The sequence below is a fragment of the Rhodovulum visakhapatnamense genome (genome assembly GCF_004365965.1).
In the GTDB taxonomy this organism is placed as follows: domain Bacteria; phylum Pseudomonadota; class Alphaproteobacteria; order Rhodobacterales; family Rhodobacteraceae; genus Rhodovulum; species Rhodovulum visakhapatnamense.
In genome coordinates, this window is the sequence record NZ_SOEB01000003.1 from 1 (window position 1) to 55809 (window position 55809).

At 68.9% G+C, this 55809-nt stretch carries 53 protein-coding genes and 1 pseudogene (1 of these 54 only partly in view); 33 read left to right on the forward strand and 21 right to left on the reverse strand.

Translation table 11 applies throughout. The features are described from left to right. Positions 1-181: 181 nt before the first annotated feature. Positions 182-1390, reverse strand: a complete 1209-nt coding sequence (gene uxuA, locus EV657_RS03340; RefSeq protein ID WP_134077134.1) for a mannonate dehydratase — start codon at positions 1388-1390, stop codon at positions 182-184. 103 nt (positions 1391-1493) lie between these two features. Here uxuA and EV657_RS03345 point away from each other — a divergent pair, with 103 nt between their 5' ends. From EV657_RS03345 to EV657_RS03375, 7 genes are all read left to right on the forward strand, one after another. After that, positions 1494-2252, forward strand: coding sequence for a GntR family transcriptional regulator (locus EV657_RS03345; protein ID WP_075785971.1), 759 nt, complete (start codon positions 1494-1496; stop codon positions 2250-2252). Continuing rightward, positions 2249-3226, forward strand: a complete 978-nt coding sequence (locus EV657_RS03350) for a TRAP transporter substrate-binding protein (RefSeq protein ID WP_113669819.1) — start codon at positions 2249-2251, stop codon at positions 3224-3226. The genes EV657_RS03345 and EV657_RS03350 overlap by 4 nt, the downstream gene beginning before the upstream one ends. 132 nt (positions 3227-3358) lie before the next feature. Further along, a complete protein-coding gene (locus EV657_RS03355) occupies positions 3359-3865 on the forward strand; it encodes a TRAP transporter small permease (RefSeq protein WP_075785973.1) in 507 nt (168 codons plus the stop codon). Beyond that, entirely contained in the window at positions 3865-5142 is a 1278-nt protein-coding gene (locus EV657_RS03360; protein ID WP_075785974.1) for a TRAP transporter large permease, read from the forward strand. Before EV657_RS03355 ends, EV657_RS03360 begins: the two co-directional genes overlap by 1 nt. A gap of 9 nt (positions 5143-5151) precedes the next feature. Continuing rightward, positions 5152-6198 carry an L-idonate 5-dehydrogenase gene (locus tag EV657_RS03365; protein WP_134077135.1) on the forward strand — a complete coding sequence of 349 codons (1047 nt, stop codon included), beginning with the start codon at positions 5152-5154 and terminating at the stop codon, positions 6196-6198. A gap of 246 nt (positions 6199-6444) precedes the next feature. Further along, the gene (locus tag EV657_RS03370; RefSeq protein WP_134077136.1) at positions 6445-7497 is read left to right on the forward strand and encodes an aldose epimerase family protein; all 1053 of its coding nucleotides are present in this window, start codon (positions 6445-6447) and stop codon (positions 7495-7497) included. A gap of 112 nt (positions 7498-7609) precedes the next feature. Next, positions 7610-8530, forward strand: coding sequence for a 2-dehydro-3-deoxygalactonokinase (locus EV657_RS03375; protein ID WP_113669822.1), 921 nt, complete (start codon positions 7610-7612; stop codon positions 8528-8530). 389 nt (positions 8531-8919) lie between these two features. Here EV657_RS03375 and EV657_RS03380 read toward each other — a convergent pair whose 3' ends face one another. Further along, positions 8920-9765: a fumarylacetoacetate hydrolase family protein gene (locus EV657_RS03380; protein WP_134077137.1), complete on the reverse strand. Its 846-nt coding sequence runs from the start codon at positions 9763-9765 to the stop codon at positions 8920-8922. A 41-nt stretch (positions 9766-9806) separates the two neighbouring features. Further along, positions 9807-10490 (reverse strand): GntR family transcriptional regulator, encoded by a 684-nt coding sequence (locus EV657_RS03385; RefSeq protein ID WP_134077138.1) that lies wholly within the window; start codon positions 10488-10490, stop codon positions 9807-9809. Positions 10491-10793: 303 nt separating this feature from the next. On the opposite strand from EV657_RS03385, the gene EV657_RS03390 reads away from it, so the two are divergent. The 7 genes from EV657_RS03390 to EV657_RS03420 all read left to right on the forward strand — a co-directional run bounded on the left by EV657_RS03390 (position 10794) and on the right by EV657_RS03420 (position 18436). After that, a complete protein-coding gene (locus tag EV657_RS03390) occupies positions 10794-11810 on the forward strand; it encodes a TRAP transporter substrate-binding protein (RefSeq protein ID WP_113669825.1) in 1017 nt (338 codons plus the stop codon). A gap of 103 nt (positions 11811-11913) precedes the next feature. Further along, positions 11914-12723 carry a TRAP transporter small permease subunit gene (locus EV657_RS03395; RefSeq protein WP_113669826.1) on the forward strand — a complete coding sequence of 270 codons (810 nt, stop codon included), beginning with the start codon at positions 11914-11916 and terminating at the stop codon, positions 12721-12723. A 1-nt stretch (position 12724) separates the two neighbouring features. Then, on the forward strand, positions 12725-14353 hold the full coding sequence (locus EV657_RS03400; protein ID WP_207802457.1) for a TRAP transporter large permease: 1629 nt from the start codon (positions 12725-12727) through the stop codon (positions 14351-14353). A gap of 43 nt (positions 14354-14396) precedes the next feature. Continuing rightward, positions 14397-15887 carry a UxaA family hydrolase gene (locus tag EV657_RS03405; RefSeq protein ID WP_134077139.1) on the forward strand — a complete coding sequence of 497 codons (1491 nt, stop codon included), beginning with the start codon at positions 14397-14399 and terminating at the stop codon, positions 15885-15887. Between the two features lie 24 nt (positions 15888-15911). Next, on the forward strand, positions 15912-16805 hold the full coding sequence (locus EV657_RS03410) for an NAD(P)-dependent oxidoreductase (RefSeq protein ID WP_134077140.1): 894 nt from the start codon (positions 15912-15914) through the stop codon (positions 16803-16805). After that, a complete protein-coding gene (locus EV657_RS03415; protein WP_075785984.1) occupies positions 16802-17524 on the forward strand; it encodes an SDR family oxidoreductase in 723 nt (240 codons plus the stop codon). Before EV657_RS03410 ends, EV657_RS03415 begins: the two co-directional genes overlap by 4 nt. A gap of 6 nt (positions 17525-17530) precedes the next feature. Next, positions 17531-18436, forward strand: a complete 906-nt coding sequence (locus EV657_RS03420) for a DMT family transporter (RefSeq protein ID WP_134077141.1) — start codon at positions 17531-17533, stop codon at positions 18434-18436. 378 nt (positions 18437-18814) lie between these two features. Here the strand turns inward: EV657_RS03420 and EV657_RS03425 are convergent, their stop codons facing one another. Then, complete coding sequence (locus tag EV657_RS03425; RefSeq protein ID WP_134077142.1) at positions 18815-19552, reverse strand: SDR family oxidoreductase; 738 nt, start codon at positions 19550-19552, stop codon at positions 18815-18817. A 7-nt stretch (positions 19553-19559) separates the two neighbouring features. Next, positions 19560-21341, reverse strand: a complete 1782-nt coding sequence (locus EV657_RS03430) for an IlvD/Edd family dehydratase (RefSeq protein ID WP_134077143.1) — start codon at positions 21339-21341, stop codon at positions 19560-19562. A gap of 281 nt (positions 21342-21622) precedes the next feature. On the opposite strand from EV657_RS03430, the gene EV657_RS03435 reads away from it, so the two are divergent. From EV657_RS03435 to EV657_RS03450, 4 genes are all read left to right on the forward strand, one after another. Next, positions 21623-22327, forward strand: coding sequence for an AzlC family ABC transporter permease (locus EV657_RS03435; protein ID WP_113669833.1), 705 nt, complete (start codon positions 21623-21625; stop codon positions 22325-22327). Further along, complete coding sequence (locus EV657_RS03440; protein WP_075785989.1) at positions 22324-22653, forward strand: AzlD domain-containing protein; 330 nt, start codon at positions 22324-22326, stop codon at positions 22651-22653. The genes EV657_RS03435 and EV657_RS03440 overlap by 4 nt, the downstream gene beginning before the upstream one ends. 128 nt (positions 22654-22781) lie before the next feature. Beyond that, entirely contained in the window at positions 22782-23951 is a 1170-nt protein-coding gene (locus EV657_RS03445; protein ID WP_134077144.1) for a pyridoxal phosphate-dependent aminotransferase, read from the forward strand. Between the two features lie 14 nt (positions 23952-23965). Then, positions 23966-24913, forward strand: a complete 948-nt coding sequence (locus EV657_RS03450; RefSeq protein ID WP_134077145.1) for a 2-hydroxyacid dehydrogenase — start codon at positions 23966-23968, stop codon at positions 24911-24913. Here the strand turns inward: EV657_RS03450 and denD are convergent. After that, complete coding sequence (gene denD / locus EV657_RS03455; protein ID WP_134077146.1) at positions 24906-25883, reverse strand: D-erythronate dehydrogenase; 978 nt, start codon at positions 25881-25883, stop codon at positions 24906-24908. The two genes, EV657_RS03450 and denD, sit on opposite strands and share 8 nt — an antisense overlap. Next, entirely contained in the window at positions 25880-26818 is a 939-nt protein-coding gene (locus EV657_RS03460; RefSeq protein WP_075785993.1) for a sugar kinase, read from the reverse strand. The genes denD and EV657_RS03460 overlap by 4 nt, the downstream gene beginning before the upstream one ends. A 278-nt stretch (positions 26819-27096) precedes the next feature. On the opposite strand from EV657_RS03460, the gene EV657_RS03465 reads away from it, so the two are divergent. Next, positions 27097-27855, forward strand: coding sequence for an SDR family oxidoreductase (locus EV657_RS03465; protein WP_113669839.1), 759 nt, complete (start codon positions 27097-27099; stop codon positions 27853-27855). Here the strand turns inward: EV657_RS03465 and EV657_RS03470 are convergent. Next, positions 27806-28624 carry a hydroxypyruvate isomerase family protein gene (locus EV657_RS03470; RefSeq protein WP_208323213.1) on the reverse strand — a complete coding sequence of 273 codons (819 nt, stop codon included), beginning with the start codon at positions 28622-28624 and terminating at the stop codon, positions 27806-27808. The two genes, EV657_RS03465 and EV657_RS03470, sit on opposite strands and share 50 nt — an antisense overlap. A 134-nt stretch (positions 28625-28758) precedes the next feature. Between EV657_RS03470 and EV657_RS03475 the strand changes: the two genes are divergently transcribed. Next, positions 28759-29874: a THUMP domain-containing class I SAM-dependent RNA methyltransferase gene (locus EV657_RS03475; RefSeq protein ID WP_134077147.1), complete on the forward strand. Its 1116-nt coding sequence runs from the start codon at positions 28759-28761 to the stop codon at positions 29872-29874. 152 nt (positions 29875-30026) lie between these two features. Here EV657_RS03475 and cobC read toward each other — a convergent pair whose 3' ends face one another. The 4 genes and pseudogenes from cobC to EV657_RS22070 form a co-directional block, all read right to left on the reverse strand. Further along, positions 30027-30539 (reverse strand): alpha-ribazole phosphatase, encoded by a 513-nt coding sequence (gene cobC / locus EV657_RS03480; RefSeq protein WP_075785997.1) that lies wholly within the window; start codon positions 30537-30539, stop codon positions 30027-30029. Next, entirely contained in the window at positions 30530-31318 is a 789-nt protein-coding gene (gene cobS, locus EV657_RS03485; protein ID WP_113669842.1) for an adenosylcobinamide-GDP ribazoletransferase, read from the reverse strand. The genes cobC and cobS overlap by 10 nt, the downstream gene beginning before the upstream one ends. Beyond that, on the reverse strand, positions 31315-32322 hold the full coding sequence (gene cobT, locus EV657_RS03490; protein WP_075785999.1) for a nicotinate-nucleotide--dimethylbenzimidazole phosphoribosyltransferase: 1008 nt from the start codon (positions 32320-32322) through the stop codon (positions 31315-31317). The genes cobS and cobT overlap by 4 nt, the downstream gene beginning before the upstream one ends. A 208-nt stretch (positions 32323-32530) precedes the next feature. Continuing rightward, positions 32531-32926 (reverse strand): annotated as a pseudogene (locus EV657_RS22070) (hypothetical protein); the annotation flags it as partial. 1000 nt (positions 32927-33926) lie between these two features. On the opposite strand from EV657_RS22070, the gene EV657_RS03500 reads away from it, so the two are divergent. Together EV657_RS03500 and xth are read left to right on the forward strand one after the other, a co-directional pair. Then, a complete protein-coding gene (locus EV657_RS03500) occupies positions 33927-34511 on the forward strand; it encodes a lipid-binding SYLF domain-containing protein (RefSeq protein ID WP_237400484.1) in 585 nt (194 codons plus the stop codon). Positions 34512-34614: 103 nt separating this feature from the next. Further along, positions 34615-35394, forward strand: a complete 780-nt coding sequence (xth, locus tag EV657_RS03505) for an exodeoxyribonuclease III (RefSeq protein WP_075786001.1) — start codon at positions 34615-34617, stop codon at positions 35392-35394. A 151-nt stretch (positions 35395-35545) separates the two neighbouring features. Here xth and EV657_RS03510 read toward each other — a convergent pair whose 3' ends face one another. Then, positions 35546-36739 (reverse strand): FAD-dependent monooxygenase, encoded by a 1194-nt coding sequence (locus EV657_RS03510; protein WP_113669843.1) that lies wholly within the window; start codon positions 36737-36739, stop codon positions 35546-35548. 49 nt (positions 36740-36788) lie between these two features. Further along, positions 36789-37211, reverse strand: coding sequence for an RNA polymerase-binding protein DksA (gene dksA / locus EV657_RS03515; protein ID WP_075786003.1), 423 nt, complete (start codon positions 37209-37211; stop codon positions 36789-36791). Between the two features lie 189 nt (positions 37212-37400). On the opposite strand from dksA, the gene EV657_RS03520 reads away from it, so the two are divergent. Next, positions 37401-38240, forward strand: a complete 840-nt coding sequence (locus tag EV657_RS03520) for an AAA family ATPase (RefSeq protein ID WP_134077148.1) — start codon at positions 37401-37403, stop codon at positions 38238-38240. Here EV657_RS03520 and aroB read toward each other — a convergent pair whose 3' ends face one another. Both aroB and EV657_RS03530 read right to left on the reverse strand, forming a co-directional pair. Continuing rightward, on the reverse strand, positions 38241-39356 hold the full coding sequence (gene aroB, locus EV657_RS03525) for a 3-dehydroquinate synthase (protein WP_075786005.1): 1116 nt from the start codon (positions 39354-39356) through the stop codon (positions 38241-38243). It abuts the gene before it with no gap. Then, positions 39353-39898 (reverse strand): shikimate kinase, encoded by a 546-nt coding sequence (locus EV657_RS03530; protein WP_113669845.1) that lies wholly within the window; start codon positions 39896-39898, stop codon positions 39353-39355. The genes aroB and EV657_RS03530 overlap by 4 nt, the downstream gene beginning before the upstream one ends. A 123-nt stretch (positions 39899-40021) precedes the next feature. Here EV657_RS03530 and EV657_RS22470 point away from each other — a divergent pair, with 123 nt between their 5' ends. From EV657_RS22470 to EV657_RS03545, 4 genes are read left to right on the forward strand one after another with little or no spacing between them, the layout of a single operon-like run. Next, positions 40022-40156, forward strand: coding sequence for a hypothetical protein (locus EV657_RS22470; RefSeq protein ID WP_256359773.1), 135 nt, complete (start codon positions 40022-40024; stop codon positions 40154-40156). Then, positions 40146-41675 carry a hypothetical protein gene (locus EV657_RS03535; protein ID WP_134077149.1) on the forward strand — a complete coding sequence of 510 codons (1530 nt, stop codon included), beginning with the start codon at positions 40146-40148 and terminating at the stop codon, positions 41673-41675. The genes EV657_RS22470 and EV657_RS03535 overlap by 11 nt, the downstream gene beginning before the upstream one ends. Next, positions 41672-42607: a tyrosine recombinase gene (locus EV657_RS03540; protein ID WP_134077150.1), complete on the forward strand. Its 936-nt coding sequence runs from the start codon at positions 41672-41674 to the stop codon at positions 42605-42607. Before EV657_RS03535 ends, EV657_RS03540 begins: the two co-directional genes overlap by 4 nt. 54 nt (positions 42608-42661) lie before the next feature. Continuing rightward, positions 42662-43969 carry an HlyC/CorC family transporter gene (locus EV657_RS03545; protein ID WP_134077151.1) on the forward strand — a complete coding sequence of 436 codons (1308 nt, stop codon included), beginning with the start codon at positions 42662-42664 and terminating at the stop codon, positions 43967-43969. Between the two features lie 144 nt (positions 43970-44113). Here the strand turns inward: EV657_RS03545 and EV657_RS03550 are convergent, their stop codons facing one another. Beyond that, a complete protein-coding gene (locus tag EV657_RS03550; RefSeq protein WP_134077152.1) occupies positions 44114-45613 on the reverse strand; it encodes a helicase HerA-like domain-containing protein in 1500 nt (499 codons plus the stop codon). A gap of 398 nt (positions 45614-46011) precedes the next feature. Here EV657_RS03550 and EV657_RS03555 point away from each other — a divergent pair, with 398 nt between their 5' ends. Next, positions 46012-46638, forward strand: a complete 627-nt coding sequence (locus EV657_RS03555; protein WP_075786011.1) for an invasion associated locus B family protein — start codon at positions 46012-46014, stop codon at positions 46636-46638. 88 nt (positions 46639-46726) lie between these two features. Here the strand turns inward: EV657_RS03555 and EV657_RS03560 are convergent, their stop codons facing one another. From EV657_RS03560 to EV657_RS03575, 4 genes are all read right to left on the reverse strand, one after another. Then, complete coding sequence (locus EV657_RS03560; RefSeq protein ID WP_075786012.1) at positions 46727-47935, reverse strand: beta-ketoacyl-[acyl-carrier-protein] synthase family protein; 1209 nt, start codon at positions 47933-47935, stop codon at positions 46727-46729. Then, positions 47932-48198, reverse strand: coding sequence for an acyl carrier protein (locus EV657_RS03565; RefSeq protein ID WP_075786013.1), 267 nt, complete (start codon positions 48196-48198; stop codon positions 47932-47934). The genes EV657_RS03560 and EV657_RS03565 overlap by 4 nt, the downstream gene beginning before the upstream one ends. A gap of 33 nt (positions 48199-48231) precedes the next feature. Then, a complete protein-coding gene (lpxD, locus tag EV657_RS03570) occupies positions 48232-49323 on the reverse strand; it encodes a UDP-3-O-(3-hydroxymyristoyl)glucosamine N-acyltransferase (protein ID WP_134077153.1) in 1092 nt (363 codons plus the stop codon). A gap of 66 nt (positions 49324-49389) precedes the next feature. Beyond that, a complete protein-coding gene (locus EV657_RS03575) occupies positions 49390-50991 on the reverse strand; it encodes a L,D-transpeptidase family protein (protein ID WP_134077154.1) in 1602 nt (533 codons plus the stop codon). Between the two features lie 328 nt (positions 50992-51319). Here EV657_RS03575 and mepK point away from each other — a divergent pair, with 328 nt between their 5' ends. The 5 genes from mepK to EV657_RS03600 form a co-directional block, all read left to right on the forward strand. Continuing rightward, positions 51320-51886 carry a peptidoglycan L,D-endopeptidase MepK gene (gene mepK, locus EV657_RS03580; protein ID WP_075786016.1) on the forward strand — a complete coding sequence of 189 codons (567 nt, stop codon included), beginning with the start codon at positions 51320-51322 and terminating at the stop codon, positions 51884-51886. Between the two features lie 513 nt (positions 51887-52399). Beyond that, a complete protein-coding gene (locus EV657_RS03585) occupies positions 52400-53617 on the forward strand; it encodes an NAD-dependent epimerase/dehydratase family protein (protein ID WP_134077155.1) in 1218 nt (405 codons plus the stop codon). Beyond that, a complete protein-coding gene (locus EV657_RS03590) occupies positions 53614-54453 on the forward strand; it encodes a glycosyltransferase (RefSeq protein WP_134077156.1) in 840 nt (279 codons plus the stop codon). The genes EV657_RS03585 and EV657_RS03590 overlap by 4 nt, the downstream gene beginning before the upstream one ends. After that, complete coding sequence (locus EV657_RS03595) at positions 54450-55325, forward strand: NAD-dependent epimerase/dehydratase family protein (protein WP_134077157.1); 876 nt, start codon at positions 54450-54452, stop codon at positions 55323-55325. Before EV657_RS03590 ends, EV657_RS03595 begins: the two co-directional genes overlap by 4 nt. Positions 55326-55470: 145 nt before the next feature. After that, a protein-coding gene (locus EV657_RS03600; protein ID WP_075786019.1) for a SpoIIAA family protein crosses the window boundary here: on the forward strand, positions 55471-55809 show its 5' portion. It continues 387 nt past the right edge of the window; the window shows 339 of its 726 coding nt (coding positions 1-339); its start codon is at positions 55471-55473; the stop codon falls past the right edge of the window.

Below are 55809 nucleotides of genomic sequence, written 5' to 3' on the forward strand. Positions count from 1 at the left end.
GCACCGCCGAAAGCGTCCGCGTGGCCTGAACCTGAAGGGGAAAGGGGAAAGGGAAAGCCACGCCTCGGGCCGCCTTTCGGCAACAATGCCCAGCCCAGGCCACGGGCGCGCCGATGCGCGCCCTGACGTCAAAATTGCCCGAGCCCGGCCGGTTCGGCAACCTCGGCCACGCCCGGCCCGGTCAGACCGCGATCCGGGGTTCGAGTGCGGCGATGATCCCGCGCAGTTCTGCCAGCCCCTTCAGCCGCCCGATGGAGGGATAGCCCGGCTGGGCGCGGCGACCGAGATCGTCGAGGATGTCCTGCCCGTGATCGGGGCGGAACGGGATCGACCAGTCGGCACGGCCCGACGCGCGGCGGCGGGCCTCTTCGCGCAGCGCGGCCTCGACCAGCGCCACCATGTCGGTGTCGCCGCCCAGATGCTCGGCCTCGTGGAACGACCCGAACACCGCGCCGGTTTCGCGCGTGACGTTGCGCAGGTGCAGGAAATGCACCCGGTCTCCCAGCCGGTCCATCATGCCGGGCAGATCGTTGTCGGACCGCGCCCCAAGCGAGCCCGAACAGAGCGTGATGCCGTTCGCCGGGCTGTCGACCGCCCGCATCACCGCCGCATAGTGCGCCTCGGTCGACATGATCCGGGGCAGCCCCAGAAGCGGCACCGGCGGGTCGTCCGGGTGACAGCAAAGCCTCAGCCCCAGCTCTTCGGCAAGCGGCACGATTTCCGAGAGGAAGTCGATCATGTGGCCGCGCAGCCGGTCCTCTGAAATGCCCTGATATTCCGCCAGATGCGCGCGCACATCCTCCAGCGTGAAGCGTTCGGCGGCACCCGGCAGTCCGAAGACCACGTTGCCCGCCAGTTGATCGCGGTCGGCCTCGGACATGGCGCGGAACCGCGCCTCGGCCGCCGCCTGCAGGGCCTCGTCATAATCCTCGCTCGCCCCCGGACGGGCCAGGATGAACAGGTCGAAGGCCGCGAAATCGGTGAGGTCGAAGCGCATGCAGGTCGCGCCCGAAGGCCGCTTCCAGGCCAGATCGGTGCGGGTCCAGTCGAGCACCGGCATGAAGTTGTAGCAGATCACCTCGATGCCCGCGGCGGCGAGGTGGCGCAGGCTGTCGCGATAGGCGTCGAGATGGGCGCGCCAGTCGCCCTTTTGCTTCTTGATGTCCTCGGAGACGGGCAGGCTTTCTACGACGTCCCAGGTCAGGGTCGAGGGCGTGCCGTCCTTCATGGTGCCGATCTCGGCCTGGCGCCGGGCGATCTCGTCGGGGGTCCAGACCGCGCCGGTCGGCACATGGTGCAAGGCCGAGACGACACCCACGGCCCCCGCCTGCCGCACGTCATCGATCGAGACCAGGTCCCTGGGGCCGAACCACCGCCATGTCTGCCGCATCGCATCGCCTTTCCGAGTCGCGTTTCGCGTCCCGTTTAGCAGTCGGGACGATTGCTGACTAGTATGGCAGTATGGTAGCCCAGAGCCGGAGGGGAGGCGAATCATGGACGAGCACATCGAGAGGGCGGTGGGATGCGTGCTTGACCCGGCGCGCCCGATCACCCCGCAACTGCACCGCTTCCTGCGTCTCCGGATCATCCGCAACGATCTGAAGCCCGGCGACCGGCTGTCCGAGGCCGAGATCGCCCGCAGCTGTGCGGTCAGCCGCCAGCCGGTGCGCGAGGCCTTCATCAAGCTTTCCGAACAGGGGTTGCTGTCGATCCTTCCGCAGCGTGGCAGCCTCGTGACCACCATCGCCATTTCCTCGGTGCTGGACGCGCGCTTCGTGCGCGAGGCCATCGAGGCCGACATCGTGCGGCTGCTGGCGCGGCGCCCCGACCCGGCGCTGATCGCACGGCTGCGCGCCCAGATCGACCGGCAGGCCGCCGTCGCCGAAACCGCGCCCCGCGACTTCATCCAGCTGGACGAGACCTTTCACCGGACCCTGGCCGAGGGCGCGGGCAAGACCGGCGCCTGGAAGCTGCTGGAAGGGCTCAAGTCGCAGATGGACCGGGTGCGGTTCCTGGCGCTGGGGCGGTTTCCGGTGGACAAGCTCATCGCCCAGCACACCGCCATCGTCGACGGCATCGCCGCGGGCGACATGGCCGCCGCCGAGGCCGCGACCCGGGCCCATCTGCGCGAGATCCTGAACGACCTGCCCGCCATCGCGGCCGAGAATCCCGGCTTTTTCGACGGCCTCTTCGAAAGCGCCGCGGGCGAGCCAGACCCCCTTACCGACGTCACAGGAGGAGATCCCACATGACAACCGCTTGGAAACTGCCCGGCCTTGCGGCCGCCGCCCTGATCGCGGGGCTTGCCGCCGCACCGGCCATGGCGCAGGAAATCACGCTGAAGCTCGGCCATCTCGCCAACGAGGACAATCCCTGGCACAAGGCCTCGCTGAAATTCGGCGAAGAGCTGTCGGCGCTGACCGACGGGCGGATCGCGGTCGAGGTCTATCCGAACGAAAGCCTCGGCAAGGAAATCGACCTGATCAACGGCATGCAGCTTGGCACCGTCGACATGACGATCACCGGCGAGAGCCTGCAGAACTGGGCGCCGATGGCGGCGCTTCTGGCCCTGCCCTATGCCTACAGCTCGATCGAGCACATGGACGAGGTCGCCTCGGGCGAAATCGGCCAGAAGATCGAGGCGCAGATCGTCGAACGCGCGCAGATCCGCCCGATCACCTATTTCGCCCGCGGCGCGCGCGAGCTGACCTCGAACCGTCCGGTCGAGAGCCCCGACGATCTGAAAGGGCTGAAGATGCGGGTGCCGAACGTGCCGCTCTTCGTCGATGTCTGGAAATCGCTCGGCGCCCAGCCGACGCCGATGGCCTTCTCGGAGGTGTTCACCTCGCTGCAGAACGGCACCATCGACGGGCAGGAAAACCCGCTGGCGCTGATCCGGTCGGCGAATTTCAACGAGGTGCAGAAATACGTCAACCTCACCGACCATGTGCGGTCCTGGATCTACCTGACCATCTCCGAACTGACCTGGGCCAAGCTTTCGGCCGGGGATCAGGCCGCGGTGCTGGAGGCCGCCAAGCGCGCCCAGGCCTACGAGCGCGAGCTGTTCCAGCAAAGCCTCGCCGATGACCGCGCCTGGCTGGAAGAGCACGGCATGATCTTCGTCGAGGCCGACAACGCCGCATTTGCCGCCAAGGCCAAGGAAGCGGTTCTGGCCAATGTCAGCGCCGAGATCCGCCCCATCGCCGAAGAGATCTTCGGCGAGTGAACCGCCTGCCGTGACCCGCAGTCGCTGAAACGCGCCACGCAGGCGGTCCCGTAACGAGTGGACCCGTAACGCGTTGGACCGGCCGGACCCGCCCAAGGGGCCCGGCCGGCTTCCCCGAAAGCCAGAGGCCCCATGCCCACCAAGACAGAGCGCTTCATTTCGACCGTCATCGCCCTCGCCCGGATCGGCGTCGGGCTGTCCTTCGCCGTGCTGATCGCCGCCGTGCTGATCCAGGTGGTCGGCCGCGGCTTCGGCAGCTCGCCGGTCTGGACAGAGGAACTGACCCGCTTCGCGCTGCTGTTCCTGATCGCCTTCGGCGCGGGTCTGTCGCTGCGCAGCGGCGACATGGTCAATGTCGACATCGTCTGCGAGGTCCTGCCCGGGCGCTGGCCCTGGCGGCTGCGGCTTCTGTCGGCGCTGGCGACCGGCGCGCTTGCGCTTTTCCTGCTGCCCCATGCCTGGCGCTTCGTCAGCATCGGGCGGATGCAAAGCTCGCCCGCGCTGGGGCTGACCATGAGCTATGTGCATCTCACCGTCTTCCTGATGCTGGCGCTGCTGGCGCTTTTCGCGGCCCTGCGCGTGCTGGGCATGCTGACCGGCACCGAGGATGGCACGCCCGAGAAGGCCGAGGAGATCTGATGGAGGTCTGGGTTCTTTTCGGTATCTTCGTCGGCGGTCTGGTCGTCGGCATTCCGGTCGCGGTGACGCTGGGGCTGTCGTCGCTGGGCTATCTGCTGCTGGCGGGCATCCCGCCTGTCGTCATGCCGCAGAAGATGTATGCGGGCATGGACGTGTTCGTCCTGCTGTCGATCCCCGGCTTCATCCTGGCGGGCAACCTGATGAACCAGGGCGGCATCACCAACCGCATCGTGCGCTTTGCCAATGCGCTGGTCGGCTGGATCAGGGGCGGGCTGGGCCTGACCAATATCGCCGCCTCGATGCTGTTCGGCGGCATCACCGGCACCGCCGTCGCCGATGCCGCCTCGATCGGCGGCGTCATGATCCCCGGCATGAAGAAGGCGGGCTATCCCGCCGATTATTCGGCTGCCGTCACCGCCGCCTCGTCGACCGTCGGCCCGATCATCCCGCCCTCGGTGCCGATGATCATCGTCGGCGCGCTGTCCGGGATCTCGGTCGGCAAGATGTTCCTCGCGGGCGCCGTGCCCGGCATCCTGATGGGGCTGGCGATGATGGTGACGGCCTATGTCATCGCCCGGCGCAAGAACTTCCCGCGCCAGCCCTGGCAGGGCTTCGGCGAGGTCGCGCGCAGCTTCGGCGGCGCGATCTGGGCCATCGCCATGACCTTCCTGATCATCTACGGCCTGCTCTCGGGCCTCGCGACACCTACCGAAACCGCCGTGGTGGCCAGTGTCTATGCCGTGATCGTGGGCTGCTTCATCTATCGCGACCTGCCGCTGCGCCGGGTGCCGAAGGTGATCGTCGACAGCGCCGTCGCCTCGGCGGGCATCCTGGCGCTGGTGGGCTTTGCCAATGTCTTCGGCTGGATCCTGGTGTCGGAGCGCATCCCCCAGGCCATCGCCGAGGGCGTGCTGTCGATCACCGACAACAAGTTCCTGGTGATCCTCATCATCAATCTGCTGCTGCTTTTCGTCGGCATGTTCATGGAGACCATCGCCGCCCTCATCATCCTGTTCGTGCCGCTTCTGTCGCTGGCGCAGGCGGTCGGCATCGACCCGCTGCATTTCGCGACCTTCGCGGTGCTGAACCTGATGATCGGGTTGACCACACCGCCCGTCGGCGTCTGCCTCTTCGTCTGCGCGGGCATCGCCCGGCTGCCGCTGACGCCGGTGGTGATCGCCATCCTGCCCTTCCTCGCAACCAATATCGCGGTGCTGCTGCTCGTCTCCTACGTGCCGGCCATCGCGACCTGGCTGCCCTCCGTCCTGATCCCATAGGAGCCTCCAATGGACACCCGCGTCTGCCGCCTGCACGCCCCCCACGACATCCGCATCGAGACCCTTCCGGTCGAGGGCCCCGGCCCCGGCGAGGTGCTGGTCGCGGTCGGCGCGGGCGGGATCTGCGGGTCGGATCTGCATTACTATCACGATGGCGGCTTCGGCCCGGTCCGGGTGCGCGAACCGATCGTGCTGGGCCACGAGGCGGCAGGCACGGTGATCGCGCTGGGCACGGGCGTCACCGGGCTGGCCGAGGGGCAAAAGGTGGCGCTGAACCCTTCGCAGCCCTGCGGCAATTGCCTTTATTGCCAGCAAGGCATGTTCAACCACTGCCTCGAGATGCGCTTTCGCGGCTCGGCCATGCGGTTCCCGCATGAACAGGGGCTTTTCCGCGACCGGATCGTGATCGGCGCCCAGCAATGCCTGCCGGTGGCCGACGTGATCTCGCTGACCCAGGCCGCCTGTTCCGAGCCGCTGGCGGTCTGCCTGCATGCCCGGCGGATCGCGGGCGATCTGACCGGCAAGTCGGTGCTGGTGACCGGCGCAGGCCCCATCGGGTCGCTTTGCGCGGCCGCCGCGGCCGAAGGCGGCGCCGCCGAGGTGGTGGTGACCGACCTGCAGGACCGGCCGCTTGAGGTCGCCTTGCAGATGGGCGCGACGCGCATTCTCAACATCGCCCGCGACCCGGCCGCGATGGAGCCCTACGGCGCCGACAAGGGACAGTTCGACGTGGTCTTCGAATGCTCGGCCGCGGCGCCTGCCATCGGCCAGGCCATCGCCACGCTGCGTCCGCGCGGCATCCTCGTTCAGGTCGGCGTCGCGGGCGAGACCCCGGTGCCGCTGAACCTGATCGTCGGCAAGGAGATCCAGGTGCGCGGCACCCACCGCTTCCACCCCGAATTCGCCGACGCGGTCGCGGCCATCGGCTCGGGCCGGATCGACGTCCGGCCGATGGTGACGGCCACCTATCCGCTGGAAGACGCGCAGGAGGCCTTCGAGGCCGCGGGCGACCGCAGCCGCGCGGTCAAGGTGCATCTGAGCTTCGAGGCCGCCTGACCCGACCCGCCGGGGCCATCCGGACGATTCTCGCCGGGCCTTGCCGGGACGGGCCGGATGCCCCCGAGCCGCCCGACGGGCGGCTCGAAAGGACATTTCATTCGTCCAGAGCCCCCCGACGCGCAACTTTTGCGAGAAGTCTCTTGCGTCAGGGACAATTGTCGCGGACCCTTGGGGGCGAATCCTGCGCAACGTGTGCGACCGCCCGGCGCGGGGTTCCGACAGCGAGTCCGGGGCATCCTTCGCATGTTCACAGCCACGCCCACCCTCCCGAAGATCGACCGGCTGGCCAGCGCGCCGGACGGCAGCCCGGTGCGCGCGATCTGGATCGGACAGGCCGGAACCCGGGCCCGCATCATGACCTGGGGCGCTTCGCTGATGGACCTCAGGATCGAGGGGCTGCCCCATGCGCTGGTGCTGGGCTCGGAGGCCTTCGCCCCCTATCTGGGACCGATGCGCTATTTCGGGGCCATTGTCGGCCCGGTCGCGAACCGGATCGCCGGGGGCCGCGCGGCCCTGGACGGGCGGATGCTGACGCTCGAACGCAACGAGGCCGGGCGCAGCATGCTGCATGGCGGAACCGCCGGAACCGCCAGCCGCAACTGGCGGCTCGAAGCCGACAGCCCCGCCGCCTGCACGCTCAGCCTGTCCCTGCCCGAGGGCACCGGCGGCCTGCCCGGCCCGCTCGATCTGCGCGCAAGCTATCTGGTCGACGCGGCAGGGGCGCTGGAAATCCGGCTGGAAGGCCGCAGCGGGGTACCCACCTTCTGCAACCTCGCCCATCACAGCTACTGGTGCCTCGACGGCAGCGGCAGCCTCGACCGCCACCGGCTGCAGGTGGCGGCGGCACGCTATCTGCCGGTCGATGACGCGCTGATCCCGCAGGGCCCGCCCGCCCCGGTCGCGGGCACCCGATTCGATTTTCGCACGCCGCGCCCGGTTCTCGATGCCGTTCTGGCCCGCGAGGCGCCGCCGCTCGATCACAACTTCTGCCTCGGGGACAGCGCCGCGCCGCTGCGCCCGGCCTGCCGCCTCTCGGCCCCGGGCGTCGTGCTGGAGGTGACGACGACCGCGCCCGGGCTGCAGGTCTACGATGGCGGCGGGCTGGCCACGGCGCCGGTGCCGGGGCACGAGGGGAGGCCCTATGACGCCCATGCCGGGATCGCGCTGGAGCCGCAGGGCTGGCCCGACGCGCCGAACCGGCCCGATTTCCCGTCCGTCCTGCTGCGACCGGGCGAGACCTACCGCCAGGTGTCGCGGTTCCACGCCCGCCCGACCGCCCCGGGGGACCGGCCATGAAGCCGCGCCGCGGCCCCCGGCGCAACGCGCGCTGCGCCTCTGCGCGGCAGGGAACATCGCCCGGGTCCGCGCCACGGCGGCCCCGCCGCGCCCGGGATCCGGCGGGGCCGAGATGACCGGGCCGCGCTGGATCGCCGCCGCTTGGGGCCAGTCCTCGCTTCGGATCTGGGCGATGGCAGGCCGCAAGGTCCTGACCGAAGGCGCCTCGGATCAGGGTGTCTCGCGGCTTGGGCCGCGCGACTTCGAGCCCGCCTTGCTGACCCTTGCGAATGACATGCTGCCCCTCGATGAAGTGACAAGGGTCCTGATCTGTGGCCAGGCGGGCGCTCGCAAGGGCTGGGTCGAGGTCCCGCATGCGATGGTGCCCTGCGCCCCGCATGCCGCGCCCCCGGTCCCAGCCCCAAGCCGCGATCCGCGGATCTCGGTCGGCATCCTGCCGGGGCTGGGTCAGACCGATCCGCCCGATGTGATGCGCGGCGAAGAGACCCGGATCGCGGGCTTTCTGCTTGATCGCGCGTCCTTTGACGGGGTGCTGTGCATGCCCGGCCTGCATGGCAAATGGGTGCGGCTGCGCCATGGCATCGTGCAAGGTTTCCGCACCATGATGACCGGCGAGATCTACGGGCTGATCGCCCGGCAATCGGTCCTGCGTCCGATGATGGACGACAGCTGGGACGAGGCCGCCTTCCGCCACGCCGTCGACGAAAGCACCCGCCACCCCGAGACCATCGTCAGTTCGATTTTCGGGATCCGCGCCTCGGCGCTCCTGAACACCCCGGCCCCGGGCCTCGCCCGGGCGCGTCTGTCGGGGCTGATGGTCGGCTGCGATATCGGCGCCATGCGCACCTGGTGGCACAACCGGCCGGTCGCGGTCCTCGGCACAGAGCGGGTCTCGACGCTCTATGCCAGTGCGCTCGCGGCCCAGGGCGCCGATGTGCAGGCGCTGGCGGGGGACCGGCTGACCCTGGCCGGGCTGATCGCGGCCCATGAGCGGACCGGCCACCTGGAGCCGAGCGCCGCCGCGCATGGCTGAACGGCCTGCCGGTGGCGGCCTTGCCGCGCCCGTGAAAGACGTCCCGGACCCGTGATCCTCGTCTGATCCTCGTCGCCTCCGGTGCCGTCCGGTGCGATCGGACCCTTTCCGCGCGACGGGAGCATCCGAAACCGCCCTGTCCGGCCCCCGGGGCGCGCGCCCCGCCGGACCCCTTCGGCAACCTGCCGGTCCCGGAGCCAATGCCCGCGCCGCGGACCAGAGAAGACCTTTCACATGCCGCGGCCGGTCCAGTTACCGGTCCCATCGCCGGCCCCCGGCCTTCTGCCCCGGTCTTCGTCCACAGTCTCCTGCCCCGGCCTTCTGCCCCGGTCTTCGGCTCCGGTCTTCGGCCCAGGGCGAAGCCCCGGACCGACGCGCCGGTCTGCCGCTCAGTCCGCAGCCACCACGTCCTGTCTCTGGGTTCCAAGCCCCTCGACCGTCAGTTCCATCACGTCGCCGGGCCGCAGGAAGCGTTGCGGCTTCATCCCCATGCCGACGCCCGAGGGGGTGCCGGTCGCGATGATGTCGCCGGGCTGCAACGCCATGAATCGGCTCATGTAGGACACGATCTCGGCCACCGAGAAGATCATGTCGTCGGTGCGGCTGTCCTGCACGGTCTGCCCGTTCAGCGTGAGGCTCAGCGTCAGCGCCTGCGGATCGGCCACCTCGTCGGCGGTCACCAGCCAGGGGCCGGTCGGGCCGAAGCTGGGCGCCGACTTGCCCTTGACCCACTGGCCGCCGCGCTCGATCTGGAAGGCGCGTTCCGACACGTCGTTGATGACGCAATAGCCCGCCACGTGGTCCAGCGCCTCGGCCTCGGACACGTAAAGCGTGTCGCGCCCGATCACCACGCCCAGTTCGACCTCCCAGTCGCTCTTGACCGACTCGCGCGGGATCACCACCGGGTCGTAGGGCCCCGACAGCGCCGAACTGGCCTTCGAGAACAGGATCGGCTCTTTCGGCGGCTCGGCCCCGGTTTCGGCGGCGTGGCGCGCGTAGTTGAGCCCGACGCAGAAGAAGTTCGGCACCCGCGACAGGCAGGCGCCGATGCGGCCCGGCGCCTCGACCAGCGGCAGCGCCTCGGGATCGATCCCCCGAAGCCGGTCGAGCGCCGCGATCGCGACCGCCGCCCCCGAAAGATCGGGCACATGGGCCGACAGGTCCCGGACCCGGCCCGCCGCATCCAGAAGCCCGGTCTTTTCCGACCCCGCCTCGCCATAGCGCAAGAGTTTCATTCGCGTCTCCCTGGTGTGAATTGCCCCGGACCCGCCCGCCGTCAGTCCGCGCCGGAGGCCTCGGGGCCGATTTCAGTTTCGGTCTCGGTTTCGAAAAAGGCGCGCACATTGGCCAGAAGCCGGTCCAGATGCGCCTGCAGGCTGGCCTGCGCCGCCGCGCTGTCGCGCGTCTCGAGCCCCGCGACGATGGCCCGGTGCTGGCTGACCACGCTGTCGCGCGAGCTTTTGCGGCGCGCCGACAGGAACCGCGCCCGCCAGAGCCGCCCCAGATAGGACCGGTGCGTCCCGGCCAGCGCCGGATTATGCGCGGCCCGCACGATGGCCAGGTGAAAGGCCATGTCCACCTCGAACCGGTCGATGTCGTCGAGCGTGGTGAAATTGTCCGAAAGCTCGCGCTCCAGCCGCCGGATCTCGTCCAGATCGGCCTCGGTCGCCCGGTCGCAGGCCAGCCGGACCGACAGCAGCTCGAGCGCGGACAGAACCTCGATGGCGTCCCGGACCTCGGCCAGGGTCGGGCTTGCCACCACGGGGCTGCGCGCTGGACGCAAGAGAAGCAGACCCTCATTGGCGAGAATCCGGATCGCCTCGCGCATCGGGGTGCGGCTGACCCCCATCTCGGCGGCGGTGTCGCGCTCCTTGATCGGCGCGCCGGGCGGCAGCGTCCCGTGCAGGATGCTGCGGCGCAACCGGTTCGCGATATCCTCGGCGCGGGTCTGTTCCGCCATGTCGAGACTGCTCCTTCGGGCCCGGCTCTCCGGCCGGGAGGGCACGCGTCACCCCATTCCTTTCATTTGGTATACCAACGCGAGCGGGCTTGTCGAGGCCGCCCGGTCCGGCGCCGTGTCGCGCCCCTGCCCCGCGCCCGGCCATACGCAAAATGCCCCCCGCCACCTTTCGGGTGTTTGGTATACCAAAATGGTTGATCGGGCCGTGGCGCTTCGGCTAGCCTCACCTCACAAGGCACCATCGCGAGCCGAGGGAGAGACGGCCCGCAAACCGGGGGAAGCCCCATCCAGGGAGGAGACACCATGAATCCGAGACCGATGCTGGCCGCGGTGGCGCTTGCCGCCGGGGCGGCCGTGCCTGCGGCGGCCCAGGACGTGACGCTGCGCATCCAGACCCATTACAACCCCGAACAGACCTCGGGCAAACTGGCCGCCCAGTTCGTCGAGGATGTCGAGACGATGTCGGGCGGGTCCATCGACGTCGAGATGTTCTATGCCTCGTCGGTGGTGGCCACGGTCGAGACCTTCGATGCCGCGGCCAACGGCATTCTCGACTGCGACATGACCGGCGGCGCCTACCAGACCGGCAAGAACGCGGGCTTCCAGTTCGTCGGCGACATCATGGGCGGCTATGACACGCCCTATCAGCAGCTGTCCTGGCTGTACTATGGCGGCGGGCTGGAACAGGCACAGACGCTTTACAACGAATTCGGCATGCAGCTGATCGGCTGGTGGGTCTATGGCCAGGAATCGCTGGTCTCCTCGACGCCCATTGCCGGGCCGGACGATCTGAAGGACTGGAAGTTCCGCTCGCCCCCGGGGATGGAAACCGAGATCTTCGCCAATCTCGGCGCCTCGCCCATCGTGATGGACTTCACCGAGGTCTTCACCGCGATGGAAACCGGCATCATCGAGGGCACCGACTATTCCGGTCTCTCGAACGACGAGTCGATCGGGCTGTTCGATCTGGCGAACCACGCGACCTATCCGGGCTTCCATTCGATGCCGTCCGACCATCTGGCCTGCAACAAGGCGGTCTGGGACGGGCTGACCGAGCAGCAGCGGCGTATCGTCGAAGTGGCGATGGAAAAGCTCGCGCTGCGGTCTGCGCTGTATTTCGAGAAGGCCAATGCCGAAGCCGCGGCGCGGCTGACCGAAAAGGGCGTGACGCTACATGACTGGTCGGTCGAGGACCGCGCGACCTTCCGCAAGGCGGCGCAGGCCGCCTGGGACGTCTGGGCCGGGAAATCGCCCGAGGCGAAGGCCCTGGTCGACAGCCACAAGGCCTATCTGACCCAGCTGGGCCTGATCGCCGACTAGGCGCGCGGCGCGGGCCAGAGAGCCCGCCGCGTTCCGCCAGTCCCCGCGCGCCCCGGGCCGGGTCATGGTCCGGGGCGCGCCGATCCGGAGGGAGACGGACGGCATGCAACGACAGGACAGCCTCTGGCTGGGACCGCTCGGCCCGCCGGTGAAATGGGCGATGATCGTCTCGGGCGCTGCCGCGGCGGCGATGGCGCTGTGGCTGATCGCGGGCCAGGTCTGGCGTGCCGATCCCGTCGGCATGTTCGAGATGCTGCGCCCCGAGGGACGGCCCGAAGTGCCACTGATGCTGGGCAGCCTCGCGGCCGCGATGCTGTTCGCGGCACTGCACCTGTCGGACCGGAAAGGCGCCATCGAACGCCCGCCGACCGGGCCGATGGACATCGTGGCACTCGTGATGTCGCGGCTGGCGATGATCGGCATCGTCTGCGTGGTCGCCGCGATGATCTACGAGGTCGCCGCGCGCTATGTCTTCGAGAAACCGACGCTCTGGGCCAATGAACTGTCGCTCTGGATCGCCGGGTTCGTGTTTCTGCTGGCCGGGCTTTATGCCATGCAGCAGCGCAGCCATATCCGGATCTACGTGATCTACGACCTGCTGCCGCGGCCGTTGCAGAAGGCGGCCGACGTGGTGTCGGTCGGGCTGATCTGGGGCTTCTTCCTCTGCCTGCTCTGGGGCGGCTATGGCGAGGCGGTCACCAAATTCGCCCGGATGGAGACCTTCGGCACCGCCTGGGACCCGCCGCTTCCGGCCACGATCAAGCCCGCCATCCTGATCGTCATCGGACTGGTCGCGCTGCAGGCGCTGTCGAACCTGATCGCCGACTGGAACCGCCCGCCCGAATACCATTCCGCGCTCGACGATATCGACGAGACCGAAATCGCCAATATCCGCCGGACGCTGGAGGACTGAAATGGAGCTGATGCTCGACTTCGGCTGGATGAAGGTCTCGGATATCGGGACGATCAGCCTGATCCTGCTTCTGGGGATGTTCGCGCTTCTGGCCATCGGCATGCCGCTGGGCTTTGCCTCGGCCTTTCTGGCAGTCGCGACGCTGGTGATGAAATTCGGCCCCGATCTGCTGTTTCGCGATTTCGGGCGCGGCCCTTTCGCGGTGCTGGGTCAGGCGATCTACCGGCAGATGACCAATTACGTGCTGATCTCGATCCCGCTTTTCATCTTCATGGCGGCGCTGCTGGAACGATCCGGCATCGCGCGCGACATGTATTCCTCGCTGAACATGTGGCTGTCGCGGACCCGCGGCGGCATCGCGGTCGTGACCTCGATCATGGCGGTGATCATGGCGGCGATGTCGGGGATCATCGGCGGCGAGGTCGTTCTGCTGGGGCTGATCGCGCTGCCGCAGATGCTGCGGCTGGGCTATGACCGGAACCTCGCCATCGGCACGATCTGCGCCTCGGGCTCGCTGGGCACCATGATCCCGCCCTCGATCGTGCTGATCTTCTACGGGCTCGTGACCGAGACCTCGATCAAGGCGCTGTTCACCGCCTCCTTCCTGCCGGGCTTCATGCTGGCCTCGTTCTTCCTGATCTACATCCTGGTCAGGACCCGCCTGAACCCCGGCCTCGCCCCCCTGCCCCCCGCCGATCCGGGCGATCCGGCCGGGCGCGAGAAGGCGCTGATGTTTCTGGGCTTCCTGGCGCGGATGACGCTGTGGATCGCAGGCGCGCTGCTGGTCCGGGTGGCCTTCCTGACGGCGACCGGCGCCAATCGGATCGAGGAAGGGGTCGAGCCGATCTTCCTGGGCATGGTGTCGGACATTCCCTGGCTGGTCGGCGCGCTGGCGCTGGCGCTGGCCGCGATCCATCTGGCCGTCGGGCCGGCGCGGACCCGCGCGGGCTGGCAGATGGGCAAGGGGCTGGTCGCGCCGACCGTGGTGATCGGGGTGGTGCTGGGCTCGATCTATGGCGGCATCACCGGCATCACCGAGGCCGCGGGCATGGGCGTCGTCGCGGTCTTTGCGATCGGGCTGATCCGGCGCGAGATGACCTTCGAGATCGTCTGGGACAGCCTGATACGCACGCTGCGCTCGACCGGCACCATCATCTGGGTGACCATCGGCGCGGCCGCGCTGGCTGCGGCCTATACGCTGGCGGGCGGGCCGAACTATGTCGCGAACCTGATCGTCGGGGCGGACCTGCCGACCATGGGCATCATCCTCGTGATGATGCTGATCTTCCTCGTCATGGGCATGTTCATGGATTGGGTCGGCATCGTGCTGCTGATCATGCCGGTCTTCCTGCCCATCGTGCTGAAGCTGCCGCCCGCCGAGATCGGCGTGCTGGGTCAGCTTGACCCCCGGCATGTGGCGATCTGGTTCGGCGTCGTCTTCTGCATGAACATGCAGGTCAGCTTCCTGTCGCCGCCCTTCGGCCCCGCCGCCTTCTATCTGAAATCGGTGGCCCCGCCCGAGATTTCGCTGACCGACATCTTCAGCGGCTTCCTGCCCTTCATCGGCTTGCAGATCCTCGCTTTGTCGGTCCTGCTGATCTGGCCGCCCATCGTGACGCTGTTCCTGTGAGGGGAGCGCCGCACACCGGCGGGACCGGCCCGGAGGAGACGCGATGAAGACCGTCAGACTGTCCGAGGCCGACAATGTGGTCACCGCCGCCACGGCACTTGCCTTGGGCGAGGCGGGCGCGACCCAGCCGATTCCGATGGGCCACAAGATGGCGACCGAGACCATCGCAAGGGGCGCGCCGGTCCTGAAATACGCCCAGGTGATCGGCTATGCCGCCGATGACATCGCACCCGGCGCCCATGTCCATACCCATAATCTGGCCTTCCGCGCGGTCGAGGCCGACTATGCCTTCGCCACCAACCTGCGCCCGGCCCCGCCCGCACCGGCGGCGGATAGCTTCATGGGCTATCGCCGCCCGAACGGCCGGGTCGGCACGCGAAACTTCATCGCGGTTCTGAGTTCGGTCAACTGCTCGGCCACCGCCGCGCACCGGATCGCCGCGCATTTCACCCCCGACCGGCTGGCGCCCTACCCCCATGTCGACGGGGTCGCGGCCTTCGTTCATGGCACCGGCTGCGGCATGGCGGGCGCGGGCGAAGGGTTCGAGGCGCTGCAACGGGTGATCTGGGGCTATGCCCGCAACCCCAATGTCGGCGGCGTGCTGATGGCCGGGCTGGGCTGCGAGACGATGCAGATCGACTGGCTGATCGAGGCCTTCGGCCTGAGCCCGGGGCCGTTGTTCCAGCACATGACGATCCAGGACACGGGCGGGCTGCGCCGCACCGTCGAGGAGGGCATCGCGCGGATCGAGGCGATGCTGCCGCTGGTCGACGCGGCCCGCCGGACGCCCTGCCCGGCCTCGGATCTGGCCGTCGCGCTGCAATGCGGCGGCTCGGATGCCTGGTCGGGGATCACCGCGAACCCGGCTTTGGGCCATGCCTGCGACCTGCTGGTGGCCCAGGGCGGCACCGGCGTTCTGGCCGAAACGCCCGAAATCTACGGCGCCGAACATCTGCTGACCGCCCGCGCGAAGGACCGCGCCACCGGCGAAAAGCTGATCTCGCTCATTCGCTGGTGGGAGGATTATACCGCGCGCAACGGCGGCTCGATGGACAACAACCCGAGCCCCGGCAACAAGCGCGGCGGGCTGACCACCATCCTCGAAAAGTCGCTGGGCGCGGCCGCCAAGGGCGGCACGACGCCGCTGACCGCCGTGCTGCGCTATGCCGAGCCCATCGCCGAGACGGGCTTCGTCTTCATGGACAGCCCCGGCTACGACCCGGCCTCGGTGACGGGCCAGATCGCCTCGGGCTGCACGCTGGTCGCCTTCACCACCGGCCGCGGCTCGGCCTTCGGCTCGAAACCCGCCCCCACCGTCAAGATCGCCACCAACAGCGCGATGTTCACCCGCATGACCGAAGACATGGACGTGAATGCGGGCCGCATCCTCGAGGGCGCGGCCCGCGTCGAGGAGGTCGGGCGCGAGATCTACGATCTGTGGCTGCGGGTCGCGAGCGGCGAGACCACGAAATCCGAGGCGCAGGGGCTCGGCGATCATGAATTCGTGCCCTGGCAGATCGGCGCGGTGATGTGAACGGGACCTGTAAAGGAGAGGGAAATGGATGACCCGAGGATCGGCTTCGTCGGACTGGGCCTCATGGGCCGGGCCATGGTCGAATGCCTGCAGAAGAACGGGTTCGAGTTGACGGTGCTGGGCCATCGCGACCGTTCGGGGCTGGACGAGGCGCTGGCGCAGGGCGCGACCGAGGCCGCCTCGGGCCGGGCGCTGGCCGAGGAAAGCGACATCGTCATGCTCTGCATGGGCACCTCGGATCAGGTCGAGGCCCGGATCTATGGCCCGGACGGCATTCTTGCGGGCGCGCGCGAGGGGCAGGTGGTGATCGACTTCGGCACCTCGCTGCCCGCCTCGACCCTGAAGATCGGTGCCGATCTGGCCGAAAAGGGCGCGGTCTATCTGGATGCGCCGCTGGGGCGCACCCCCGCCCAGGCCCGCGAGGGGCTGCTGAACATCATGTGCGCGGGCGAGCGCGCCGCCTATGACCGGGTCAGGCCCGTGCTCGACGTCCTGGGCGAGAACGTCTTTCATCTGGGCAAGCTCGGCAACGGCCATACGATCAAGCTGATCAACAACTTCTTCGCCATGACCACCGCCTGCGCCATGTCCGAGGCCTTCGCCATGGCCGATGCCGCCGGGATCGAGCGCGAGGCGCTTTACGGCGTGATGTCGGCCGGGCCGCTGAAATCGGGAATGATGGATTTCATCCGCGCCTATGCGGTCGAGGGCCGGATCGATCTGGCCTTCTCGGTCGCGAATGCCGCCAAGGATGTCGGCTATTACCGGCGCATGACCGAGGATCTCGGCCGCGACAGCCCGATCTCGGGCGCGGCCGATGCCGCCCTGCGTGCCGCCCGCGACGGGGGCGCGGGCGATCTGATGGTGCCGCAGATGACAGACTGGATCGCAACCCATTCGAAAAAGGGACAGACATGAGACTGGACGGAAAACGCGCCTTTGTCACCGCCGCGGGTCAGGGCATCGGCCGGGCCATCGCCGAGGCCTTCGCGGCGGAAGGCGCAATCGTGGTCGCGACCGATCTCGACCCGACGCGGCTGACGGGGCTCACGGCCCAGACCTTCGGGCTGGACGTGACCGACAAGGCCGCCCTGACCGAGGCGATCCGCGCGGCCGATCCAGAGGTTCTGGTCAATTGCGCGGGCATCGTGCATGCGGGCACGCTGCTCGAGGCCACCGACGACGAGTTCGATTTCGCCCTCGCGCTGAATGTGCGGTCGCAATTCCACGCGATGCAGGCAGCATTGCCGGGCATGCTCAAGCGCGGCCATGGCTCGATCGTCAATATCTCGTCGGTCGTGTCGTCGCTGGTCGCGGCCCCCAACCGCTTTGTCTACGGCGCGACCAAGGCGGCGGTGATCGGCATGACCAAGTCGGTCGCGCTCGACTATGTCACGCGCGGTATCCGGGTGAACGCGATCTGCCCGGGCACGGTCGACAGCCCCTCGCTGCACGACCGGCTGCGCGCCATGGGCGATTACGAGGCCGCGCATCGCGCCTTCGTTGCCCGCCAGCCGATGGGTCGGATCGGCACCCCGGCCGAAATCGCCCATCTCGCGGTCTATCTCGCATCCGATGAAAGCGCCTTCACCACCGGCCAGACCCATGTGATCGACGGCGGCTGGGCGGTGGGCTGAGCCCCGATGGGCATCGGACGCCCGCGCGAGGATCGCAGGCTGACCGGCGTGCTGAGCATGGCGCTGGCGGTCACCTTCTTCACCTGCATCGACAGCTCGGCGAAATGGCTGATCCTCGCCGGGCTGCCCGCGCTGCAGGTGGTCTTCGCGCGCTATCTGATCCATTTCCTTCTGGCCCTTCTGGTGTTCCTGCCGCGCGAGGGGCTGTCGGCGCTGCGCTCGAACAGCCCGGTCCGGCAGGTGCTGCGCTCGGTCTTCCTGCTGGGCAGCACGATCTGCAATTTCGCGGCGCTGAAATATCTTCCGATCAAGGTGACGACCACCATCATGTTCGCGGGCCCCATCGCGGTGACGCTGCTGGCGATCCCGATGCTGGGCGAACGGGTCGGGCTGCGCCGGATCGCGGCGGTCTGCACGGGCTTTCTGGGCGTCGCGGTGGTGATGCAGCCCTGGGGCGCGGCCTTCCACCCGGCGATGTTGCTCAGCCTCGGCGCGCTGACCCTGGCCTCGCTTTACTTCGTGCTGACCCGGATGCTCGCGGGGATCGAGGCGATCTCGACCCAGCAGATCTGGTCGGCGGGCCTGGCGGCCCTGGCGATCCTGCCCTTCGTTCCGGGCGGCTGGGATTGGCCCGACGGGGGCACCGACTGGACCGTCTTCCTGCTGATCGGGGGCTTCGGCGCCGCGGGCCATATCGCCGCGACCGAGGCCCACCGGCTGGCCGATGCCTCGCTGCTGGCGCCTGTCGTCTATCTGCAGGTCTTCCTCGCGGCGCTCGCGGGCATCCTCGTCTTCGACACCTGGCCCACGGTCTGGACGCTTTGCGGCGGCGCCATCATCATCGCCTCGGGGCTCTACATCTGGCGCCGCGAACGCGCGCAGCTGGGATCCCCGAAACGCCCCGGCCCCTGAAGACCGCCCGCATCTTCTGCACCCAAGCCTCGATCCGGACTTCGCCAGCGCCCCCCCCAGCCCCCCTCGCCGGGATCGCCTGCGACGACGGCACCGTCGGCCGCGCCGCAGATGCGGGCCCTGCTGACGCCCGTCCCCCGGCGCCACGCGCCGAACCGCCGCCGTTGCTCGACCGGACCGGCAATCCGGTCCGCACCGCTCTCCTGAAAGCGCCTGTCCGGCTCGTAACAGACCGGGCCGCCCGTGCGCCCCGGACCAATCGAGCAACAGCCCGCCGCCCTTTCTTCTTGGCGTCTTCTTGGCCGAAATACCCCGGGGGTCCGGGGGCAGCGCCCCCGGCGGGTCGGCCCGCGCCAGCGGGACGAAACCTGGCGGCCCTCAGCCCCGGCCGATATAGGGCATCGTCGTCGCCATCACCGTCACGAAGGGCACATTGGCCTCGGGCGGCAGCCCGGCCATGAACAGCACCGTCCCGGCCACATGGGCCACATCCATCACCGGCTCGACCGCGATCCGGCCATCGGCCTGCGGCACGCCCCGGGTCATCGTCTCGGCCATGTCGGTCCGGGCATTGCCGATATCGATCTGCCCGCAGGCGATGCCATGGGCCCGCCCGTCCAGCGCCAGCGCCCGCGTCAGCCCGGTGATCGCGTGTTTCGAGGCCGTATAGGGCACCGAGCCCCAGCGCGGCACATGGGCCGAGACCGACCCGTTATTGATGATCCGCCCGCCCGGCGGGTCCTGCCGCCGCATCCGGGCGAAGGCCGCCCGGGCACAAAGGAGACTGCCGGTCAGGTTCACCTCGATGCAGCGCCGCCAATCCTCGACCGCGATCTCGTCAACCGGCGCCACCGGCACCGAAACGCCCGCATTGTTGAACAGCACGTCGATCCGCCCCCAGGCCGCCATCGCCCGATCGAAGGCGGCCTCGACCGAAGCCGCGTCGGTCACGTCGCAGGCCAGCACCAGCGCGCCCGGCCGCCCCTCGGCCACAGCCTCCAGCGCCGCCCCCCCGCGCCCGGCCAACCCGACCCGCCAGCCCGCCTCCAGAAAGGCCAGAGCGGTTGCCCGCCCGATCCCGCGCCCGGCCCCGGTGATGATGATGCTGCGTGTCATGCCCGCCTCAGTGATTGTCGCGCGGCAGAACGCGCGCGATCCGCCGATAGGCCGTGGCCAGTTCCAGACAGCCGCCATCGGCCAGCTGGCCGACATTGGCGCGATAGATCTCTTCCCAGGGGGTCTGGCTCACGATCTCGGGCGGCTCCCAGGCCTCGCGCCTCAGCTCCCATTCCGCGTCATCGACCAGCGCGTCGAGCCGCGAGGCGTTCAGATCAAGCCGCACCCGGTCGCCGGTCTTCAGCAAAGCCAGCCCGCCCCCCACCGCCGCCTCCGGCGAGGCGTTCAGGATCGAGGGGCTTTCCGAGGTGCCCGACTGCCGTCCGTCGCCGACCGTCGGCAGATGCCGGACGCCCTGTCTCACCAGCGCATCCGGCGGCTGCATGTTCACCACCTCGGCCGAGCCCGGATAACCGACGCAGCCGACATTGCGGATGAAGAGCATCGCGCTTTCGTCGATCTCGAGCTCGGGATCGTTGATCCGGGCATGGTAATCCTCGGGCCCCTCGAAGACCACGGCGCGGGCCTCATGCACACCCTCGCGGCCCGGCTCGGACAGGAAGCGCGCGCGGAATTCATCGGAAATCACCGAGGTCTTCATCAGCGCCGAGGCGAACAGATTGCCCGACAGCACCTTGAACCCGGCCTGCGTCCGCAGCGGCGCGTCATAGGGTGCGATCACGTCGGGGTCGGTGGACCGGACCCCGTCGAGGTTCTCGGCCAGGGTGCGGCCGGTCGCGGTCATCGCGCCCACATGCAGCCGCCCGGCCCGGGCCAGTTCTGCCATCACCGCGGGCACCCCGCCCGCGCGGAAGAAGCTTTCGCCCAGATATGCGCCCGCGGGCTGCATGTTGACCAGAAGCGGCACGTCATGGCCGATCTTTTCCCAGTCGGTCACGTCCAGTTCGACCCCCGCATGCCGCGCGATCGCCTGCAGATGCGGCGGCGCGTTGGTCGAACCGCCGATGGCGCTGTTGACGACGATGGCATTCTCGAAAGCGGCACGGGTCAGGATGTCGGACGGCTTCAGATCGTCCAGCACCATCTGAACGATCCGCCGGCCGGTCTCGTAGGCCATCGCCATCCGCTCGCGGAAGGGCGCGGGGATCGCGGCATTGCCGGTCAGGCTCATCCCCAGCGCCTCGGCCATGGCGTTCATCGTCGAGGCCGTGCCCATGGTGTTGCAATGCCCGAGCGACGGCGCCGAGGAACAGACCCGGTCCATGAACTCGTCATAATCGATCCTGCCCTCGGCCAGGAGGCGCCGGCTTTCCCAGACGATGGTGCCCGAGCCCGCGCGCTTGCCCTTCCACCAGCCATCGAGCATCGGACCGCCATTGAGCGCAATCGCCGGGATGTCGACCGTCGCCGCCCCCATCAGCAGCGCGGGCGTGGTCTTGTCGCAACCGGTGGTCAGCACCACCCCGTCCAGCGGATAGCCATGCAGGATCTCGACAAGCCCCAGATAGGCGAGGTTGCGGTCCAGCGCCGCCGTCGGCCGCTTGCCGGTTTCCTGCAGCGGATGGACCGGAAACTCCATCGGCACGCCGCCCGCCTCGCGGATGCCCGCCTTGATCCGGTCCATCAGGAAGACGTGGATCTTGTTGCAGGGCACCAGATCGGACCCGCTATTGGCGATGCCGATCACCGGGCGGCCCGATTGCAGCTCGCCCCGGGTGAAGGTCTGGTTCTGATAGCGCTCGACATACAGCGCGGTCATGCCGGGGTTGTTGGGATTGTCGAACCATTCCTGAGACCGGAACCGCTTGTTCGCGCGCGTATCGCTCATGCCTTCCTCCGCTTGCCGCCGGTCGGCCGCCCGTCTGCGACCCCCAAGGCGTCTGGCCTCAGCCGCCTCGGGGCCATGCCGCAGCGTCCCGCGCGGCCGGACCCCGGGCGGCCCTTGGCACAGCATTCCGATCTGGTATACCAAATGCAAGGGCAATCCGCACCGAATGCCCGAAGGTTCAGGGAGGACCTTGTCGTGACCGAGCGCCGCGCCAAAGCGCCGGCCCCGCCGCCGGGGCCGGCCCCGAAATCCTGCGTCCGGCCGGTCCCCGGAGCGCGCCCATGACCGAGGCACAGGCTTTTCGCAAGGGCGCCCTCGACTGCGCGCCGTTCATCCTGATCGTGGTGCCCTTCTCGCTGCTTTTCGGAGTGGTGGCGCGCGATGCCGGGCTGGACCTCTTGCAGGCCATGGCGATGTCGGTGCTGGTGATCGCGGGCGCCTCGCAATTCACGGCGCTGGCGCTTCTGGAAGATCACGCGCCGGTCTTCGTGGCTCTGCTGGCCGCGCTGGCGGTCAATCTGCGGATGGCGATGTATTCGGCCGCACTCGTGCCCTATCTCGGCCATGCACGGCTGGGGGTGCGGGCGCTGATGGCCTATCTCATGGTCGATCAGGCCTTCGCCGTCGCGGTCCGGACCTACGAGGCCGAGCCCGCCATGACGCCTGCGGCGCGCGTCGCCTATTACTTCGGCTGCATGGTCCTGATCTGCCCGTTCTGGTATGGCGGCACGCTGACCGGAGCCCTGGTCGGACAGGCGATCCCGGCCGAATTCTCGCTCGATTTCGCGGTGCCGGTCTGTTTCATCGCCCTGACCGCGCCGCTGATCCGGTCGCTGCCCCATGCGGTCGCGGCGCTGGTGTCGGCGCTGGCGGCGCTGGCGCTGGCCTGGCTGCCCTGGAGCCTCGGGCTGCCGGTCGCGGCGCTTGTCGCGATGATCACCGGCGCACAGACCGAACGCCTTCTGCTGAAAAGGCGCCGGGCATGATTTCCGACGCCGCCTTCTGGACCCTGACCGCCGCCCTTGCCGTCGGCACCTTCCTGATCCGGTTTTCCTTTCTGGGGATCTTCGGCCGCCGCACGCTGCCGCCCTGGGCGCTTTTGCACCTGAAATACGTGGGCGTCGCGGTGTTTCCGGCGCTGGTCGCGCCGCTTGTCCTCTGGCCCGAGGCGACCGGCGGCAGCCCCGACCCCGCCCGGCTGATCGCGGCGCTGGCAGCGCTCATAGCGGGACTTAGGGTCTCGGTCGTGGCGGCGATCGTCGCGGGGATGGGCACGCTTTACCTGATCGAAGCCGCCGCCCGCCTGCTGTGACCAGGTCCGCGCCGTCGCCCGAAAGACACGCGCGGCCCCCGATCCGAAGGGAGGCCTTTTCCTCGGCGGGCCGCTTGGTATACCAGAACGGAAGCGGCCGGAAGGCCCGGCCCCGGGGAGGAGGCCCCATGACGCATCTGCAGTTTGCCGACAGCCTGTCGCGGCTTGGCACGGAATCGGCCTTCACGGTGCTCGCGCGGGCCCAGTCGCTGGCCGCCCAGGGGCGCGACATCATCAATCTCGGCATCGGCCAGCCCGATTTCCGCACGCCCGATCATATCGTCGAGGCCGGTATCAAGGCGCTGCGGGACGGTCATCACGGCTATACCCCGGCCAACGGGCTGCCCGCGCTGCGCCATGCCGTTGCCACCGACCTGCACCGCCGTCACGGGGTCGAGGTCGATCCCGAAAATGTCGTGATCGTGCCCGGCGGCAAGCCCAGCATGTTCTTCGCCATGCTGATGTTCGGCCAGCCGGGGCGCGAGATCCTGTACCCCGATCCGGGCTTTCCGATCTATGAAAGCGCGATCCGCTATTCCGGCGCGACCCCGGTGCCGATCCCGCTGGAGGAACGCACGGGCTTTGCCTTCGAGGCCGACCGGGTGCTGGAACGGATCACCGACCGCACCAGCCTGATCGTGCTGAACAGCCCCGCCAACCCCACCGGCGGCATCACCCCGCGCGCCGAAATATCGCGCCTCGTCAAGGGGCTCGCGGCCTTTCCTCGGGTCGCGGTGCTGTCCGACGAGATCTATTCGTCGATGCTTTATGGCGGGCGCGAACATGTCAGCCTGCTGCAATATCCCGACATCCGCGACCGGCTGATCGTGCTCGATGGCTGGTCCAAGACCTATGCGATGACCGGCTGGCGGATCGGCTATGCGGTCTGGCCCGATGCCACGCTCGATCATGTGACGCGGCTGTGCATCAACGACCATTCCTGCGTGAACGCCGCCGCCCAGCACGCAGCGCTGGCCGCGCTGACGGGTCCCAAGGACGCGGTTGCCGCGATGGTCGCCGAGTTCGACCGCCGCCGCGCCCATATCGTGCGCGAGCTGAACGCCCTGCCGGGCTTTCGCTGCCCCGATCCCGGCGGCGCCTTCTATGCCTTCCCCAATATCGAGGGCACCGGAATGCGCGCGGCCGAGGCGCAGGACCTCTTCCTTGAAAAGGCGGGCGTCGCCACCATCGCGGGCACCGCTTTCGGCGCCCGGGGCGAAGGCTATCTGCGCCTGTCCTATGCCAGCTCGACCGAAACCCTCACCGAGGCCATCGCGCGGATCCGCGCGGTGCTCTGACGAAAGGCCGATCCATGACCGATACCCCCCTGCTGATCTGCGGCGCCGCCTTCACCGAGGACGAACGCGCGCGGCTGTCGACCGCCGTCTCGTCGGTGTCGGTCGACGGGCCCGGCGCCATCGCCGGGCTCGCCCCCGCAGGGACCGCGCGGCTGCGCGCCGTCGCCTACAAGGGCCACGAGCCCTTCGGCGCGGCCGAGATGGACCGCCTGCCGGGGCTGGGGCTGATCGCCAATTTCGGCGTCGGCTACGATGCCATCGACGTGGCCGCCGCCACCCAGCGCGGCATCCGCGTGACCAACACGCCCGATGTGCTGAACGACGATGTAGCCGATCTGGCGGTCGGGCTGATCCTCGCGCAGGCGCGCAGCCTCGTGCGCGGCGACGGCTGGGTGCGCAGCGGCCGCTGGACCAAATACGGCGCCATGCCGCTGGCGCGGAAGGTGTCGGGGGCGCGGGCGGGCATTGTCGGGCTCGGCCGGATCGGGCGCGAGATCGCCGACCGGCTGGCCGCCTTCAAGATGGAGATCCACTATCATTCGCGGCAGGAAAAAGAGACCCCCGGCTGGCAGTACCACGCCGATCCGGTCAGCCTGGCCCGCGCGGTCGATTTTCTGGTCGTGGCGCTGGTCGGCGGCCCCGAGACCCGCAACTATGTCTCGGCCGAGGCGATCGCCGCGCTGGGGCCGAAGGGCGTGCTGATCAACATCTCGCGCGGGACGACGGTCGACGAGGGCGCGCTGATCGCAGCCCTGGAAGAGCACCGGATCGCGGGCGCGGGGCTTGACGTCTATCTGGACGAACCGGCCATCGACCCGCGGTTCCAGGGGCTGGAGAACGTCGTGCTGCAACCGCATGTGGGCTCGGCCACCACCGAGACCCGGCGCGCCATGGCCGAGCTGCAACTGGCCAATATCCGCGCCTTCCTCGACGGCCAGCCGCTGCCGACCCCGGTCAACTGAGGACCGGGCCGCCGGGCAGGTCGTCCTCCAGGAACTGGCGGATGTTGTCGGCAAAGCTGTCATCGGCGGTCAGGCCCAGCGCCAGCGCCCGGTCGGCCCGGATGTCGTCGCGCCAGCCCGAGACGATGCGCTGGATCTCGGGCCGGGGCTCCCAGCGGATCAGACGCGCGGGCGCGGGCCCCGCGACCTCGGTCATGGCCGCGATCATCTGGCCGATGGTCCAGCGCCGCCCCGGCATGGTCATGCAGCGGTTCTGGCCCAGCGCGGCGGCCTCGATCTCGGCCGCGCGGATCAGGTTGGCGACGCAGCGGCGCGGGCCGAGGTAGTAATGCGCGAAATCGGGGCCAACCGGGCAGATCGCCTCTTGCCCCGACAGCGGCTCGCGGAAGATCCCCGACATGAAGGCCGAGGCGGCGCGGTTGGGCCGTCCCGGCCGCACCGAGATCGAGGGCAGCCGCAGCCCCCGCCCGTCGACCAACCCGCGCCGGGAATAGTCGTTCAGCAAGAGTTCGGCCACCGCCTTCTGGGTGCCGTAGGAGGTCTGCGGGTTGAGGAAGGTGGCGTCGGTCACAGGATCGGGCACCGCGCCGCCATAAACGGCAATCGACGAGGCGAAGACCAGCATCGGGTTGGTTCCAAGCGCACGGCAGCGCTCCAGCACGTTCAGGCTTCCGGCCAAGTTGACCGCCATCCCGGCATCGAGGTCTTCCTCGGCATGGGCCGAGACGACCGCCGCCAGATGGAAGATCACATCGGTCCCCGGCGCGATCCCGGCCGCGACCGAAGCCGGGTCCGCGATGTCGATCTTGAAGCTCTCGACCGGAAACGGTGCCTCGGGCACGGGCAGCGGGGCCAGATCGGCCAGAGCGAGCCCCGTGATCGGGCGCCCGCGCAGCGTGCCGCTCCGGGCCAGCGCCCGGGCCAGACGCCCGCCGAGAAACCCGCCCGCGCCGAGGATCAGGACCTTCATGGCGCCGCCTGCAGGGCCGCGCCCTCTGGTGCGAAGATGTCGGGCGCAAGCGCGCCGCGGCGCTGGATCACCGCGCCTGCCAGCGCTGCTGCCCGACGGACGGCCTCGGGCGGCGCGGCCCCGGTCGCGCGCGCGGCCAGAAACCCGGCCGCGAAGCTGTCGCCCGCCGCCGTGCTGTCGACCACCCGCGCGACGGGCTCGGGCGCGATCTCGGCCTCCGTGCCCTCGGCCGAGAGCAGGATCGGCGCGGCGCCGTTCTTGACCACCACCGTCGTCGCCCCGGCCGCGCGGTAGCGCGCCACGGTGGCCTCGGGCGAGGCATCGCCGAAGGCCGCCTGTTCCTCGTCGAAGGACGGCAGCACGGTGTCGGCGACCGAGGCGCCCAGCATCAGCCCGGCCCGCATCTCGGCCGCGTCCGCCCAGAGCCGGGGCCGCACATTGGTATCGAAGCTCACCCGCGCCCCCGCCGCCCGGGCCCGCGCCAGCGCCGCACACAGACGCTCGCGCGCCTCGGGCGCAAGGATCGCCAGCGTGATGCCCGAGACATGCAAGAGATCGCGCCCGGCAAAGACCTTGTCGAGCCAGTCCGGATCGTCGGCCATCGCCTTCGCCGCCGCCTGCCCGCGCCAGTAGGAAAAGCTGCGCTCGCCGTCCTTCAGCGCGATCATGTAAAGCCCCACGGTCCGCCCCTCGATCCGGCGGATCGCCCCGGTCTCGACGCCCTCGGCCGCCATGAAGGCCAGCATGTCGTCCGAGACCGCATCGCTGCCGACGGCGGTCGCATAGCCGACCGACCAGTCCGCGGGCAGCAGCCGCCGGGCGTACCAGGCACAATTGAAGGTGTCCCCGGCAAAACCCATGCGAAAAAGCCCGTCCGTGGCCGGGGCAAGCTCTACCATGCATTCGCCGATGGCGAGAAAGGAACGATCCGGCATCTGTCTCCCTGCGGCCTGAACCCGCGCGACAGGCGCGGCGCGCCCCCGGTTCTATCCGGTTTTCCGCCGCCTCGGCTAGGGACCTGTCCGCCCTTTCCGGCCGATTTCCCTGCCGGGCCCGCCCGGGCTGCCGCGCGACCGCCGGATCGGCGCCCCGCAGGCGTCGCGAGACGGCGCGCCCCAGGCGGCAACCGCCCCGTCGCCGGTCTTTCCCCGGCGCCGCGACATGGTATACCAAATGCCGGGGCTGTCCTGGCCCCGCGAGACCGGGAGGGAACATGGATCTTTTCGACCTGAGCGGACGCACGGCGCTGGTGACCGGTGCATCTATGGGGATCGGGCTGGGGCTTGCCCGGGCGCTGGCGGCGGCCGGGGTCCGGGTGGTGCTGAACGCGCGCGGGGCCGAGCGGCTGGAGGAGGCCGCCGCGACGCTCCGCGCCGAAGGGGCCGGGGTCGACATCCTGCCCTTCGACGTGACCGATGCCGAGGCCGCGGCGCGCGCCATCGACGGCTACGAGGCCCGGCGGCCCATCGACATCCTGATCAACAATGCAGGCATCCAGCACCGCGCGGCGCTGGAGGGGTTTCCGGTCGAGGCCTTCGACCGGCTGATGCGCACCAATGTCAACGCGGCCTTCTATGTCGCCCGCGCCCTCGCGCCCCACATGATCGCGCGGGGACGCGGACGGATCGTCAACATCGCCAGCGTTCAGGCCGCGCTGGCCCGGCCCGGAATCGCGCCCTACACCGCCTCGAAAGGGGCCATCGTCAACCTGACCAAGGGCATGGCCACCGACTGGGCGCGGCACGGGCTGTGCTGCAACGCTATCGCGCCGGGCTATTTCGATACGCCCCTGAATGCGGCCCTCGTGGCCGACCCCGAGTTCTGCGCCTGGATCGAACGGCGCACCCCGGCCGGGCGCTGGGGCCGGATCGAGGATCTGGCCGGAGCCTGCATCTTCCTGGCCTCCGACGCCTCGGCTTTCGTCAACGGCCAGGTGATCTATGTCGATGGCGGCATGACCGCCTGCCTCTAGGCGACCTTGGCCCCGAAGCGCGCCATCCAGCCGAGACTGTCGCCGGTCGGACCAGGGGGCGGTATTCCGCCCCCACGGGCGCGGCATGGCCCGGCCGGTCGAGCAACGCGAAGACATGGGCGTAATCCAGCTCGCCATGATCGGGCGGGCCGCGGTCGGGCACCGAGGCCACCTGCACATGACCGATCAGCGGCATCAGCGCCTGCAGCCGGGCCGAGACATCGCCCTCGGCGCGCTGCACATGGTAGCAATCGAACATCAGCCGCAGGTTCGGCGCGGCCACCCGGTCGATCATCGCCACGGCCTCGGCGGTGCTGGCCAGCGCATAGCCCGGCACGTCATGGGGGTTGATCGGCTCGATCAGGATGCCGATGCCATAGGGCGCGGCCTCGAGACAGGCATAGGCCAGCGCCGCGGCCAGCGCGGCCTCGGCCTCGGGCCCGCGGGCGCATCCGGCCATGGCATGGATCTGCGGCACCCCGAGCGCCGCGGCCCAGGCGATCGACTGGTCGATCGCGGCCCGCGCCTCGTGCTCGCGCCCGGGCAGGGCACACAGCCCGAACTCGCCCGCATCCCGGTCGCCGGGACGGGTGTTCAGCGCCAGCATCGGCAGGCCGGTCTCGTCGAGGGCCGCGCGGATCGCGGCGCGCGGCGTGTCATAGGGCCAGTGGCATTCGACGGCAGAGAAGCCTGACGCCGCCGCCGCGCGGATCGCATCGGGCAACGCGAGCTCGCGCCAGAGAAACCCCAGATTGGCAGAGAACCTCACGTTCCCCTCCGGATCGGCTGAACCGCGTTTCGCCCTCATCGCTAGCGGCGCCGCCCCGGACCTGTCAAGCGCGCCCTTTCCTGCCCGCCGCTTCCGGTGTATCGCGAATGCCTCTTCCCTCAGCCGGAGCCCGGATGACCGACCCCGCCCCCTTCGAGATCTTCCTCGCCGCCCTGCCGGGGCTCGAGCCGCTTCTGGCCGAAGAGGCCCGCGCGGCGGGCTTTGCCGGTCCCGTGACGGTCGCGGGCGGCGTCACCGTCCAGGGCGGCTGGCCCGAGGTCTGGCGCGCCAATCTGGTGCTGCGCGGCGCCTCGCGGGTGCTGGTCCGGATCGGCGCCTTTCGGGCCTTCCATCTGGCCCAGCTCGACAAGCGGGCACGAAAATTCGACTGGGCCGCGGTGCTCCGGCCCGACCGGCCGGTGCGGGTCGAGGTGCAGTGCCGGGCCTCGAAGATCTACCATGCGGGCGCCGCCGCCCAGCGGATCGAGCGCGCCCTCGCCGAGACGCTCGGCGCGCCCATTGGCGGCGAGGACGCGATCGCGCTCAAGGTGCGGATCGACGACAATCTGGTGACGCTCAGCCTTGACAGCTCGGGCGAACCGCTGCACCGGCGCGGCCATAAACAGGCGGTCGGCAAGGCCCCGCTGCGCGAAACGATGGCGGCCCTCTTCCTGCGCGCCTGCGGTTTCGACGGCACCGAACCGGTGGTCGACCCGATGTGCGGCTCGGGCACCTTCCCGATCGAGGCGGCTGAAATCGCGGGCGGGTTCGCGCCCGGCCGCGACCGCAGCTTCGCCTTCGAGGACTTCGCCAGCTTCGATCCGGCGGCCTGGACCGCAATGAAGGCCCCCAGGCCCGCGCCTGCGGCACAGGTCCGCTTCTTCGGCTCGGACCGCGATGACGGGGCGATCCGGATGGCCACCGCCAATGCCGCCCGCGCCGGTGTCGCGGACCGGACCGACTTCCGCCGCCACGCGGTCAGCGACCTGGTCCGGCCCGACGGCCCGCCCGGCCTCGTGATGGTCAACCCGCCCTATGGCGCACGGATCGGCGAGCGAAAGCTTCTGTTCGCGCTCTACGGCGCCCTCGGGGCAACGCTGCGCGAGCGGTTCGCTGGCTGGCGGGTCGGGCTCGTCACCAGCGACGAGGGGCTTGCCCGGGCGACGGGCCTGCCTTTCCTGCCCCCCGGCGCGCCGGTCGCCCATGGCGGACTGAAAGTGCGGCTCTTCCGGACGGCGCCCCTGCCCTGACCTCTTTCCCATGACCGATGGTCCGTCATGGGTATTTTCGCCAAGAAGAAATCGGACGCCATCTTCTTCTTGGCAGAAATACCCAAAGGATCGCGGCCCCAAAGGGGTCGCCCAGTAAAAGCGTGCGCGGAACGCGCTCCGGTGGAACAGGATCAGGGCAGCTCGATGAAGCTCCCATAGGGAAACTTCATCTGCCAGGCGCCTTCGCGCCCGGCATGGTGAAGGGCGGCCCGCATCAGTCCGGCATGGGTCACCGCCAGAACCGTCCCGGCCCCATGCATCTCTTCGAGAAAGGGCACGACGCGGGCATAGAACATGCCGACGCTCTCGCCGCCATGGGGGCGCGACTCGTAGAAATGCGCGGCCCAGTGATCGAGCCCGTCGCGCGGCACCTCGGCCCAGGGCGTGCCCTCCCAGGCGCCGAAATCGATCTCGATCAGGCGGGGATCGGTCTCGACCGGCAGGCCGCGCGCCGCGCCGATATGATCGGCCAGACGGGTGCAGCGCAAAAGCGGGCTGGACAGGACCCGGTGGACCGGAGGAAGCGCCGCCAGCACCTCTGCCGCCTCTTCGGAGAAGCTTTCCGCGGGCGGATAGTCGGTGCGGCCGTAGCAGGTGCCCTCGGCCACGTCCGGGCGGGTATGGCGCAGAAGGATCACACCCATGCCAGAAGCCCCAGCAGGATCGCGATCTCAGAGACCTGCTGCACCGCGCCCAGCCCGTCTCCGGTATGCCCGCCAAGCCGACGGGTCAGCATCCGCCCCGTCCAGAGCGTGGCCGCCACAGCCAGCGCCAGCGCCGTCAGGGCCGCGCCTCCCCCTGCACCGATCCAGAGGCCGAGTGCGATCAGCGCGCCGGTCCCCCAGGCGATGGCCATCCCGTCCCGGCCAGGACCGGCCGCGGCAAAGGCGGCCTTGCCCTCGGTCCGCGCATAGGGCAGCCGCACCATCACGATCACCGAGGCCAGTCGGCTGAGCCCATGCGCCGCGACCAGCGCACCCGCCGCCGCCCAGCCGCCCGCCGCCGCGCCAAGCCCGGCCAGCGCCGCCGCCTTCAGCCCCAGCGCCAGCATCAGGGTCACCGCGCCATAGCTGCCGATCCGGCTGTCGCGCATGATTTCCAGCGCCCGCTCGCGCGTCAGCCCGCCGCCAAGCCCGTCGGCCATGTCGGCCAGCCCGTCCTCATGCAGCGCCCCGGTCAGCCGCACGCCCGCAGCAAGTGTCAGGACCGCCGCAACCGCCGGGGGAAAGACCGCCGCCGCGGCCGCGTAGACCAGCCCCAGAGCCGCGCCGATCAGCGCCCCGCACAGCGGGAAATAGCGCGTGGCCCGGCGCATCCGGTCGGGCGTGTAGCCCGGATCGGCGGGCAGCGGCAGGCGGCTGACGAATTGCAGCGCCAGGACGACCAGCCGCACCTCTTCCCTTGCCCGGGCGGCAGGAGTCATTGCGGCCCCGTCACGCCGGCATCGTCGAAGCTGGCCATGGTGTTCAGCATCTCGCCCGCGGCCTTCAGAAGCGGCCAGGCCAGAAGCGCGCCGGTGCCCTCGCCCAGCCGCAGCCCCAGCCGCAGCAGCGGTTCGGCCCCGAGAGCGTCGAGCAGCGCGCCATGGCCCTGTTCCTCGGAGCGGTGCGAGAAGACCATCGCCGCCCGGGTTCCGGGCGCGATGCGGGCGGCGGCAAGCGCGGCCGCGGTCGCGATGAACCCGTCGACGATGATGACCTTCTTCGCCTCGGCCGCGCCGATCATCGCGCCGGCCATCATCGCAACCTCGAAGCCGCCATACTGGGCCAGCGCCTCCTGCGGGCCAAGATCGCCGGTCCGCGCTGCGGCGCGTTCCAGAACCTGCCGCTTGTGCGTCAGCCCGTCATCGTCAAGCCCCGTGCCCCGGCCCACCAGGATGTCGAGCCCGACCCCGGTCAGCTTGTGGCCGAGCGCGGCCGCCGAGGCGGTATTGGCGATCCCCATCTCGCCATAGGCCACCGCATCGGCGGGGCTTTCGGCACCAAGCTTGCGGCCCTCTTCCAGCGCGCGCGCGCACTCTTGGGCGCTCATCGCGGGCTCGTGCAGGAAGCTCTTGGTGCCCGCGCCGATCCGGCGCTCGATCAGGTCCGCAAGGCCGAAAGGCTCGCCCGCGATCCCGGCATCGACGACCTTCATCCGGGCGCCGACGGCGCGCGCGAAGGCATTGGCCCCGGCCCCGCCCGCCAGATAGTTCAGCACCATCTGCCGCGTCACTTCCTGCGGAAATTTCGACACGCCCTCGGTGGCAATGCCATGATCGGCCGCGAAGATCGTCAACTCGCAGCTGTCCATCCGCGGACTCAGCGTGCCCTGCACGGTGGCGATGACCGTCGCCAGATCCTCGATCCGGCCGAGCGAGCCCAGGGGCTTGGTCTTGAAGTCGATCTTGTGCTGGAGCGCGGCGGCGAAATCGGTGTCGGTGGTCATCCGGTGGAGCCTCTCGTTGCTGTCGCGGCGTGTCTTAGGCCGGGGCGGCGGGCGCTGCAATCGGCAACGGCAGATGCGACGAGCCAAGGCGCCGCAGCAGCAGCGGAGGAGAAGAAGAGCGCCCGGGCCGCGTTTTCCAGACCGACCAGACCAATCTGCCGGCGCTGAACGCGGGCGCCGAGGCGGCGCGCGCGGCCGAGTCGGGTCATCTCTGGAGGCCCCTGCGCAACGAAGACCGCATGAGATGCGGGATCGTCGGCTGCACGGCATAGAGCTGCAAGGCATAGAGACAGGCGCCCAACGGCAGCAGCGTGTGTCGCCGGAAGGCGACGACAACCGCTTCGTCTTCCGCGCTCAGAACGGCTGAGCGCGGCTTTGTCGGTCCCGTCTTGCGATCCTCGACCGACTGCCGCTTCCGCCACCTCGCAAGCGTCTTCGGGTTCGTCGGGAAGACGATTCACCGGATCGTTCTCCGGTCCTCCTCACGCCCAAGCTCCCTGCTCAGCTCCACGGTCGAAGCTTGGAAACGCTGTATTTCCGCTTTGGCAGCGTGCGCGGTCGTGGCGCAGCCATGGCGAACGCGTCCCGGAAGGCGTTCTTCCATTCCAGTGAAACTGGTCGCACCGTCAAACCGTCGGATCAAGCAACCAGGCCGGGCCTGCGTTGATCCGAACCGATCGAGGACGGAGAAGAGGAAAGCGCCCCCACGCCGCTGGAGAGCGCTTTCGCATCGCAAGACGATCCGGCGAAGGCGCTCGATCCGCCGAAAGAAAGGCCGACGCCGTTGCGTTCGGTGGAGAGGTCGGGATCGCGTGGGGCGGGTTTGCCTCGATCCGGGCCTCGGCCCCGAGGTCGTCTTCGCGCTTCCCGCGCCGGGCGCCCGCGTCGCAGGCCGCAGCGGCGACGGCATGAGCGAAGACGGCAGGGCAAACGCCCTCGCCCCCGTCGAACGCCGGGGCGGTGCAGCAGCGGGGATCGGCTGAACCGCACGCGCCGGCACATCGACCGCGACAGGGATCCCGGTCGTGAGGCCGCCACCCGCCCGCCCGCCCGATCCCGTGAGCCCGAGCCCCGTTCCGCCCGTTCGACCGCGCAGACCATGCCAATGGTGCTGTCAATGGGCACGTCTCGCTGTCGGAGGTCGCGCTGTCCCCCTCGTAAAGGCGCCCCCGGCCCCCGCCATCGCCCCTCTGCGCACCGCGCCTGCGCGGCCCCCTGTCGGCCGCACCCGGGAGGCAGATCCCGTCACGGCGCGGCCGTCCGCGCCATCGACATCGCTGCGTCCCCAAACGACCGGCTGTCAGCGCCGCGCCGCCCCCCATCGCGTCCGGGCGGATGCCCCCCGATCGGCGCCCATCGCGCGGCCGTCGGTGGTGGCCTGGCCAAGATCGCCCCCGGTCTGGGTCCCGGGCAGGCCCGCTTGGCAGACGGGAGGCCCCTGAAGGCAGACCGGGTCTGGGCGCCGACCCGCAGCCCGCGGCTCTGGCCTGCGTGCGCCATTGCAGCAAGGAATTGCCTCCCGCTGCGGTCAAGCTTGGTGACAGTCCCGGCGCGGCTGTCTATAGTTTGCGCCAAAGGCCGCCAAGGCCACAACAGCATGGGGCATGAGAGCAATGTTCAAGGACAAGACCTCCCACCTGATCTCGCGGCGCGGCTTTATCGGCGCGGCCGGTGCAGCGACGACGCTGGCGGCCTGCGGCAATGGCGTGGGCAGCAGCGGCGCAAGCGAGCTCGACGCGCGGGTCGACAGCACCCGCAACTATCTTTTCGCCCATTACCCGGCGACCCGCGAGCTGTCGCAAAAGGCGCAGGGCATTCTCTGGATGCCGCTGATCACCAAGGCCGGGCTCTGGGTCGGCGGCGCCTACGGGCGCGGCGCGCTGCGCATCAACGACGTGACCGTCGATTACTATTCGGCCACGCAAGCCAGCTTCGGGCTTCAGATCGGCGCCCAGCAATATGCCCATGCGCTGTTCTTCATGACCCCCGAGGCGCTCCGGCAGTTCCGTTCGGGCTCGGGCTGGTCGGCCGGGGCCGATCTGGAATACGCGGTGACGAACGATGGCGGCATGGTCTCGGCCGATACCATCACCGCGCTCGATCCGATCATCGCCATCGTCTTCGGTCAGGCCGGGCTGATCTTCGGCGCGACGCTCGAAGGCACCAAATACACGCGCATCATCCCCTGACCCGGAACGCCGTGGAAAGGCCGGCCCGGTCCCGGGCCGCTTTCGCATGGACAGTCCCGGCCCCTCCGGGGATAGTCGCAGGGCAGCGCAAACGGAGCCGCCGATGCAGATCGCGAGTTTCAACATCAATGGCGTCAAGGCGCGGCTTCCGGCCGTGCTCGACTGGCTCGATGCGTCCTCTCCGGATGTCGCCGTGCTGCAGGAGATCAAGTCGGTCGACGAGGCCTTCCCGCGCGAGCCCTTCGAGGATCGGGGCTACAATCTGGAAACACATGGCCAGAAGGGGTTCAACGGCGTCGCGATCCTGTCGAAATCCCCGCTCGAGGACGTCCGGCGCGGGCTTCCGGGCGATGACGAGGACGCCCAGGCCCGCTGGATCGAGGCGACCGTGATGGGCCGCCGCGCGGTGCGGATCTGCGGGCTTTACCTGCCCAACGGAAATCCGGCACCGGGGCCGAAATACGACTACAAACTGGCCTGGATGGCCCGGCTGGAAACCCGCGCCCGCGAACTGCTGGCCGCCGAGGAACCGGCCGTGATGGCGGGCGACTATAACGTGATCCCGCAGGACGAGGACGCCGCCCGGCCCGAGGCCTGGGCGAAGGACGCGCTGGCCCTGCCCCGGACCCGCGCGGCGTTCCGCCGGGTGCTGAACCTCGGATTCACCGAGGCGTTCCGCGCCCGGGTGCAGGGGCCGGGCCATTATTCCTTCTGGGATTACCAGGGCGGCGCCTGGGACAGAAACGACGGCATCCGCATCGACCACATGCTGCTGACGCCGCAGGCCGCCGACCTGATGACCGACTGCCGGATCGAAACCGGGCAGCGCGCCGGCGAGAAACCCTCGGATCACGTGCCGGTCTGGATCGACCTCGACGCCTGAGCCGCGCGGCTCCCGCGCCACCCGAAGACCGACCGCCGCGGGCCCTGGCCCGCGGCCGGGCCCAAGCCCGGGCAAGCGGCTTTGCCGCGCCGTCCCGGGGGAGGGAGCGCCCCGGTCAACGCCAAGTCACCGCGGCTTCGTGACCGCAGCTTCACACCGCGGCCGCCGGCAGCGGATAGCGCGCCGCGGCATCGTAGCCGTAAAGCCAGTCGAACCGCCTGAGCGCCGCGCCCGGCGCCAGAATGCCGCCCAGCCGCAAGGCCGTCTGCGCCGCCAGCCGCAGCGGCGGAAAGCTCAGATGATAGTTCCGCGCGTTCTTGCTGGCCATCTCGACAATCCGCGCGGTGCGCGGGCGCCGCTCGGCCTGATAGGCGGCAAAGGCCACCTCGGCGGTCGGATGCCGGGCCAGGGCGGCAGCCAGTACCCAGGCATCCTCCAGCGCCATGTTGGCGCCCTGCGCCAGAAACGGCAGGGTCGGATGCGCCGCGTCGCCCAGGATCGCGGCCGGGCCGCGATACCAGCTTTCGGCCACCGGATGCCGGAACAGGCCCCAGAGATTGACGCTGTGCACCTGCTCCAGAAGGCGCGGCACCTCGCCGCCGAAATCCGCAAAGACCCGCCGCATCGCGTCCGGGTCGCCGGTCCGGTTCCAGCCTTCCTCGACCCAGGCCTCGCGCTCTTCCACCGCCACGATGTTGATCATGTCGCCGCCGCGCAGCGGGTAATGCACCAGATGCTTGCCCGGCCCCATATGCACATTGGCCACTGGCGGCACCTTGCCGCGCGCAGGCACCAGCGCGCGCCAGGCGACCTGGCCGGCAAAGCGGGGGGTGACCTGCCCGTTCAGCGCCGCGCGCACCACCGAATGCAACCCGTCGGCCCCGATCAGCAGATCGCTGCTGGCCCGCGCGCCCTGCGCCGTGATCAACTCGGCCCGGTCCCCCTCCAGCGAAAGCCCGGTCACCTCGTGCAACAGCCGGATCTGGACCCCGGCCGCGCGCGCGGCGTCGGCCAGAATGTCGATCAGATCGGCCCGATGGACGAAGAAGTAGTCCCGGGCGCCGCGCGACAGATCCAGCCGCAACACCCGCGCGCCGCGGCGATAGTCGCGCAGGACGACGGCGCTGCCCCGGCCCGACCTCGCGGCCAGCGCATTGCCAAGACCCAGCGCCCGCAGCACCGCCACCCCGTTGGGACTGACCTGCAGACCCGCGCCGACCTCGCGGATCGCGTCGGCGCGTTCCAGCACCACGACCTCGGCCCCGTGCCGCGCCAGCGCGGTTGCAACGGCGAGGCCGGCGATGCCGGCCCCGAGCACGGTGATCTTTCGGCTGCCCAGGAGCATCCGGTACCTCTTACACGCCGGCCCTGCACCGGGCCACACCTACTCCCCGTCAGTCGTCGCGATGCACCCGTTCGCGCCGCTCGTGCCGTTCCTGAGCCTCGAGGCTCAGGGTCGCGATCGGACGCGCATCGAGCCGTTTCAGCGAAATCGGCTCGCCGGTCTCCTCGCAATAGCCATATTCGCCATTGTCGATCCGCCGGAGCGCCGCGTCGATCTTGGCCACCAGCTTGCGCTGCCGATCCCGGGTCCGCAGCTCCAGCGCCCGGTCGGTCTCTTCGCTGGCACGATCCGCGATGTCGGGAATGTTGCGGCTCGAATCCTGAAGCCCCTCGAGCGTCTCGCGGCTTTCGTTCAGAAGATCGTTCTTCCAGGCAATGAGCTTGCGGCGAAAATATTCGAGCTGGCGCTCGTTCATGAACGGCTCGTCCTCGGCGGGACGATAATCGTCGGGCAAGAAAACTTCGGCTTTCATCCCTGCTCCCTCTTCTGGGCCGGGCGAAACCTGTTTCATAATCATTCTCCCCCGGCGCACCTGGGCTCGCGTGTAGCCCAATCGCCGTATCGTGTCACGAGGTTTGTGGTCCCTTACATGGCGCTTGAAGCTTTGTGAAGGGGCGCTATGGTCGCCCCCGATTTCAATGGATTGAGAGGCGGAATTGCGATGAAATTCGGGTCCACCGACGCCTATGTCGCCGCAGACGACCTGACCGTGGCCGTGAATGCCGCCGTGACGCTGGAACGGCCGCTGCTGGTCAAGGGCGAACCGGGAACCGGCAAGACCGAGCTTGCGCGCCAGGTTGCCCAATCTCTGGGCATGCCGCTCATGGAATGGCATATCAAGTCCACGACCCGGGCCCAGCAGGGGCTGTACGAATACGACGCGGTGAGTCGGCTGCGCGACAGCCAGCTGGGCGACCAACGGGTCCATGATGTCGCCAACTACATCCGCCGCGGCAAGCTCTGGCAGGCCTTCGCCGCCCCCGCAAAGGTGGTGCTGCTGATCGACGAAATCGACAAGGCGGATATCGAATTTCCGAACGACCTGCTTCAGGAACTCGACCGCATGGAGTTTCACGTCTACGAGACCGGCGAAACGGTGAAAGCAAAAGAACGGCCGGTTGTCATAATTACGTCAAACAACGAAAAGGAATTGCCCGACGCGTTTTTGCGGCGGTGTTTCTTCCACTATATCCGTTTCCCCGATCTCGACACGATGAAGAAGATCGTCGAGGTCCATCATCCGGGCATCAAGCAGGACCTGCTGCAGGCCGCACTGACCCGCTTTTACGAGATCCGCGAGACCGACGGGCTGAAGAAGCGGCCCTCGACCTCGGAAGTGCTCGACTGGCTCAAGCTGCTGCTGGCCGAGGACATGCGGCCCGAGGATCTGCGCAAGGACGGCCGCTCGGCCCTGCCCAAGCTGCATGGCGCGCTGCTGAAGAACGAACAGGACGTGCAGCTGTTCGAGCGGCTGGCCTTCATGGCGCGGCGCGGCGGCTGATCAGCGCGCCGCCAGCGCCTCGGCAAGGATCGACCTGACCAGCGCCGGATCGGCCTCCGCGGTCACGAAGGCCTCGCCGATCCCGCGCGCGAGGATGAAACGCAGCGTGCCGTCCTGCACCTTCTTGTCCTGCCCCATCAGCGCGATCAGCCCGTCCGCATCGGGCAGATCGCCCGGGATGTCGGCCAGATCCTTCTTCATTCCCATCGCGTCCAGATGCGCGCGCACCCGGCTGGGGTCTTCCTGCGCACAAAGCCCCATCCGCGCCGACAGCTCGAAGGCCAGCGCACAGCCGATGGCCACACCCTCGCCATGCAAGAGCCGGTCGGAATAGCCGGTCGCGGCCTCCAGCGCATGGCCGAAGGTGTGGCCCAGGTTCAGGAGCGCGCGGTCGCCCTGCTCGGTCTCGTCGCGCTCGACGATCCGCGCCTTGGCCTCGCAGGACCGTTTCACCGCCGCGATCCGCGCCGCGACATCGCCTGCCGCCAGCGCCGGACCCTGCCCCTCGAGCCACTCGAAGAAGGCGGCATCGCCCAGAAGCCCGTATTTCACCACCTCACCATAGCCCGCGAGGAAATCGCGCGGCGCAAGCGTGCCCAGAACGCCCGTATCGGCCAGCACCAGCGAGGGCTGGTGAAAGGCGCCGATCAGGTTCTTGCCCTGCGGCGAGTTGATGCCGGTCTTGCCCCCGACCGAACTGTCGACCTGCGCCAGCAGCGTCGTCGGCACCTGCACGAAGCGCACGCCGCGCCGCAGCACGGCGGCGGCAAAGCCCGCCAGATCGCCGATCACCCCGCCGCCGAGTGCCACCACGATATCGCGCCGCTCGACCTTTTGCTCGATCAGCCATTCGACGGCGCGGCCGAACTGCGCCCAGCATTTGGTGGCCTCGCCCGCAGGCAGGGCCAGCGCCGGCGCCTCGATATCGCCAAGACCCGCGCGGAAGGCCGCAAGATGCAGCGCGGCCACCGTCTCGTCGGTCAGGATCGCCACGCGCGGACGCCGCAACAAGGGCCCGATCTCGGCCCCGGCCCGGGCCAGCAGCCCCTCGCCGATGCGGATGTCGTACTCGCGCCCCGGCAGGGCCACATGCACCGTCTCGACCGTCGCGCTCACGCCGCCTCCATCACGTCGGGCCGGGTTTTCAGCGCCTCGATCACGCGCCCGGCCATGTCCTCGATCGAATAGCGCGGATCGGCGCGGACGGCCAGATCGGCCATCGCGTAGAACGGTCGCCGCGCATGGTAAAGCTCGGCCAGCGTGCCATAGGGGTCGGGCGTGCGCAGCAGCGGCCGGGTGTCCTTGTGCCGCACCCGCTGCCACAGCAGATCCAGATCGGCATCGAGCCAGACCGACACGCCGAGCCCCGAAATCGCGGCGCGGTTGGCCTCGCCCAGAAACGCCCCGCCGCCGGTCGACAGCACGCCCGGCGCGGCGCGCAGCAGGCGGGCAATCACCTCGGCCTCGCGGGCGCGGAAGAAGGCCTCGCCGTCGCGGGCGAAGATCTCGGGAATCGTCATCGCGGCGGCTTTCACGATCTCGGCGTCCGAATCGAGGAACGGCACCCCGAGCCGCCGCGCCAGGACCGTTCCGACCGCCGTCTTTCCCGCCCCCATCAACCCGACCAGAACCACCGTTTTCTTCAACTTCGCGCCCACCTGGGCAACCTCCCGCCACCGTCGCAGATTTCTGCCCCTGAATGGCGTGAACTCCGGAGGAATGCCAGTTATAATCGGGCAAAGGCGGAAAACGCGCGAGCAGACCGAAAAAGGCAGACCGGCATGGTGCGACTACTCAAGGCACTGGTTTTCATCATTTTCATCTCATTCGTCGGGCTGGTGGGCTTCGCCTATCTGGGCGACATGGACCCCCAACAGCAGACGGTGACGCAAAGCCTCACGCTCGATGTCGACTAGGGCGCGGGTCCCCCTGCTGCTGGCCGCTGTACTGGCGGCGGGCGCGCCCGCCTGGGCCGAGCGTCCGTTGTCGGCCATCGACTGGCTGTCGGATTCGGTGGCGGCCCCCGGCCCCAGAAAGCCCCCGGCGACGATCAGCCCCGTGCCCGGCGCCGAGCCCATCACCGTTGTGCCGCTGGGCACGACCTTGATCGACGCGGTCGGGCTTTTGCCCGCGCAGGTCACCGGATTGCCCCGCGATCTCTGGGGGCCGGGCGAGACCCAGACCATCGCGCGCGCGATAAGGGCCGAGCGCGTCGATACCCTGCCCGCGGTGCAGGAGCTGCTGGTCACGCTGCTGCTGGCCGAGCTCGACCCGCCAACGGGTGGCGGGGCCGACGGGCAGCTTTTGCTGGCGCGGCTCGACAAGCTGCTGGATCTGGGCGCGCTCGATCAGGCGCAGGCGCTGGTCGAACGCGCCGGACCGACCGCCCCGTCGCTTTTCCGGCGCTGGTTCGACATCTCGCTTCTGACCGGGCAGGAGGACCGCGCCTGTTCGGCGATGCGCGCCAATCCCGGCATCGCGCCGACCTTTCCGGTGCGGATCTTCTGCCTTGCGCGCGGCGGCGACTGGAACGCGGCGGCGCTGACGCTGGAAACCGGGCTGGCGCTTGGCTTCGTCAAGCCCGAGGAGGACGCGCTTCTGGCCCGGTTCCTCGACCCGGCCCTGGCCGAAGAGGGCGACGCGCTGCCGCTGCCGACCCGGCCCTCGCCGCTGATCTTCCGGATGCGCGAGGCGATCGGCGAGCCGTTGTCCACGACCACCCTGCCCGTCGCCTTCGCCCGCGCCGACATGCGTTCGACCGCCGGCTGGAAGGCCCGGATCGAGGCGGCCGAGCGGCTGGCCCGCACCGGGACGCTGGCCCCGAACGAATTGCTGGGGGTCTGGACCGAACGCAAGCCCGCCGCCTCCGGCGGGCTCTGGGACCGGGTCGCGGCGCTGCAGGCCTTCGACCTCGCGATCCTGTCCGGCGGGCCCGAGGCGGTGACGGATACCCTCGATGCGGCCTGGACGGCGATGGTCTCGGCCGAGCTGGAGGTCCCCTTCGCCCAGCTTTACGGGCCGCGCCTTGCCCGGATGAAGCTTGGCGGTCCGGCCGGGGCGCTGGCGTTCCGGATCGGGCTTCTGAGCGACGAATACGAAGAGATTGCCCGGACCCGCGAGCCGCAGACCAACGAAGAGGCGTTTCTGGTCGGCATCGCGCGGGGCGATCTGCAAGGTCTGCCGCCGCTTGGCTCGCTCGCCGCGGCGCTGCAGGACGGGTTCGACCAGCCCGCGCTGGGGTCCGGCCCGTCGCGGCTGATCGAGGAAAAGCGGCTGGGCGAGGCGATCCTTGCGGCCATCGACCTCGTGACCGATGGTGCGCAGGGCGACATTCTGGATGTGACGCGGGGGCTTGGGCTCTTGCGGCAGCTGGGGCTTGAGGATGTGGCGCGGCAATCGGCGCTGCAGCTGATGCTTCTGGAGCGGCGCGGATGACCCCCGATGCCGCGCGCTGGATTTCGGCCTTTCTCGAGGCCAAGGCGGCCGAACAGGACGCCACCGCCAATACCCAGCTGGCCTATGGCCGCGATCTGAAGGACTTCGCGGGCTTTCTGGACCGGCGCGGCGGCGCCTTCGAGACCGCCACTGAAACCGAGATCACCGCCTATCTGGTCGCCTGCGAGGCCGAGGGGCTGGCGCCGACGACACGGGCGCGGCGGCTGTCGGCGATCAAGCAGCTTTACCGCTTTGCCTATGAAGAGGGCTGGCGCACCGACAATCCGGCGCTGCAGATCCGCGGACCCGGCCGGGCGCGGCGATTGCCGAAGACGCTGAGCCATGACGAGGTCGAGCGGCTGATCGAGGCCGCAGGCCGCAGCCCGCACGATGCGACACGCAATGCCTGCCTGATGGAGGTGCTTTACGCCACCGGCATGCGGGTGAGCGAGCTGGTGACGCTGCCGGTGGCGGCGGCGCGGGGCGATCCGCGGATGCTGCTGGTTCGGGGCAAGGGTGGCAAGGAACGGATGGTGCCGCTGACCCCGGGGGCACGCGCCGCGCTGGCCGCCTGGATCGCCGAGCGCGACGCCGCCGAGGAGGCGGCCCGGGCCAAGGGCCTGCCCGCCAGCCGGTATCTCTTTCCCGGGCGCGGTCAGACGGGCCATCTGACGCGGCACCGCTTTTACGTGCTGATCAAGGAGCTTTCCGTGGCGGGCGGCGTCGATCCGGCCAAGGTCACGCCGCACACGCTGCGCCATGCCTTTGCCACGCATCTGCTGGCGGGCGGCGCCGATCTGCGGGCGATCCAGACGCTTCTGGGCCATGCCGATGTTTCGACGACCGAAATCTACACCCATGTGCTGGAGGACCGGCTGCGCGATCTGGTTCTGGAGCATCACCCGCTGGCGCGCGACTCCGGACCGTCTTGATCGCGGGCCGCCCTGCCCCCATAACCAGACGGACAGTCCCGAACAGAGAGACCCATGGACAGCCCCGCCACGGTCGCAGACGCGGCCCTTTTCATTTCCAGCGCCGCAATCGTCGGTCTGCTGCTGCTGTCGGCCTTCTTTTCCGGATCGGAGACCGCCCTGACCGCCGCCTCGCGCGGCAAGCTTCGCGCCCGCGCCGACAAGGGCGAACGCGGCGCCGAAACCGCGCTGACCATCACCGAGGACAACGAGCGCCTGATCGGCTCGGTGCTGCTGGGCAACAACTTCGTCAACATCCTCGCGACCTCGCTGGCGACCACGCTGTTCACCCGGCTTTTCGGCGATTCCGGCGTGGCGCTGGCGACCCTGGTGATGACGCTGGTGGTGCTGGTTTTCGCCGAGGTTCTGCCAAAGACCTATGCCATCACCAATCCCGAACTGGCCGCATCGCGGGTGTCGCCGCTGATCCGGCCGATCATCCTGATCCTGTCGCCGGTGGTCAGTGCCGTCCGTGCGCTGGTGCGCCAGATCCTCGCGCTGTTCGGGGTCAGGGCCGATCCCGACAGCCAGATCATGGCGGTCCGGGACGAGATCGCGGGCGCGCTGCAGCTGGGCCATTCCGAGGGCGTGGTCGAGAAGGAGGATCGCGACCGCATCCTCGGCGCGCTCGATCTGAGCGAACGCACGGTCGAGGAAATCATGCTGCACCGCTCGCAGATCGAGGTGATCGACGCCGACCTGCCGCCCGAGACGATCCTGATGACCTGTCTGGAAAGCTCGCACACGCGGCTGCCGATCTACAAGAACGACCCCGAGAACATCGTGGGTGTGATCCATGCCAAGGACTTGCTGCGCGCGGTCGAGCGGCTGGTGCGCGGGCCGGACGGATCGCCCGAGAAGATCTCGGAGCTTCGGGTTCTGGATGTGGCGCGCAAGCCGTATTTCGTGCCCGACACCACGACGCTTGACGACCAGATGCGGGAATTCCTGCGCCGCCACACCCATTTCGCGATGGTGGTCGACGAATATGGCGCGCTGCGCGGGTTGATCACGCTGGAGGATATCCTTGAGGAGATCGTCGGCGAGATCACCGACGAGTTCGACGTCGACAGCGAGCGCCCGCTCCGCCGGACCGAGGACGGGGCGATCCTGGTCGACGGGGCGATGACGATCCGCGACCTGAACCGGGCGATGGACTGGAGCCTGCCCGACGAGGAGGCCAACACCATCGCCGGGCTGGTCATTCACGAGGCCCAGTCGATCCCGACCCCGGGGCAGGTCTTTTCGTTCCATGGCTTCCGGTTCGAGGTGCTGCAGCGGCAGGCGAACCGGATCACCCGTCTGAAGATCCGGCCGCTCTGAGATGGCCGGGCGGGCGGGCGGCTCCCGCCCCCGGCCTGCACGGCGCCTGCGGCGCCGCTGGTCCGGCCTTGGGCCGGGCCGCGCCCAGGGGCGCGGCGCCTCCGGCGGGAGTATTTCGGCCAAGAAGAAGAGACCGGGCGCGCGTCACCGCTTGCGAAAGAGCCCGCCGAGAAGACCGCGCACCAGGCGGCGTCCTGTCGGGCCGGACAGCTCGCCGATCAGGGCCTGACCGAGGGCCGCGCCGAGGCTTTCGGCGCGGGAACCGTCGCGCGGGACAGACCGGGCCGGAGAATGCGGGCCGGAAAAGCGGCGGGCGGAGGGAGCCTCGGTCGACGCGGCGATTTCCTCGGTCCGTGCGGCCAGCATCTCGGCGGCCGAGTCGCGGTCGAGCGGGGTGTCGTAGCGGCCCGCAAGCGGCGAGGCCGCGATCAGGGCCGCGCGGGCATCGGGGTCGAGGGGGCCGAGCCGCGAGGCGGGCGGACGGATCAGGGTGCGCTGGGCGGGACCGGGCGCCCCCTTGGCATCAAGCATCGATGTGACCGCCTCGCCGGTCCCGACCTCGCGGATCGCGGTGGCGATGTCGAGCCCGGGATTGTCGCGATAGGTTTCGGCGGCGCGGGCCAGCGCGCGGCGGTCGCGTTCGGTGAAGGCACGCAGCGCGTGCTGTACCCGGTTGCCGAGCTGGCCCAGCACATCCTCGGGCAGATCGTCCGGCGACTGGGTGACGAAATAGACGCCCACGCCTTTCGAGCGGATCAGCCGCGCCACCTGTTCGATCCGGTCGACCAGCGCCTTCGGGGCGTCGTCGAACAGAAGATGCGCCTCGTCGAAAAACACGACCAGCCGGGGTTTTTCGGGGTCACCGATTTCGGGCAGCGTCTCGAAGAGCTCGGACAGAAGCCAGAGAAGCAGCGTGGCGTAAAGCCGGGGCGCGGTCATCAGCGCCTTGGCGGCGAGGATGCCGATGCGGCCGCGCCCGTCGGGGGCCGTGAGCAGCAGATCGGAAAGCTGCAAGGCCGGTTCGCCGAAGAGATGCGCGCCGCCCTGGCTTTCGAGCACCAGAAGCCGCCGCTGGATCGCGCCCACCGAGGCCGCCGAGACATGACCGTAGCGCAGCGACAGCGTCTCGGCCCGGGCGCCGACCCAGGCCAGCAGCGCGCGCAGATCCTCGAGATCGACGACCGGCAGCGCCTCGTCATCGGCGACGCGGAAGGCCAGGGTCAGCACGCCCTCCTGAACCTCGTTCAGCTCGAGCAGCCGGGACAGCAGCAGGGGACCGAGCTCGGCCACGGTGGTGCGCAGCGGATGGCCCTCGCGGCCGAAGACATCCCAGAAGGTCACCGGGAAGGCCCTGTAGCGGTAATCGCCGAGGCCGATCCGGGCGGCCCGGACGGCGAAGGCGTCATGCGGGCGGAGGGCCGGGCTTCCGGCCGCGCCGAGGCCCGAGAGATCGCCCTTGACGTCGGCCAGAAGCACCGGCACCCCGGCGGCGGAAAACCCTTCGGCCAGGATCTGCAGGGTGACGGTCTTTCCGGTCCCGGTCGCCCCGGCGATCAGCCCGTGCCGGTTGGCCTTGTCGAGCCGCAACACTTGCGGATCGGCATGGTCCGCCCCGGCGCCGCCCAGAAAGATATCGCCCGGCATTTGTAATTCTCCGCAAATTTTAGGCCGATTTGACAATACTTATTTAACTTTTGACTGTCAGGCTGCTTTCTATCCCGCTTTCCGGGCTTTTCGCTCGGGCGGGTCTTCCTCCCTGATGGACTGGCCGCATCTTCGCGATGCGGCCTTTTTTTGATCTCCCTGAGGTTGAATCGCGGCCTTTCTTTGCATGTTGACGCGTTCCGGCAAACTCCGTAGCTTCCTTTCATCAAAAAGGTCGGCCCGTCCGACAGGGAGCAAGAACAAGGGAAAAGGGTCGCGACGCGGCCCTTTTTCCATTGGTGGCGAAGCGTTGCCAGCGCCCCAGATTGCCCCCTGACAGCCGTGCGGCGCTGGTGTAGACCGGCATCGACGAGCATCCAAGAAAGGCAGGCACGACGATGCGAGAGTTTTTCGGACCCCTGGGACTGGCCATGCTGACCGCGCTGGCGGCACCGGCCCTGGCGCAGGACGCCCCGGTCCAGCCCGAATCCAGCGGAACCCCGGCCCAGGTCGACAGCACGCCGGCCGAGCAATTGCCGATGGGCCAGGCCGAGGCGCCCAAGGCGCCGCAAGCCTTCGTCAAGGAAACCTACAAGGACTGGCGCGTCGTCTGCGTCAGGGCCGACGAGCGGGAATCCTGCAACATGCAGCAATTGCTGCGCGACGCTGACAACAATGCGGTGGCCCAGGTCTCGGTCGCGCCGATGCCGCCCGCAGCCGCGCCGCGCGTCGCGGCGGTCGAGGTCGCGACGCCGCTGGAAACCCTGCTGTCCGAGGATCTGCTGGTGCAGATCGATACGAGCCAGGCCAAACGCTACCGGTTTTCCTTCTGCACGCCGCAGGCCTGCGTCGCCCGCTTTGCCCTGTCGGCCGAAGACCTTGCCGCGTTCAAGGGCGGCAAGGAAGCCAAGGTCGTGATCGTTCCGCTGGTCGCGCCCGACCAGAAGGCCAATATCACCATGTCGCTGGCGGGCTTCACCGCGGCCTTCGACGACGCGCTGTCGACGATGTCGGGCCAGAACTGACCCACGGGCCAGGTGAGAAAACACAAAGTGAGCAAACACAAACGCCGCCCCTTGGGGCGGCGTTTTTCGTCGGTGCAGCGGCGGCGTGTCAGACCCTGCGCAAGGCCAGCACGGCGTTGAGCCCGCCAAAGGCGAAGGCGTTCGACAGCACCACATCGACCTGGACCTCGCGCGCCTCGTTCGGCACGACATCGAGCGCGCATTCCGGGTCGGGCTCTTCATAGCCCACGGTCGGCGCAATGACCCCCTCGCGCAGCGCCATGATGCAGGCCAGCAACTCGACCGCGCCGGTGCCGCCGATCAGGTGGCCATGCATCGACTTGGTCGAGGACATCATCAGCCGGTCGGCATGGGCGCCGAAGACATCGGCCACCGCCGCGCATTCCGTCTTGTCATTGGCCGCGGTGCCGGTGCCATGGGCGTTGATATAGCCCACATCGGCGGGCGCGAGCCGCGCGTCGCGCAACGCCCCGGCAATCGCCCGGGCCGCGCCCTGGCGCGAGGGCATCACGATGTCGGAGGCGTCCGAGGTCATGGCAAAGCCGATCACCTCGGCCAGGATCTCGGCGCCGCGGGCCGTCGCATGCTCGTATTCCTCGAAGACGAAGACCGCCGCGCCCTCGCCCTGCACCATGCCGTTGCGGTTGGCGCTGAACGGGCGGCAGGCGTCTTTCGACATGACCCTGAGGCCTTCCCAGGCCTTGATGCCGCCAAAGCACAGCATGGATTCCGACCCGCCGGTGACCATCACCCGGGACATGCCCGACCGGATCATCTGAAAGGCCTGCCCCATCGCGTGGTTCGACGAGGCGCAGGCGGTGGCCACGGTAAAGCTCGGGCCCTTCAGATTGTAGGCCATCGAGACGTGGCTGGCGGCCGCGTTGTTCATCAGCTTCGGCACGACGAAGGGATGGACGCGGTTCTTGCCCTCTTCGTAGACCGACCGGTAATTCTCGTCGAGCGTGTTCATGCCGCCGCCCGAGGTGCCCAGCACGACCCCCGCCTCTTCCGACAGCTCGTCGGAAAAGGTCAGCCCGGCCTGCCCCACCGCCTGCCGCGCGGCCAGCAGGGTGAACTGGGTGAACCGGTCGTAAAGCGCGATCTGCTGGCGATTGAAATGCGCCTCGGGGTCATAGCCCCGGACCTGACCGCCGATCCGGATCGACAGCCGGTCGAGGTCCTGAATGTCGAGTTCGCCGATGCCGCAGCGGCCCTCGCGGAAGGCCGCCAGCGTCTCGGGCACCGAATGGCCAAGCGCGTTGATCGTGCCCTGGCCGGTGATTACGACGCGCTTCATGCGTGCTTTTCGGCGACCAGGCTTTCGACGGCCGTCACGATGGCCGCCACCGAGGAAATGTCGAATTCGCTTTCGGTGGGTTCGTTGGCGTTGAACGGCACCTGGATATCGAAGGCTTCCTCGATCGCGAAGATCGATTCGACCAGGCCGAGGCTGTCGATCCCCAGATCTTCCAGCGTCGACTCCATCTTCACGTCCGAAGGCTCCAGCACCGCCTGTTCGGCGATGATCTCGATGACCTTGTCCTTGACGTTCTCAGACATGAAAAGCCTTTCTGCCCCTGAATCAGCGTCGGTTTAGTCTCTCTCGGCCAGCTTTGAAACCGCTTTTTGCAGCGCGGCGACCTGCGCGAAAAGACGCGGCAGCCGCCGCAGCCCCTTGTAGGCCTCGATATGGGTTTCCATCCGCATCGCGGGGTAGCCCAGCAGCACCCGGCCGGCCGGCGCGTTCGAGAAGATCTTGGTCGCGCCGCCCGCGATCACGTCGTCGCCGACGAAGATGTTGTCGTTCACGCCGACCTGTCCGGCCAGCACCACGCGGTTGCCGATCCGGGCCGATCCGGCGACGCCCACCAGCCCGCAGAGCAGACAGTCTTCGCCGATCTGCACGTTGTGGCCGACCTGCACGAGATTGTCGATCTTGGTTCCCGAACCGACCTGCGTGTCGCGGATCGTGCCGCGGTCGATGGTCGAATTGGCCCCCAGCTCGACATCGTTGCCGATGGTGACCGCACCCAGCGAATGGATCCGGGTATAATGCTGCTGGCGCGAGGACCCGGTATCGCCCAGCGTCTCGCGGACCGCCTCGACCGCCGATTTCTCGGGCGTGACGAAGGAAAAGCCGTCGCCGCCGACCGTGGCGCCGGGCTGGGCGATGAAGCGGTCGCCGATCCTGACCCGGGCGCAGATCCGCACGCCGTACATCAGCAGCGCGTCATCGCCGATCCGGGCGTCCTCGGCCACGACCGCATGCGCCGCGATCCGGGCATTGGCCCCGATCCGCGCCCGCGCGCCGATCACCGCATAAGGGCCGATCGCGGCCCCTGCCCCGATCATCGCGGTGGGATCGACGACCGCCGTCGGATGGATGCCCGTCGCGATCTCGGGGCCCGGGTCCATCATCCGGGTCAGGCCCGCCATCGCAAGGCGCGCGCGCGGCGCGAAGATCGCGGCCTTCAGCCCCATCGCCTGCCAGTCGGCGCCGGCCCAGAGCAGCGCCGCCTGCGCCGCGCCCTCGGCCAGACCGCCCGCATATTTCGGGTCCATCGCCAGCGCCAGGTCCTGCGGACCGGCCGTCGCCGGTTCGGCCGCGCCGGTCACCCTGACGTCGAGATCGCCCTCGGCGGGGGCGCCGAGGGCGGTTGCGATCTCCTGGATCGTGAAGCTCATGCCAATCTCCTGCCCGGTTGGCCGGAGCGTGCCGCGCGGCCGCCCCTGCCGGTTCTGGGCCGAGATCTAGCCCTGAACCTCCGGAAGCGCCACCCCGGCGGCCTGCAGCGCGTCGAAAATGGCGGCATCGCGCCCGTAGACATCGCGGCGATACTGCATCCGCCCCTTGGGCTCGCCCATCGCGGTGCGGTAGATCAGATGCACCGGCAGCGGATGTTCCAGATCGACACGGGTTTCCCGGCCGCTGTTCAGCTTGGCCGCGAAGAACCCCTTGGGATCGTCGGTCTGGGTCGCGAGCAACGCATAGGCGAAGTCGTAGGGGTCGCTGAGCCGGATGCAGCCATGGCTGAAGGCCCGGGTCTCGCGGTTGAACAGCGACTTCGACGGCGTGTCGTGCAGATAGATGTTGTAGGGGTTCGGGAACATGAACTTCACCCGCCCCAGCGCATTGCCGTTCGAGGGCGGCTGCTTGAGGTCGAAGGGGAAGTTCGAGGCGGTGTACTGGGTGAAATCGACCGCCGCGCGGGTGACCACGCGCCCGGCCCCGTCGACCAGCATCAGATGGCCCGCGGCATTGGGGTTGTTCTGGAACTGCGGCAGGTATTCGCGCACCGCGATCGAGCGCGGCACGTTCCAGGTCGGATTGACCACCATATGGTCCATCACGTCCGAGAATTCGGGCGTGCGATGGTCGTGGGCGTTCTGGCCGACGACCGACCGGGTCTCGAACACGACCTCGCCCTTGTCGACGATCCGGGCATGATAATCGGTGATGTTGACCAGCACATGCTTGTCGCCGCGGGCATTGCCAAGCCAGCGCTCGCGCTCCATCGCGACGAGGACCGAGCGCAGCCGGCGCTCCGGCGGCACGTCGAGTTCCTGCACCGTGCTCGGCCCGGCGACGCCGTCGGCGGTCAGACCGTGGTCGAACTGGAAGGCCTGAACCGCCTTCTGCAGCGTCGCGTCATAGGTCTGGGTCGCGGTGCGCGGCAGGTAGCCCATCGCGATCAGCCGGTTTCTGAGCGCGATGACGCGCGGGCCGGACTGGCCGGATTCGATCTTGCCGCCGCCGACCTCGGGGCCCCAGCCGCCCGCGGCGATCAGCCGTTCAAGGCGGATCTTCTCGCGCATCAGCCGGGCATATTCCGGGCTTTGCGGCGACAGCCCCCGCAGATAGGCCAGCGGCGAGGGCGCTGCAGCCAGGCCCTCGATCAGCGTCGCGGGCGCGGGCCGGTCGACCTTGCGCTTGATCTCGGACAGCACGGCGCCGGGCGTCAGCACGCCCCGGCTGGCATCATGGGCATAGTCCAGATACATCCGCATCGCCGCGACCTCGGCGCGGCCGATGGCGCGCTGGGTCCGGGCCTCGCGGAAGGTCTCGACCAGGCGATCGGCATCGTAGCGCGCGGCGGGCAGGCCCTGTTCGGAGGCCTCGCCCAGAACGGTCACAAGCGCGCTTCGCCGGGCCGCGGCATCGGCCGAGGTCCAGAACGGGGCATAGTCCCGGTCCCGATAAAACGCCGCAATGGCATCGTTTTGTACCGCAGCCGCGGCCACCGCCTGTTTGAAAGCTGTCAGTTCCGTCTCGGCATGCGCCGGGGCCGCAAACCCGAAGCAGGCGGCGACGAGACCGGCAAAGGCGGCCCCGCGGAGGTGGGACAAAGGCATTAAGTCATTCCCGTTCAGATAGTTCCAGTCGCGCGAACGGAACCAACAATCGGTCAATTGCCGCTCGCTGTCCACTGCTATTAGACAGCGTTGCGTCAACGCCGGGTTAACCGTGGCGGTTCCGCCCTATCGGAGCGAAATGGCCGAGAACGCTCGTTAAGTGAGCAAGATCTTGCCACTTTTGGATGCGCCGGACGGCCGAGCCGAATCCAAACTTGGCCCGGTCTTTGAGTTGTGAGATAGGGTGACAGGGCGCCGGAGACGGGCTCGATCAAAAAAAACGCCGCGAAAACGCGGTATTGGATCGACTGGGGCAGGCGGAGATAACATGACGACACCCACATACTGCTTGACGCGCCGTGGCGTGCTGGCGGCGTTCGCGGCGACGACCGTGGCGGCTGCACCCACCTATTCGAACGCCTTCGGCCTGATGCGCGGCGCCGGCGATGTCCGGCGCGTCCGGATGTATTCCGGCCGGACCGGCGAAAATATCGACACGGTCTACTGGATCGATGGCGAGTACATCGGCGAGGTCGTGAAGGAGATCAACCATTTCATGCGCGACTGGCGCACGGATTCGGCGATCTCGATGGATTTGCGCAATCTCGACATCCTCGCGGCCGCGCACAGCCTGATGGACGTGCGCGAACCCTACATGCTGTTGTCGGGCTACCGCACCCCCGAGACCAATGCGATGCTGCGCTCGCGCTCGTCGGGCGTGGCCAAGAATTCCCTGCACATGAAGGGTCAGGCCGCCGATATCCGGCTGAAAAGCCGGTCGGTCGACCAGATCGCGCGTGCCGCCAGCGCCTGCCATGCGGGCGGCGTCGGGCGCTATTCGCGCTCGGACTTCGTGCACATGGATTGCGGTCCGGTGCGCAGCTGGGGCCGCTGAGGCCTCGCAGGGCATGACCTGCCGGACTACGACGGGCGCCCGATCCGGACGCCCGGGACGAGGATGCGGCCAGTGCAGCCGCCGGATGCGGTTCGGGCGTTCCGCAATCCGGGCGATGCACCAGAAGGCTGCCGCTTTCGTCCCAAGGGGTATGCTTGCCGCCCCGGCCATCGCGCCCGTCCCTGTCCTTCCCAACGCTGTCCCGGCCCGGCCGGTTCTGTTTCAACGCAGACCGCCGCGTCCGGTTCCCGAGTCGTCCCGCCGCCCCCGATCCGGTCCCCGGGCGGACCGCGGCCCGGTCTCCGACCGCCCCGGTTGGCCTCCGGTCCGGGGGCGAGGCAGAGGGTCGCAGCCCGCCGCCGGGTGGAAAAGCCGTTCCATATGTGATGTCTATGGAGCAGGGGTGGGCGCTGACACAAAAGTTTCAAATGACTTTCCCCTTGCCGGTCCGCTAACGGACGGCGCGTTGGCGGCCTGGCGCCGCCGGTATTCTGACCCCGAAAGGAGATGTCGATGAAGATTGCGGTTCTTGGCGGCGATGGGTTCTGCGGCTGGCCGACCTCGCTGCACCTGTCCAACCTCGGTCACGAGATTCACATCATCGACAACCTCAGCCGGCGCTGGATCGACACCGAGCTGGGCGTGCAGTCGCTGACGCCGATGGACTCGATCCAGGAACGCTGCCGAATCTGGAAGGAAACCTCGGGCGAGCAGATCCATTTCCACCTGATCGACCTCGCCAAGGAATATTACCGCCTGCGCGACTGGCTGTCGGAAAACCGCCCCGACGCGGTGATCCATTTCGCCGAGCAGCGCGCCGCGCCCTATTCGATGATCTCTGACCGCCACAAGATCTACACCGTCGACAACAACATCAACGCCACCCACAACCTGCTGGTGGCGATGGTCGAGACCGGGCTCGACGCGCATCTGGTGCATCTGGGCACGATGGGGGTCTATGGCTATTCGACGGTCGGCGCGCCGATCCCCGAGGGCTATCTGGACGTCTCGATCGACACGCCCGGCGGGTCCAAGGGGATGGAGATCCTGTATCCGACCCGGCCCGGCTCGGTCTATCACATGACCAAGTCGCTCGATCAGATCCTGTTCCAGTTCTACGCCCAGAACGACGGGGTGCGGGTCACCGACCTGCATCAGGGCATCGTCTGGGGCACCAATACCGACCAGACCAAACGCCATCCGCAGCTGGTGAACCGGTTCGACTATGACGGCGATTACGGCACCGTTCTGAACCGCTTCCTGGCCCAGGCCGCCATCGACTATCCGCTGACCGTGCATGGCACCGGCGGGCAGACCCGCGCCTTCATCCATATCCAGGACACCGTGCGCTGCATCGAGCTGGCGCTGAAGGATGCCCCCGCCAAGGGCGAGCGGGTCAAGATCTTCAACCAGATGACCGAAACCCACCGGGTCCGCGATCTGGCCGAGCTGGTGGCCAAGATGACCGGCGCCAGGATCGCCTATCTGCCGAACCCCCGCAAGGAAGCCCCCGAGAACGAGCTGATCGTGAAAAACGACAACTTCCTCGGCCTCGGGCTCGACCCGATCACCCTGCAGGAGGGCCTGCTGGAAGAGGTGGTCGAGATCGCGAAGAAATTCGCCCACCGGGTCGACCGCAAGCGCGTGCCCTGCGTCTCGGCCTGGACCCGCGATCTGGCCAGCCGGGTCGAGCGCGATCCGGAAGGCAAGCGGCTGAAATCGGTCTCGTGAGCGACGGTCTCAGGCCCGCCCGTCCGGCGGGCGGCCCCGATGCCTATGTCACCCTGGTCACCAACGCCGATTTCGCGCTGGGGGCCAGGGCGCTGGTCCGGTCCCTGGCGCTGTCGGGGACCGGCGCCGATATCTGCGTCCTGCATACCGGCGGCGTGGACGCGGCCAGCCTCGCGCCGCTCGCCGATCTGGGTGCGCGGCTGGTCGAAACCGACCTGCTGCCCACCTCGGCCGCCTTCAACGCGGCCCATGCCCGCGACAGGCTGCACCGCGAGGCGCCCTTCACCAAGGGCGAGAAACCGGCCTTTCACACGCCTTTGGACAATTTCTGCAAGCTGCGCCTTTGGCAGCTCGACTACGACCGTGTGGTCTTTCTCGATGCCGACACGCTGGTCCTGCAGAATATCGACCGGCTCTTCGACTATCCCGAATTCTGCGCGGCCCCGAACGTCTATGAAAGCCTCGCCGATTTCCACCGGATGAATTCGGGCGTCTTTACCGCGCGCCCCTCGCAGGCGACCTTCGCGGCGATGATGGACCGGCTCGATGCGCCGGGCGCCTTCTGGCGCCGGACCGACCAGACCTTCCTGCAGGAGTTTTTCCCCGACTGGCACGGGCTGCCGGTCTTCTGCAACATGCTGCAATATGTGTGGTTCACCCTGCCGGACCTCTGGTCCTGGCCCGAGATCCGCGTGCTGCATTTCCAGTATGAAAAGCCCTGGCAGGACCATGCCAAGGCCGATCGCCTCAAGCCGCTGATCGACCTCTGGCGCGCCTATGCCGAGGGCACCACCATCCCCGATCCCGCCACCCTGCCCGGACCGGCCGCGCCATGAGCCTTGCCGTCACCGGCGCGACCGGCCTTGTCGGGCGCTTCTTCGTCGAAGAGGCGCTGGCCCGGGGCGAGCCGGTCACGATCCTCGGCCGCACCCCGCCGCCGCCGGGGTTTTTCTCGGCCCCGACAGGCTTTCGCCCCTATGCGCTGGGCGACCGTCCCGACCTCTCCAACCTCGACGCGCTCGTTCATTGCGCCTTCGCCCATCTGCCCGGCCGCTATCGGGGCGGCGAGGGCGGCGATCCGGCGGGCTTCACGGCCGCCAATCTCGACGGTTCGATCGCGCTTTTCGAGACGGCGCGCGCGGCCGGGCTCCGCCACCTCGTCTTTCTCTCAAGCCGGGCGGTCTACGGCCATTACCCGCCCGGCACCGCGCTGACGGAACCGCTGACGCCCTATCCCGACACGCTGTACGGCGAGGTGAAGGCCCGGGCCGAAACCGCGCTCCTGTCGCTTGCCACCGACAGCTTCGCCCCGGTCGCCCTGCGCGCCACCGGCGTCTACGGACCCGCAGGCCCCGGCCGCCCCCATAAATGGCAGACGCTCTTCGACGATTTCCGCCAGGGCCGCCCCATCGCGCCCCGCCGCGGCACCGAGGTCCATGGCGCGGATCTGGCCGCCGCCGCCCGGCTGCTGCGCGACGCGGGCGCGCGCGGGGTCTTCAACGTCTCGGATATCCTGCTCGACCGCCATGACCTCCTGGCGCTGGTCGCCGAGGCCGAGGGCATTCCCCATCCGCTGCCACCCCGCTCGGACGCGGCTGTCAGCGCCATGCGCTGCGACCGCCTTGCGGCCTTCGGCTGGACGCCCGGCGGGCTGGCCCGGCTTACGGCAACCATCCCTGCGCTTTGCCGCCCCTGCCCGGCCAACTGATCCCCACAGCCCCGGCCTGCCTCTTCTTCTTGGCAAAAATACCCATGACAAGGGTCTGCCATCCCTCTCCGCCGCCCGGGGATGGACCCCCGGCGCTGCGTCCCTACATATTCCTCAAACCGTCATCAGTGAGGATTTCCGAACCATGATCGACATTACCGAAGAAACCGCCGAAGGCCTTCTCGAAATCCGGGCGACCGGGCGCGTCACCGAACAGGATTACGAAACCGTCCTGATCCCCGCCGTCACAAGGGCACGCGACTGGGGGGTGCCGGTGCGGCTCCTCTACCAGATCGGCCCCGATTTCGACGGCTATTCCCCCGGCGCGCTGCTGGCCGATGCCCGGCTGGGCCTGAAGCACTGGCGCGGCTTCGAGAAGATCGCCGTCGTCACCGACAATGACAAGATCGAGGCCGGGGTGCGGATGTTCGGCTTTACCCTGCCCTGCCCGGTCCGCACCTTCGATCTCGACAAGCGCGACGAG

Excerpts from the sequence above, each read along its gene's own strand:
- EV657_RS03350 (WP_113669819.1), top strand. The coding sequence starts at position 2,249 with ATGACAACCGCTTGGAAACTGCCCGGCCTTGCGGCCGCCGCCCTGATC.
- EV657_RS03420 (WP_134077141.1), top strand. The coding sequence starts at position 17,531 with ATGGGCATCGGACGCCCGCGCGAGGATCGCAGGCTGACCGGCGTGCTG.
- EV657_RS03560 (WP_075786012.1), bottom strand. The coding sequence starts at position 47,935 with ATGAAGCGCGTCGTAATCACCGGCCAGGGCACGATCAACGCGCTTGGC.
- cobS (WP_113669842.1), bottom strand. The coding sequence starts at position 31,318 with ATGACTCCTGCCGCCCGGGCAAGGGAAGAGGTGCGGCTGGTCGTCCTG.
- EV657_RS03445 (WP_134077144.1), top strand. The coding sequence starts at position 22,782 with ATGACGCATCTGCAGTTTGCCGACAGCCTGTCGCGGCTTGGCACGGAA.
- EV657_RS03365 (WP_134077135.1), top strand. The coding sequence starts at position 5,152 with ATGGACACCCGCGTCTGCCGCCTGCACGCCCCCCACGACATCCGCATC.
- EV657_RS03355 (WP_075785973.1), top strand. The coding sequence starts at position 3,359 with ATGCCCACCAAGACAGAGCGCTTCATTTCGACCGTCATCGCCCTCGCC.
- EV657_RS03460 (WP_075785993.1), bottom strand. The coding sequence starts at position 26,818 with ATGCCGGATCGTTCCTTTCTCGCCATCGGCGAATGCATGGTAGAGCTT.
- EV657_RS03465 (WP_113669839.1), top strand. The coding sequence starts at position 27,097 with ATGGATCTTTTCGACCTGAGCGGACGCACGGCGCTGGTGACCGGTGCA.
- EV657_RS03440 (WP_075785989.1), top strand. The coding sequence starts at position 22,324 with ATGATTTCCGACGCCGCCTTCTGGACCCTGACCGCCGCCCTTGCCGTC.
- EV657_RS03500 (WP_237400484.1), top strand. The coding sequence starts at position 33,927 with ATGAGAGCAATGTTCAAGGACAAGACCTCCCACCTGATCTCGCGGCGC.
- EV657_RS03395 (WP_113669826.1), top strand. The coding sequence starts at position 11,914 with ATGCAACGACAGGACAGCCTCTGGCTGGGACCGCTCGGCCCGCCGGTG.
- EV657_RS03430 (WP_134077143.1), bottom strand. The coding sequence starts at position 21,341 with ATGAGCGATACGCGCGCGAACAAGCGGTTCCGGTCTCAGGAATGGTTC.
- EV657_RS03390 (WP_113669825.1), top strand. The coding sequence starts at position 10,794 with ATGAATCCGAGACCGATGCTGGCCGCGGTGGCGCTTGCCGCCGGGGCG.
- EV657_RS03375 (WP_113669822.1), top strand. The coding sequence starts at position 7,610 with ATGACCGGGCCGCGCTGGATCGCCGCCGCTTGGGGCCAGTCCTCGCTT.
- cobC (WP_075785997.1), bottom strand. The coding sequence starts at position 30,539 with ATGGGTGTGATCCTTCTGCGCCATACCCGCCCGGACGTGGCCGAGGGC.
- EV657_RS03510 (WP_113669843.1), bottom strand. The coding sequence starts at position 36,739 with ATGCTCCTGGGCAGCCGAAAGATCACCGTGCTCGGGGCCGGCATCGCC.
- EV657_RS03540 (WP_134077150.1), top strand. The coding sequence starts at position 41,672 with ATGACCCCCGATGCCGCGCGCTGGATTTCGGCCTTTCTCGAGGCCAAG.
- xth (WP_075786001.1), top strand. The coding sequence starts at position 34,615 with ATGCAGATCGCGAGTTTCAACATCAATGGCGTCAAGGCGCGGCTTCCG.
- EV657_RS03360 (WP_075785974.1), top strand. The coding sequence starts at position 3,865 with ATGGAGGTCTGGGTTCTTTTCGGTATCTTCGTCGGCGGTCTGGTCGTC.
- EV657_RS03410 (WP_134077140.1), top strand. The coding sequence starts at position 15,912 with ATGGATGACCCGAGGATCGGCTTCGTCGGACTGGGCCTCATGGGCCGG.
- EV657_RS03595 (WP_134077157.1), top strand. The coding sequence starts at position 54,450 with ATGAGCCTTGCCGTCACCGGCGCGACCGGCCTTGTCGGGCGCTTCTTC.
- EV657_RS03545 (WP_134077151.1), top strand. The coding sequence starts at position 42,662 with ATGGACAGCCCCGCCACGGTCGCAGACGCGGCCCTTTTCATTTCCAGC.
- EV657_RS03520 (WP_134077148.1), top strand. The coding sequence starts at position 37,401 with ATGAAATTCGGGTCCACCGACGCCTATGTCGCCGCAGACGACCTGACC.
- EV657_RS03535 (WP_134077149.1), top strand. The coding sequence starts at position 40,146 with ATGTCGACTAGGGCGCGGGTCCCCCTGCTGCTGGCCGCTGTACTGGCG.
- mepK (WP_075786016.1), top strand. The coding sequence starts at position 51,320 with ATGACGACACCCACATACTGCTTGACGCGCCGTGGCGTGCTGGCGGCG.
- uxuA (WP_134077134.1), bottom strand. The coding sequence starts at position 1,390 with ATGCGGCAGACATGGCGGTGGTTCGGCCCCAGGGACCTGGTCTCGATC.
- EV657_RS03405 (WP_134077139.1), top strand. The coding sequence starts at position 14,397 with ATGAAGACCGTCAGACTGTCCGAGGCCGACAATGTGGTCACCGCCGCC.
- lpxD (WP_134077153.1), bottom strand. The coding sequence starts at position 49,323 with ATGAGCTTCACGATCCAGGAGATCGCAACCGCCCTCGGCGCCCCCGCC.
- EV657_RS03575 (WP_134077154.1), bottom strand. The coding sequence starts at position 50,991 with ATGCCTTTGTCCCACCTCCGCGGGGCCGCCTTTGCCGGTCTCGTCGCC.
- EV657_RS03425 (WP_134077142.1), bottom strand. The coding sequence starts at position 19,552 with ATGACACGCAGCATCATCATCACCGGGGCCGGGCGCGGGATCGGGCGG.
- EV657_RS03385 (WP_134077138.1), bottom strand. The coding sequence starts at position 10,490 with ATGGCGGAACAGACCCGCGCCGAGGATATCGCGAACCGGTTGCGCCGC.
- EV657_RS03555 (WP_075786011.1), top strand. The coding sequence starts at position 46,012 with ATGCGAGAGTTTTTCGGACCCCTGGGACTGGCCATGCTGACCGCGCTG.
- dksA (WP_075786003.1), bottom strand. The coding sequence starts at position 37,211 with ATGAAAGCCGAAGTTTTCTTGCCCGACGATTATCGTCCCGCCGAGGAC.
- EV657_RS03450 (WP_134077145.1), top strand. The coding sequence starts at position 23,966 with ATGACCGATACCCCCCTGCTGATCTGCGGCGCCGCCTTCACCGAGGAC.
- EV657_RS03565 (WP_075786013.1), bottom strand. The coding sequence starts at position 48,198 with ATGTCTGAGAACGTCAAGGACAAGGTCATCGAGATCATCGCCGAACAG.
- EV657_RS03415 (WP_075785984.1), top strand. The coding sequence starts at position 16,802 with ATGAGACTGGACGGAAAACGCGCCTTTGTCACCGCCGCGGGTCAGGGC.
- EV657_RS03345 (WP_075785971.1), top strand. The coding sequence starts at position 1,494 with ATGGACGAGCACATCGAGAGGGCGGTGGGATGCGTGCTTGACCCGGCG.
- EV657_RS22470 (WP_256359773.1), top strand. The coding sequence starts at position 40,022 with ATGGTGCGACTACTCAAGGCACTGGTTTTCATCATTTTCATCTCATTC.
- EV657_RS03400 (WP_207802457.1), top strand. The coding sequence starts at position 12,725 with ATGGAGCTGATGCTCGACTTCGGCTGGATGAAGGTCTCGGATATCGGG.
- cobT (WP_075785999.1), bottom strand. The coding sequence starts at position 32,322 with ATGACCACCGACACCGATTTCGCCGCCGCGCTCCAGCACAAGATCGAC.
- EV657_RS03550 (WP_134077152.1), bottom strand. The coding sequence starts at position 45,613 with ATGCCGGGCGATATCTTTCTGGGCGGCGCCGGGGCGGACCATGCCGAT.
- EV657_RS03585 (WP_134077155.1), top strand. The coding sequence starts at position 52,400 with ATGAAGATTGCGGTTCTTGGCGGCGATGGGTTCTGCGGCTGGCCGACC.
- EV657_RS03435 (WP_113669833.1), top strand. The coding sequence starts at position 21,623 with ATGACCGAGGCACAGGCTTTTCGCAAGGGCGCCCTCGACTGCGCGCCG.
- denD (WP_134077146.1), bottom strand. The coding sequence starts at position 25,883 with ATGAAGGTCCTGATCCTCGGCGCGGGCGGGTTTCTCGGCGGGCGTCTG.
- EV657_RS03380 (WP_134077137.1), bottom strand. The coding sequence starts at position 9,765 with ATGAAACTCTTGCGCTATGGCGAGGCGGGGTCGGAAAAGACCGGGCTT.
- EV657_RS03475 (WP_134077147.1), top strand. The coding sequence starts at position 28,759 with ATGACCGACCCCGCCCCCTTCGAGATCTTCCTCGCCGCCCTGCCGGGG.
- EV657_RS03370 (WP_134077136.1), top strand. The coding sequence starts at position 6,445 with ATGTTCACAGCCACGCCCACCCTCCCGAAGATCGACCGGCTGGCCAGC.